This is a genomic window from Rhizobium sp. P1_E6 (assembly GCF_056405875.1).
Genome location: NZ_JBFUBG010000048.1, coordinates 1 through 45,176, shown reverse-complemented (window position 1 = coordinate 45,176; position 45,176 = coordinate 1). Strand labels below are relative to the sequence as shown.

At 60.7% G+C, this 45,176-nt stretch carries 39 protein-coding genes; 25 read left to right on the top strand and 14 right to left on the bottom strand.

Features of this window, described 5'->3' with window-relative positions; translation table 11 throughout:
• The 3 genes from AC1D35_RS21355 to AC1D35_RS21345 all read right to left on the bottom strand — a co-directional run.
• The coding region (locus AC1D35_RS21355) for an efflux RND transporter permease subunit (RefSeq protein ID WP_477939985.1) at positions 1–2,788 on the bottom strand (2,788 nt) is incomplete at its 3' end.
• 9 nt (positions 2,789–2,797) lie between these two features.
• Entirely contained in the window at positions 2,798–4,042 is a 1,245-nt protein-coding gene (locus AC1D35_RS21350; RefSeq protein WP_477851944.1) for an efflux RND transporter periplasmic adaptor subunit, read from the bottom strand.
• A 109-nt stretch (positions 4,043–4,151) separates the two neighbouring features.
• Complete coding sequence (locus AC1D35_RS21345; RefSeq protein ID WP_477851942.1) at positions 4,152–5,009, bottom strand: MipA/OmpV family protein; 858 nt, start codon at positions 5,007–5,009, stop codon at positions 4,152–4,154.
• A 224-nt stretch (positions 5,010–5,233) separates the two neighbouring features.
• Between AC1D35_RS21345 and AC1D35_RS21340 the strand changes: the two genes are divergently transcribed.
• The 7 genes from AC1D35_RS21340 to AC1D35_RS21310 all read left to right on the top strand — a co-directional run bounded on the left by AC1D35_RS21340 (position 5,234) and on the right by AC1D35_RS21310 (position 12,506).
• Positions 5,234–5,983: a response regulator transcription factor gene (locus AC1D35_RS21340; protein WP_477851941.1), complete on the top strand. Its 750-nt coding sequence runs from the start codon at positions 5,234–5,236 to the stop codon at positions 5,981–5,983.
• The gene (locus AC1D35_RS21335; RefSeq protein WP_477851939.1) at positions 5,976–7,286 is read left to right on the top strand and encodes an ATP-binding protein; all 1,311 of its coding nucleotides are present in this window, start codon (positions 5,976–5,978) and stop codon (positions 7,284–7,286) included. Before AC1D35_RS21340 ends, AC1D35_RS21335 begins: the two co-directional genes overlap by 8 nt.
• A gap of 366 nt (positions 7,287–7,652) precedes the next feature.
• Positions 7,653–8,855, top strand: coding sequence for an MFS transporter (locus AC1D35_RS21330; protein ID WP_113310579.1), 1,203 nt, complete (start codon positions 7,653–7,655; stop codon positions 8,853–8,855).
• Positions 8,856–9,066: 211 nt separating this feature from the next.
• Complete coding sequence (gene msuE / locus AC1D35_RS21325) at positions 9,067–9,627, top strand: FMN reductase (protein WP_113300400.1); 561 nt, start codon at positions 9,067–9,069, stop codon at positions 9,625–9,627.
• A 240-nt stretch (positions 9,628–9,867) separates the two neighbouring features.
• On the top strand, positions 9,868–10,704 hold the full coding sequence (locus AC1D35_RS21320) for a MetQ/NlpA family lipoprotein (RefSeq protein WP_477851938.1): 837 nt from the start codon (positions 9,868–9,870) through the stop codon (positions 10,702–10,704).
• Between the two features lie 85 nt (positions 10,705–10,789).
• Complete coding sequence (locus tag AC1D35_RS21315; RefSeq protein WP_477851937.1) at positions 10,790–11,872, top strand: methionine ABC transporter ATP-binding protein; 1,083 nt, start codon at positions 10,790–10,792, stop codon at positions 11,870–11,872.
• Positions 11,853–12,506: a methionine ABC transporter permease gene (locus AC1D35_RS21310; protein WP_113300398.1), complete on the top strand. Its 654-nt coding sequence runs from the start codon at positions 11,853–11,855 to the stop codon at positions 12,504–12,506. The genes AC1D35_RS21315 and AC1D35_RS21310 overlap by 20 nt, the downstream gene beginning before the upstream one ends.
• Positions 12,507–12,509: 3 nt before the next feature.
• Here AC1D35_RS21310 and AC1D35_RS21305 read toward each other — a convergent pair whose 3' ends face one another.
• On the bottom strand, positions 12,510–13,865 hold the full coding sequence (locus AC1D35_RS21305) for an LLM class flavin-dependent oxidoreductase (RefSeq protein ID WP_477851936.1): 1,356 nt from the start codon (positions 13,863–13,865) through the stop codon (positions 12,510–12,512).
• Between the two features lie 205 nt (positions 13,866–14,070).
• Between AC1D35_RS21305 and tauA the strand changes: the two genes are divergently transcribed.
• The 4 genes from tauA to scpA all read left to right on the top strand — a co-directional run bounded on the left by tauA (position 14,071) and on the right by scpA (position 18,994).
• Positions 14,071–15,075 (top strand): taurine ABC transporter substrate-binding protein, encoded by a 1,005-nt coding sequence (gene tauA / locus AC1D35_RS21300; protein WP_477851935.1) that lies wholly within the window; start codon positions 14,071–14,073, stop codon positions 15,073–15,075.
• 62 nt (positions 15,076–15,137) lie between these two features.
• On the top strand, positions 15,138–15,932 hold the full coding sequence (locus AC1D35_RS21295) for a taurine ABC transporter ATP-binding protein (protein ID WP_477851933.1): 795 nt from the start codon (positions 15,138–15,140) through the stop codon (positions 15,930–15,932).
• Positions 15,929–16,759: an ABC transporter permease subunit gene (locus AC1D35_RS21290; RefSeq protein ID WP_477851932.1), complete on the top strand. Its 831-nt coding sequence runs from the start codon at positions 15,929–15,931 to the stop codon at positions 16,757–16,759. Before AC1D35_RS21295 ends, AC1D35_RS21290 begins: the two co-directional genes overlap by 4 nt.
• Before the next feature lie 99 nt (positions 16,760–16,858).
• Entirely contained in the window at positions 16,859–18,994 is a 2,136-nt protein-coding gene (gene scpA, locus AC1D35_RS21285; RefSeq protein WP_477851931.1) for a methylmalonyl-CoA mutase, read from the top strand.
• 1 nt (position 18,995) lies between these two features.
• On the opposite strand, the gene AC1D35_RS21280 is transcribed toward scpA, so the two are convergent.
• Complete coding sequence (locus tag AC1D35_RS21280) at positions 18,996–20,156, bottom strand: fumarylacetoacetate hydrolase family protein (protein ID WP_477851930.1); 1,161 nt, start codon at positions 20,154–20,156, stop codon at positions 18,996–18,998.
• A gap of 367 nt (positions 20,157–20,523) precedes the next feature.
• On the opposite strand from AC1D35_RS21280, the gene AC1D35_RS21275 reads away from it, so the two are divergent.
• From AC1D35_RS21275 to AC1D35_RS21265, 3 genes are read left to right on the top strand one after another with little or no spacing between them, the layout of a single operon-like run.
• A complete protein-coding gene (locus AC1D35_RS21275; protein WP_477851929.1) occupies positions 20,524–21,534 on the top strand; it encodes a Gfo/Idh/MocA family protein in 1,011 nt (336 codons plus the stop codon).
• A 10-nt stretch (positions 21,535–21,544) separates the two neighbouring features.
• A complete protein-coding gene (locus tag AC1D35_RS21270) occupies positions 21,545–22,642 on the top strand; it encodes a Gfo/Idh/MocA family protein (RefSeq protein WP_113507178.1) in 1,098 nt (365 codons plus the stop codon).
• Between the two features lie 10 nt (positions 22,643–22,652).
• On the top strand, positions 22,653–23,063 hold the full coding sequence (locus AC1D35_RS21265) for a VOC family protein (protein ID WP_477851928.1): 411 nt from the start codon (positions 22,653–22,655) through the stop codon (positions 23,061–23,063).
• Between the two features lie 65 nt (positions 23,064–23,128).
• Here the strand turns inward: AC1D35_RS21265 and cydX are convergent, their stop codons facing one another.
• From cydX to AC1D35_RS21230, 7 genes are all read right to left on the bottom strand, one after another.
• Positions 23,129–23,251 (bottom strand): cytochrome bd-I oxidase subunit CydX, encoded by a 123-nt coding sequence (gene cydX, locus AC1D35_RS21260; RefSeq protein ID WP_113300388.1) that lies wholly within the window; start codon positions 23,249–23,251, stop codon positions 23,129–23,131.
• 12 nt (positions 23,252–23,263) lie between these two features.
• On the bottom strand, positions 23,264–24,418 hold the full coding sequence (gene cydB / locus AC1D35_RS21255) for a cytochrome d ubiquinol oxidase subunit II (RefSeq protein ID WP_113310592.1): 1,155 nt from the start codon (positions 24,416–24,418) through the stop codon (positions 23,264–23,266).
• Between the two features lie 6 nt (positions 24,419–24,424).
• Positions 24,425–26,002: a cytochrome ubiquinol oxidase subunit I gene (locus AC1D35_RS21250; protein WP_113507176.1), complete on the bottom strand. Its 1,578-nt coding sequence runs from the start codon at positions 26,000–26,002 to the stop codon at positions 24,425–24,427.
• Positions 26,003–26,080: 78 nt separating this feature from the next.
• Complete coding sequence (locus tag AC1D35_RS21245; RefSeq protein WP_477851927.1) at positions 26,081–27,772, bottom strand: amino acid ABC transporter ATP-binding/permease protein; 1,692 nt, start codon at positions 27,770–27,772, stop codon at positions 26,081–26,083.
• Complete coding sequence (cydD, locus tag AC1D35_RS21240) at positions 27,769–29,475, bottom strand: thiol reductant ABC exporter subunit CydD (RefSeq protein ID WP_477851926.1); 1,707 nt, start codon at positions 29,473–29,475, stop codon at positions 27,769–27,771. Before cydD ends, AC1D35_RS21245 begins: the two co-directional genes overlap by 4 nt.
• A 4-nt stretch (positions 29,476–29,479) precedes the next feature.
• Complete coding sequence (locus tag AC1D35_RS21235; RefSeq protein WP_113300383.1) at positions 29,480–30,055, bottom strand: GbsR/MarR family transcriptional regulator; 576 nt, start codon at positions 30,053–30,055, stop codon at positions 29,480–29,482.
• A gap of 250 nt (positions 30,056–30,305) precedes the next feature.
• Positions 30,306–30,905, bottom strand: a complete 600-nt coding sequence (locus AC1D35_RS21230) for a HupE/UreJ family protein (RefSeq protein WP_477851925.1) — start codon at positions 30,903–30,905, stop codon at positions 30,306–30,308.
• Between the two features lie 342 nt (positions 30,906–31,247).
• Here AC1D35_RS21230 and AC1D35_RS21225 point away from each other — a divergent pair, with 342 nt between their 5' ends.
• Complete coding sequence (locus AC1D35_RS21225) at positions 31,248–32,279, top strand: hydroxyacid dehydrogenase (RefSeq protein ID WP_477851923.1); 1,032 nt, start codon at positions 31,248–31,250, stop codon at positions 32,277–32,279.
• Here AC1D35_RS21225 and AC1D35_RS21220 read toward each other — a convergent pair.
• Entirely contained in the window at positions 32,276–33,289 is a 1,014-nt protein-coding gene (locus tag AC1D35_RS21220; RefSeq protein WP_477851922.1) for a Tim44 domain-containing protein, read from the bottom strand. The two genes, AC1D35_RS21225 and AC1D35_RS21220, sit on opposite strands and share 4 nt — an antisense overlap.
• Positions 33,290–33,371: 82 nt before the next feature.
• Positions 33,372–33,830 (bottom strand): YbaK/EbsC family protein, encoded by a 459-nt coding sequence (locus AC1D35_RS21215; RefSeq protein ID WP_477851921.1) that lies wholly within the window; start codon positions 33,828–33,830, stop codon positions 33,372–33,374.
• Between the two features lie 239 nt (positions 33,831–34,069).
• Here AC1D35_RS21215 and AC1D35_RS21210 point away from each other — a divergent pair, with 239 nt between their 5' ends.
• The 10 genes from AC1D35_RS21210 to AC1D35_RS21165 all read left to right on the top strand — a co-directional run bounded on the left by AC1D35_RS21210 (position 34,070) and on the right by AC1D35_RS21165 (position 45,105).
• Complete coding sequence (locus AC1D35_RS21210; RefSeq protein WP_477851919.1) at positions 34,070–35,071, top strand: LacI family DNA-binding transcriptional regulator; 1,002 nt, start codon at positions 34,070–34,072, stop codon at positions 35,069–35,071.
• A 172-nt stretch (positions 35,072–35,243) separates the two neighbouring features.
• Positions 35,244–36,278 carry a sterol desaturase family protein gene (locus AC1D35_RS21205; protein WP_477851918.1) on the top strand — a complete coding sequence of 345 codons (1,035 nt, stop codon included), beginning with the start codon at positions 35,244–35,246 and terminating at the stop codon, positions 36,276–36,278.
• Entirely contained in the window at positions 36,275–36,586 is a 312-nt protein-coding gene (locus tag AC1D35_RS21200) for a MocE family 2Fe-2S type ferredoxin (RefSeq protein ID WP_113300378.1), read from the top strand. The genes AC1D35_RS21205 and AC1D35_RS21200 overlap by 4 nt, the downstream gene beginning before the upstream one ends.
• Before the next feature lie 72 nt (positions 36,587–36,658).
• Positions 36,659–37,603 (top strand): substrate-binding domain-containing protein, encoded by a 945-nt coding sequence (locus AC1D35_RS21195; RefSeq protein WP_115037573.1) that lies wholly within the window; start codon positions 36,659–36,661, stop codon positions 37,601–37,603.
• A 60-nt stretch (positions 37,604–37,663) separates the two neighbouring features.
• Positions 37,664–38,869, top strand: a complete 1,206-nt coding sequence (locus tag AC1D35_RS21190; protein ID WP_477939971.1) for an NAD(P)/FAD-dependent oxidoreductase — start codon at positions 37,664–37,666, stop codon at positions 38,867–38,869.
• Entirely contained in the window at positions 38,866–39,696 is an 831-nt protein-coding gene (locus AC1D35_RS21185) for a sugar phosphate isomerase/epimerase (RefSeq protein ID WP_477851916.1), read from the top strand. Before AC1D35_RS21190 ends, AC1D35_RS21185 begins: the two co-directional genes overlap by 4 nt.
• A gap of 797 nt (positions 39,697–40,493) precedes the next feature.
• Positions 40,494–41,840 (top strand): extracellular solute-binding protein, encoded by a 1,347-nt coding sequence (locus AC1D35_RS21180; protein WP_477851915.1) that lies wholly within the window; start codon positions 40,494–40,496, stop codon positions 41,838–41,840.
• A 69-nt stretch (positions 41,841–41,909) separates the two neighbouring features.
• Entirely contained in the window at positions 41,910–43,211 is a 1,302-nt protein-coding gene (locus tag AC1D35_RS21175; protein WP_477851914.1) for a carbohydrate ABC transporter permease, read from the top strand.
• Between the two features lie 2 nt (positions 43,212–43,213).
• A complete protein-coding gene (locus AC1D35_RS21170; protein WP_113300372.1) occupies positions 43,214–44,056 on the top strand; it encodes a carbohydrate ABC transporter permease in 843 nt (280 codons plus the stop codon).
• Positions 44,056–45,105 carry an ABC transporter ATP-binding protein gene (locus tag AC1D35_RS21165; RefSeq protein WP_113300371.1) on the top strand — a complete coding sequence of 350 codons (1,050 nt, stop codon included), beginning with the start codon at positions 44,056–44,058 and terminating at the stop codon, positions 45,103–45,105. The genes AC1D35_RS21170 and AC1D35_RS21165 overlap by 1 nt, the downstream gene beginning before the upstream one ends.
• Positions 45,106–45,176 lie beyond the last annotated feature (71 nt).

Sequence of the window (45,176 nt, the reverse complement as noted above, 5' to 3'; positions counted from 1 at the left end):
CCTCGATGCGTGACAGGCCCGAACGCTCGAGCTCGATTGCGAAATCGACAAGCATGATCGAATTCTTCACGACGATGCCCATCAGCATGAGGATCCCGATGACGACCGGCAGCGACACGGGATAGCCGGTGACGATGAGGGAGGCAACGACGCCTGAAAGCGCAAGCGGAAGAGGGGTGACGATCGTCAGCGGTGTGAGCGGGCTGCCGAAGAGCAAGATGAGCACGACCACCACAAGGCTCAAGCCCGCGATCATGGCGAAAGCAAAACTCGTAAAAACGCTGTCCTTGGAATCGGAATCGCCGGTTGCCCGCATTTCGACCTCCGCCGGCAGCGCCCTGACGGAGGGCAGGTCCCTGAGCGCTGCGATGCCCTCGCCCTGCGTGATACCTGGCGCAAGGTCGGCGCCGATTTCAACCCGACGCTGGCGTTCCATGCGATGGATGACGGAAGCGCTTTCACTTTCCTCCAGGCGTGCGACTGCCTCAAGCGGCACGAGGGTTCCCGATGACGTCATGACCCGTAACTGTCGCAGCTTCTCCGAACGGTCTATCCCGGCATCCTCGACGAGCGTGCGGATCGGGATCAATCTGCCGTTGTCCTTGAATGATGGCAGCCTCGAATCAGAATCTCCCAAGGTCGCGACCCTGATTGCTGTCGCGATCTCTCTCGCACTGACGCCAAGATCGGCGGCGCGCTCCGGCGACACGACCACCCCAAGTTCTGGCTGGCGCGTCGCTTCCGAAGAAGCCGGATTGACGAACATCGTGTTGGAGCGCATTTCGCCCAGCATTGCGCGGGCGGCCCTCGACGCCTGCTCGCCATTGACGCTCAGGATTGCGAACGACACATCCCGGCCGCCGCGGTCGTTGATGAATTCGAAGCGAAGGTCGGGAATGGCTTTCAACAGAACCTCGGCCTTTTCCTGGATTTGCTCGAGCGGAAGCTTACGCTGGCTACGATCTGCAAGGGACATCACGATGGTCGACTTGCGGATATCGCGTACGCCGTCGGACCCTGATCCGGCGCGCACGAACACGGTCTTGATATCCTCGATCCCCCTGAGACGACGGGTAACCAGATCGCTTACCTCCTCATTGTCGGCAAGCGTCGAGCCTGGCGGCAGCTCGATCGACACCGTGATCCGGCCGRTATCTTGCGCCGGCAGAAACGCGGTCGGCAGGAAACCGGCAAGCAGGATCGTCAGGGCAAAGAGCCCGGCCGCCAGTCCGGCTGTGATCCATCGCCATCTGATCGCCACGCCGACGAGCGCGCGATAGCGCACAACCAGCCGCCCTTCCGCGTGCGGTTTGCTCGGTGAGGTCAGAAAATAAGCAGCGATCAGCGGGGTTACCAGGCGCGCGACGAGGAGCGAGAAGAAGACGGCAATCGCGACCGTCAGGCCAAACTGGCGGAAATATTGGCCTACTTCGCCGGGCATCATGCCGACAGGGGCGAAGACGGCAATGATGGCGGCCGAGATCGCAATGACGGCGAGGCCGATCTCGTCTGACGCGTCGATCGCAGCCTTATAGGCGCTTTTGCCGAGGCTCTTGTGACGGACGATGTTTTCGATCTCGACGATGGAGTCGTCGACGAGAATTCCCGTCACCAGCGTGATTGCAAGCAGGCTCAGCATGTTGAGCGAGAAGCCGGCCAGTTCCATCACCCAGAAGGTCGGGATTGCCGAAAGTGGCAGGCTGATGGCGGCAATGAGCGTGGCGCGCCAGTCGCGCAGGAAGAGGAAGACGACGAGCACGGCAAGGATCGCCCCCTCGATCAGCGTGCTGCGGGCAGACAGGAAGTTTGCGAGTGTCAGCGTGACGCTGTCGTCGACGATTTTGAACTGCGTTCCGGGCCTCGAACCGGCTATTTCCTCAAGAGCCGTGGCAACTTTTTCGGCAACGTCGACGTCTCCAGCACCCGTCGCCTTGTAGACCGTAAAGCCGATCGCCGGCTCGCCGTCGAGGCGCGCGAAATCCTGTCGTTTCTCCCTCGTGTCTGCAACCGTGGCGACATCGGAGACCGAGACGCTCTTTCCCTGCGGCAAGGCAAGACGAATGGCCCTGAGTTCGTCGAGGGTTGTAACGGCTGCCTTTGTTGCCACCGTCATGTCCTGCGCGTCGACATTGCCCCGCCCAGACGGCAGATTGAACTGGCTTGCGGCGATCTGATCGCTGACCGAGGCCGCCGTCAGGGCGAGAGGGGCGAGCCTATCCGCCTTCAGGAGAACATGGATTTCGCGGTTGACGGTGCCGACGAGCTCGACGCGGCCAAATCCGGCCAACCCCTGGAGCTTTCTCACGACGACGTCGTTGATGAAAAAGGACAGATCTTCCGCCGACATCGAGCCGTTATGGGCCGAATAGGTGACGACAGGCTGGTTTTCGGATTCGATCCTATTGATGACCGGTTCATCGATGGCGGCAGGCAGGCGATCGCGGATCTTCGTGACCGCGTCCCTGACGTCGGAGACGGCCCGGTCGACCGGCACGCCGATTTCAAACTCGACCGTGGTCTCCGATCGACCTTCGGAAATCGTCGAACTGATGTGCTTGATATCGGAAAGGGTCGCGACGCTGTCCTCGACGAGCCTGGTGATCTGGATTTCGATCTGATCGGGTGYAGCCGCGGGTTCTTCGACGGTCACGCCGACCGTCGGCACATTGATGGCCGGAAAATAGGTGATCGGCAGCGTTCCATAGCTCTTCAGCCCGAGGCCGGTGAGGATGACGAACAGGAGGATGACGGGCAGCGGGGTGCGGATCGCCCATGCGGAGATGTTCATCGGATGACCTCAGTTGCCTTCAGAGACCGGGCTTGCATCGGCTTGCACCATGACCGGGACCGCCTGGTCGCCGGCCTCCATGAAGCCACCCGACTTCGTCACCACCAGGTCGCCTTCGTCGACGCCGGAGCGGATCTCAACGAAACCGGCCTGGCGAAAACCGAGCGAAACCAGCTTTCGTTCGATGCGATTGTCCTTAAGGATCTTGATCGATGGTTCCTCACCGGAGCTGGCAATCGCCGAGGCGGGCAGGAATATGCCTTTGCTGCTTCCGATCTCGATGCGCGCCGAGGCAAAGGCGCCAATTGGGGCCGTCAATCCACGGGGCAGAGTGATCCGTGCGCGTCCGAGCCGTGTCCGGTCGGCGAGCGCCGGTGCGACGAAGCGGACGGCGCTTGTCAAACCGTCATGATCCTCACCGAGCAAAACATGAACGACGGCGCCGACGAGCACGACATCGAACTGAGCCTGTGGGATTTCTGCTTCCAGTTCGAACTGGTCGTCATTGGCGATGATGAAGAGCTGCTCGCTGGATGAGGAGGCGGTCGCGCCGACCTTGGCGGACCGGTTGATGATCCGGCCTGCCACCGGCGCCACAATCGTCGCATAGCTCAGTCGCAATTCAATATCCTTGCGCGCCGCAGCGACGGTCTTGACGGCAGCTTCTCCCGATTGGACGGCCTGCCTGCTGGCCCGCACGCTCACCTCTGCGCGCGCGAGCGCCTTTTGTCGCTGTTCGAGTGCTTCTTGCGACATCAACCCCTTGGGAACGAGYTTTTGCGCGCGCGTAAGATCGGCCTCGGCCTCCTCCTGCGAAATCAAGGCATTGTCGAGTGCGCTTGAGGCCTGCCCGAGTTGAGCTGCTGCGCTCGCCGCCTGCGCGTCGTTTTGCATAAGCTCGACATCGATCCTCGACGTATCCAATGTCGCAAGCACCTGTCCGCGGCTGACGAGATCGCCTTCTTCGGCGGCGATCGAGACTATCCGGGCTCCGGAGAGATCGGTGTTGACCAGCGTCGTTTCCCGCGCGACGACCGTGCCGACGACGGAAACGCTCTGTTCGAGAACCTGGGCTCTCGCAGCGATAACCGACACTTTCGGCCCCTCCATGTCAGCGGCGAGACCGTGGATCGGGAGCCCGGCGGTCGCAGACAGCAGGACGATCGATAGCAGGACACCCGTTCTGGGGTTTTGGGACGGCCGGTCGCCCTGCGACAGGCAGGGCGTGCGAGAGAGCGGCGTGAAGGAGGTCATCAATTCATTCCCTGGGCGATTTTCGTTTAATTGCCGGACGTTTAGGGCCGCCGCGTCGGCGACCCCATGGGTTTTGGACAGCTCGCAATGATGCTTTGACCGACCGGGGTCAGAACCGGTAACCTAGCATCAGCATGGTTTGCGACTGGACCTTTTCCTTGACGATCGGGCTGTCTGCAGCGTCTCCGACCAGGAAGCTCACGCCTTGCTCGCCCCTGACCACCCAGTTCTCGTTAATCAGGTAGGTGGCGGAAGCGGAGAGATCGACGCTCTTGATCCCAGCCCCGGCCTTGTACTGAGCATGACCGGAGCGGGCCGACTGGCCAGCGTCGACACCGAAATAGGCTTCCATATAGTTATCGTCCGCAAAGGTGGCGGAGGCTTCGGCGCCGAGGATGAGATGCTCCGACAGGGGCTGCGAGATTGCCGCGCCGGCGGTTGCGAGCAGGCCCTTGCTTCCGCCGATCGTCTTGTCGACCGAGACGAAGATATTCGCAGGCCCGAACGTGTAAGTGGCCTTGCCGCCGACCGTCGCGCCGAAATCGATGTCGCCCATTCCGCGCAGCGTGTCCGCATCGTCTTCATCACGGCCCGAGTCGTAGCCGACATTGACGTCGAAGCGGAAAGCGTCCTTTTCGAAGGCTTTAATCCCGATGCCAGTTGGATCGATGGTGATCCGGTCGAAGAGTTCGGCCGATACGAAGGGGAAGGGCGAGACTTCAAACTCGTCGCTTCCCTCATATTTCGGTTTGAAGACAGCGCCGGCGCCGACGACGACGTGCCAATCGTGCAACGCCTGGCGAACCGGGCCAAAACGCTCCGGGTCCGGCGGTGGCGGTTCCTGCGCGGCCTGCCCCTCATTTGTGAAGTCGGCGGCTTGTACGGCAAAGGGCGATAAAAATAGCGACGCCACGGCGATGGAAAGCAGCCGGGACCGATCCGCGGTCAGTTTTAGAGAGGCAGACATGAATGCTCCGAGGTTGACTTTGCGCGCATCCCCCCGAGACCGACCTGGAAGCGCGCCACGCCTTAGCAGTGCCATGTGCGGGCGGCACCGCGTGTTGGATGTTGTTAAGAGTTGTTTCTGCTTGAGTGGCCGTTCTGCGCCGTAGAAACATTTCTTCATAATCGCGGGCGGGGACGCTCTCGCCTGCCATGATAAGGATGAGAGGAAGAACGGAGGTGGCGTGATTGGTTGATGAGCGCACACGAGCGGCTGTCGAACGGCCGAGGATACTGATTGTCGAAGACGATCGTCAGATCGCCGAAATGCTGAGGGACAGTCTTGTCGAGCAGGGTATGGATGTGGAGCTCGCGGGCGACGGCGCAACGATGGACGCGAAGATGCGGGCTATGCCCTTCGATCTCGTTGTCCTCGATGTCATGCTGCCGGGCGAAGATGGTCTCAGTCTCTGCCGGCGCCTGCGCGCAGGCGGAGGCATCCCGATCCTGATGCTGACATCCTTGAGCACCGACATCGACAGGATCGTCGGGCTGGAGATCGGCGCGGACGACTACGTCACCAAACCCTTCGTTCTGCGTGAGCTGCTGGCCCGGATCAAAGGCCTCCTGCGCCGGTCGGGCTTGTCAGCACAGCGGGAGGCAAGGCCCGCGCACAGACTTTTGCGCTTCGAGGGCTGGCGGATCGATCCGGCCCGGCGTCAAGTCCACGATCCGGCCCAGGCCAGGATTGCCATGACGACCCACGAGTTCGACCTGCTTCTGGCCTTTTGCCGCAACGCCGGCCGGGTTCTGACCCGCGAGCAGCTGCTTGCGGTCACGCATGCCGGGCTTGCCGGTCCGATCGAGCGCAGCATCGACGTGCATATCAGCCGGCTCAGGCAGAAGATCGAGATGGACCCCCGCGATCCGCTCCTCATCAAGACGGTCCGGCTCGGCGGTTACGTCTTTACCGCCCAAGTGGAAGAGGCCGATGTTTAGACGCCTGCGTCGCGTGACGATGACGATCCGCGGCCAGATCACCATCATCATTCTGGTGGCGCTGGTGACGATCATCACTATGGGCGATGCGGTGGAGCGCTGGGCGAGGGAAGATCTTGCCGCCCCGGATCTCGAAAACATCGCCGAAAAGCTGAACGCCATCGCCGAGCTTCTCGGGTCCGCTTCGCCCGAAGACCGGCAGATCATCCTCGCCAACGCACGTCGCGCCGGCTGGCACATCGAACTCACGCCGACGGCGACCGCGAGCCGCTTTGCACAGTCTTCGAGCCATCAGAGCTTGCTGGACGTCGTCGCCGCCCGGCTGTTTCCGCCAGACAACGAACCGCCAATCGGCGGCTGGCAGACCTTCCTCGATGACCGGCGGGTGATTGCCGCCCGTGTCGACGACGGCACGATCGTCATTACCTCGGGTTTCCCGGATTCCATGCTGAGCAGCGCGTTCCTGGGACGCGGCCCCTATTACTTCGTCGCCTTTTTCGTATTGATCGGCTTTTTCTTCATATTCGCGATCAGGGCGATCACCGAACCCATACAGCGCATTGCCCATGCGGCAGCGGTTTCCGATATCACCACCGGTTCTCCTGTTTTCGAGGAGAAGGGAACGGTGGAGATTGTTGCATTAGCCCGGGCATTGAACGGCATGCGCCGGCGCATCCGTCTGATGATCGAAGCCCGCACCCGCATGCTGCGCGGCATCGGCCATGATCTGCGTACGCCGCTGACGCGGCTGAAGCTGCGTGTGGAGCGGATGGGGGAGAGCGGTCAGAAGGACGCCCTACTCTCCGACGTCGATCGGATCCAGAGCTTGCTCGTCGAGAGCCTGAATTATCTTCGAAACGACTATGCAACCGAAACCATCGAACTCGTCGACGTCGCAAGCATCCTGCAGACGGTCTGCAGTGAGTTTGCAGATATCGGCCACGCCGTCCAATACGCCGGGCCGAATCGGCTTCTTGCCAGATGCCGGCCGCTTTCCATCACGCGCGCGGTCACCAATCTTTGCGACAACGCCGTTAAATTTGCCGGCAAGGTCGAGGTGACGATGGCTGAGCGGCCGGATACCGTGCTGATCATTGTCGAGGATGACGGTCCAGGCATTCCGCAGGAGCTTCGAGAGCGGGTCCTTGAGCCTTTCTTCAAGTCGGACCAGTCTCGCGCTGGAGGCGGTTTCGGTCTCGGTCTGTCGATCGTTGCAGACATCGTTCACTCCCATCAAGGCACATTGGAGCTGCGGCAGCGTAATCCGGTCGGTCTCAGCGTTGTCGTGGCGATACCGAAATGAAACGGCGAGCGGCAACCTGCTATCGCAGGTTCTTCAAGACCAGCATCACCTGGTCTGCTCTTGGCGCCGAATGCGACTGACGGTAAAAACGCCCTCCTGATTATCTGCCGGCTCCAACCCCCGGACCGATCACCTGTGCCGGATCGGCACGCGAGGTGGCCGAATTGCAGGATCAGCAGTGAAAATCTTAGAACTCCGTACCGATCCGCACAAAACTGGGCTGTAATCGTCTCTCTTCATACGATAAATGCTTTTTCAGCGACCGCCGCTGACAACTCACTTCCGACGCCCCGATCGCCCCAACAACAGTCCGCACGAACCCCGACGACCGCCCGGCATCGTTCCGGCCGCGCAAGAGGAAGACCCATGGCATCCGTTGCCGAGAGCGCCCCCCGCTTTGAAAAGACCGCAATGTCCATTCTGGTGGCAGTCAGCTTCTGCCACATGCTCAACGACATCATGCAGTCGCTGCTTGCCTCGCTCTATCCGCTCTTCAAGGCCAATTATAACCTCGATTTCGTGCAGATTGGTCTTTTGACCATGACCTTTCAGGTCACGGCTTCGCTTCTCCAGCCGCTCGTCGGCATCGTCACCGATCGCTGGCCGATGCCCTATTCGCTGCCGGTCGGCATGGCGAGCACGTTCTGCGGCCTGATCCTGCTTGGCAATGCCGGCAGTTTCGAGCTGCTGCTGGTTGCCGCAAGCCTGATTGGCTTCGGCTCGGCGGTCTTCCATCCGGAATCCTCGCGCGTGGCGCGCCTTGCCTCCGGCGGTCGCCATGGCTTTGCACAATCGTTTTTCCAGGTTGGCGGCAATGCCGGTCAGGCGATCGGCCCCCTGCTGGCCGCCTTCATCGTGCTGCCGAACGGCCAGCACAGCGTGTCCTGGCTTTCCGGTATCGCCATGGTCGGCATGGTTGTCCTGAGCTGGGTCGGCAACTGGTATATGAGCCACCGCCGCCAAAACGCCAGCAAGGCGGCACCGAGCCGTACGCTGCCGCTGCCGCAGAACAAGGTCGTCTGGGCGCTGCTCATTCTCGTGCTGCTGACGGCGACGAAGAACGTCTACATGGCGAGTGTCTCGAGCTATTTCACCTTCTACGTCATCGACCGCTTTCAGCTTGGTGTGCAGCAGGCGCAGCTCATGCTCTTCCTCTTCCTGGGTTCGGTTGCCGCAGGCACCTTCCTCGGAGGGCCGATCGGCGATCGTTTCGGCGCACGCTTCGTCATCTGGTTCTCGATCCTCGGCGTCATCCCCTTCGCGCTGCTGCTGCCCTATGCGAACCTGTTCTGGACGTGCGTGCTCAGCGTCGTCATCGGCCTGATCTTCGCGTCGGCCTTCTCGGCCATCGTCGTCTTTGCGCAGGAGCTGGTACCGGGTCGCGTCGGCCTGATCGCCGGCGTCTTCTTCGGTTTCGCATTCGGTGCGGGCGGTCTCGGTGCGGCCTTCCTCGGCGGTTTTGCCGACTCGCACGGCATCGCGTTTGTCTACCGCATCTGCTCTTACCTGCCGCTACTCGGTCTGCTCACCATCTTCCTGCCGCGTATCCCCAAGCATCGCCCGGCATAGGCTCTCTCGTCTGCAAAGAGAAAAGGCAGCGGAAAGCGTTCCGCTGCCTTTTATTTCGAGGTAAGCGCAATCAGCGGCGTCCAGTTTGAGCGAACATATTTTCCCCGGCTTTTGACCAAGACGGATCGACATTCCTTTAATCTACTATTTTGATGGATAATATCCGTCTCATGATGCAGCCATCGACGGCGCGATAGTGGAAGGAAATGATATGTCTGCACCCAAACTGGTCGGTCTTGCCGGCAGCTTCAATCGTCCCTCGAAGACCTTTGCGCTGGTCGAGAATATCGCCGGCCTCGCCGCCGAAAAATATGGCTTCGACAACACGATCTACGACCTGACGGATGTCGGTCCCTCGCTCGGCCAGGCGTTGCGCCGCGACGATCTCGACAATCGCGCCCGGGAAATCATCGCCGACATCGCCAATGCGGACGTCCTCGTCATTGGCGCGCCGACCTTCAAGGGCAGCTATCCGGGCCTCTTCAAGCATCTGATCGATCTTATCGACCCGCATGAGTTGCGCGCCAAGCCGATCGTCATCACCGCGACCGGCGGCGGCGACCGTCATGCGCTGATGGTCGAGCATCAACTGCGCCCGCTCTTTGGTTTCTTCATGGCTCACACGCTGCCGACCGCCGTGTATGCCTCGGACCGCGATTTCACCGACTATCAGGTGTCTTCCGAGCCGTTGTCCAAGCGCATCGGGGAGGTGATAGGCGAACTTGCAGCCTTCTTTCCGGGGCGAACCTCAAGGCTGATCGCGGCCGAATAAACGGGCTTCAGGATTGATTTTCGGCGGCGCCTTCCGAGGCGCCGTTTTCATTCAAGCATATTTTAGCCTGACATTAATCCATCAATTTGGTAGAAATTTATCCTGCCACTATCCAAGACGCGGCAAGAGTTTTCCCGGCGATGACAGGACATCGGACGTTCGTGCTTCGCTCACAGCAAGCGCATTTGCAATTATCCGCCTGCTCGGGGCTCGGCCTCATTTAGTCAGACGGGATAAAAAATGACCAAGAACAAAAACATCAGCGCCATTTCGCTTTCGCGCCGCGCGGCCCTCGCTATTGCAGCCTCCGCGGCGGCACTTATTGCCTTTGCTGGGCCGGTTCCTTCCTTTGCTGCAGACAAGTCGATCAAGGTCGGCATCATGAGCGGCGAGGATGAGGATGTCTGGCGCGTCGTCACCGCTGAGGCTGCCAAGAAGGGCCTCAAGATCGAGACGATCACCTTCAACGACTACACCCAGCCGAACGAGGCGCTGGAGCGGGGCGAAATCGACGCCAATGCCTTCCAGCACCAGCCCTATCTGGACAACCAGGTGAAGCAGCACGGCTATCACATCGTTTCCGTCGGCTATACCGGTGTCTGGCCGATCGGCCTCTACAGCAAGAAGCACAAGTCGGTTGCCGAACTGCCCGAGGGCGCCGTGATCGGCGTGCCGAATGATCCGTCTAACGAAGGCCGTGCTCTGCGTGTTCTGCAGAACGAAGGCTTGATCAAGCTGAAGGATGGAACGGGCATTCTCGCCACGATCGTCGACGTCTCTGAAAACCCGAAGAATATCGAGATCCGCGAACTCGATGCCGGCATCGTCGGCCGTTCGATCGACGACCTCGACGCCGGCGTCGTCAACACCGATTGGGCGCTGAAGAGCGGTCTGTCCCCGGCAGAGCGTGTCGCCCAGGAGCCGATCGCCGACAATCCTTACCGCAACTTCATCGCCGTGAAGGAAGACAACAAGGATGCCGATTGGGTGAAGACTCTCGTCTCCTCCTATCAGAACGAGACGGTCAAGGCCGAATTCGATAAGGTGTATAAGGGTACTGGGCTCAGCGCCTATTGATTTCGCCGCCCTCTCTAGGGCGTCAATAACTGAGGCGGCCCGGGTCTTTGCCGGGGCCGCCTTCAGCGTTTGTGAAGGAATGATCATGAATTCAATTGTCTCAGCCTCAGGGATAGAGACGCCTCGCATCGACGCCGAAGAGGTCGTGCGTCTGAGAGATGTCAAGCGCAAGTTCGGCGCGACAGCCGCACTCGACGGTGTTTCGCTGACCGTGAAGAAGGGTGAAATTCTCGGCATCATCGGCCGCAGCGGCGCCGGCAAGTCGACGCTGATCCGTTGTCTCAACGGTCTCGAGCGCGCCGACAGTGGCGAGATCGTCATCGAGGGCCGCAACATTGCAGGTCTCGCCGAGCAGGAGCTGCAGCCATTGCGCCGTCGCATCGGCATGATCTTCCAGCATTTCAATCTTCTGTCGGCCAAGACCGTCGAGGATAATGTCGCCTTGCCGCTGAAGATCGAAGGCGTCGGCAAGGCCGAACGGCTGAAGCGGGCGCAGGAGCTTCTGGAACTGGTCGGCTTATCCGACAAGGCTACGGCTTATCCATCTTCGCTCTCAGGCGGCCAGAAGCAGCGCGTCGGCATCGCCCGCGCACTTGCCGCTCGCCCCGCTCTGTTGCTGTCCGACGAGGCGACCTCCGCGCTCGACCCGGAGACGACGCGATCCATCCTGGCTCTGCTGAAGGACATCAATCGTAAGCTTGGACTTACGATTCTGCTGATCACCCATGAAATGGAAGTCGTTCGCGGCATTGCCGATCGCGTTGCCGTCATCGATGCGGGCCGCATCGTGGAGGAGGGACAGGTCTGGTCGATCTTCGCAGATCCGCAGGCAGCGATCACCAAAAGCCTGCTCGGCGGTATCCGCCCGCAGCTTCCCGAACATATCGCCGCGCGGCTGTCGCATTCCGGCGGCACGGAAGTGATCCTGAGCGTCGATCTCGCCGGGCCGGAAGCGCAAGGTGCTCTCTTTGCCGATCTTTCGTCAGCGCTGCCGCACTCCTTCCGCCTCGTTCACGGTGGCATCGATCATATCCAGAACCAGCCGGTGGCGCGGTTCTTCATTGCCGTTCCTGCGCGCGATCCCGCGCTTGCAGAAAAGGTCGAACAATTTCTGAAGGCCCGGTCCGCCCGGGTGGAGGTGCTTGGTTATGACACCGATCATGATTAATCTGTTGCTGCGCTCCCTCTGGGAGACGGTGCTGATGACGGCGACATCCGGATTGATTTCGCTGGTTGCAGGCCTGCCGCTCGGACTGGCGCTGGTGCTGACCAACCGCGGCGGCATTGCCGAAAACCTCGCGATCAACCGCATTCTCGGCGGGGTTATCAACGGCTTCCGTTCGGTACCCTTCATTATCCTTCTGGTGGCGCTGATCCCGCTGACGCGCCTGATCGTCGGCACGGCGATCGGCACCTGGGCGGCTATCGTTCCGCTCGCTATTGCCGCGACACCCTATTATGCCCGTATCGCCGAGGTCTCGTTACGGGAGGTGGATCGTGGGCTGATCGACGCCGTGCGCGCCATGGGCGGCAATCGCTGGACGATCATCCGCGAGGTTCTCGTTCCCGAAGCCCTGCCGGGCATCGTCGCCGGCTTTACCGTCACGCTGGTGACGCTGATCGGTGCATCGGCCATGGCCGGCGCTATCGGTGCCGGCGGTCTCGGCGACCTCGCCATTCGCTATGGCTACCAGCGTTTCGAGACCAATGTGATGATCGCAGTCGTCGCCGTGCTCATCGTACTCGTCTGCGGCATCCAGTGGCTGGGCGACCGGCTGGTCGCCCGTCTGGATCACCGCTGAGATCTAGCGCCTGAAGCGAGCGGCGGGATGGCTGGCAGACAGTCGGCCATTTCCGCCGAACAGCTTCCGCCGCAGCGGTCCTTCCGCATAATCAGCCTTGAAGAGGCCGCGCTCCTGCAGGACCGGCACGACGAGATCGACGAAATCATTGAGGCTTTCCGGCGCCACCGTGCGCGCCAGATTGAAACCATCGATGTCGCCCTCCTCGATCCAGCGTTGCAGGACGTTGGCAATCTGCTCTGGCGAGCCGACGATCGGCTTCATGCGGCTGCCGAGCACCATCTGGTCGATGATCTGTCGCTTCGTCACCGGCTTTGCCGCCTGCTTGGTGATCGCCGCTAGGGCCGACTGATTGGCATTGGTCGAGCTCTGGTCGATCACTTCATCAAGGCCGTATTTCGAAAAATCGACTCCGACCGAGGCGGAGTAATGCGCCAGCGAGGCCTCGACGCTTGCATGCCGGCGATAGTCCTCAAGCTTTTCCTGCGCTTGGGCTTCGGTCTTTCCGACGACGACGGTTATGAGGCTCAGGATCTTGATTGCATCCGCGCCGCGACCATTCGCTTGTGTCTTGGAGCGCAGGGCATCGACCGTCGGGCGCGCCGATTGCGGCGTCGGTCCGGCGATGAAGACGCATTCGGCATGACGGGCGGCGAAATCCTGTCCGCGCGCCGAAGCGCCGGCCTGGAAGAGAAGCGGCGTGCGCTGCGGGGAGGGCTCCGCCAAGTGGATTCCCTCCATCTTATAATATTGGCCCTGATGGCTGACGGCGCGGACCTTCGACGCATCGGTGAAGATGCCGCGTTCCCTGTCGCGCAGCACCGCGCCGTCGTCCCAGCTTCCCTCCCAGAGCTTGTAGAGGATTTCGAGATATTCCTCGGCGGCGTCATAGCGCGCATCATGCTCCGGCAGCTTGTCGAATCCCATGCTGCGGGCAGCGCTGTCGAGATAGCCGGTGACGATATTCCAGCCGATGCGGCCCTTCGTCAGATGGTCTAGCGTCGACATGCGCCGCGCGAGAAGGAAGGGAGGCTCATAGGTCGTATTGACGGTCACGCCGAAGCCAAGATGCTTCGTGACATAGGCCATCGCCGAAATCGGCATCAGCGGGTCGTTGACCGGGATCTGCGCACCCGTTTCGATGACCGGGGCGGGACTGTTCTTGTAGACATCGTAGACGCCGACAATATCGGCCAGAAAAATGCCGTCGAGCTTGCCGCGTTCGGCCGTGCGCGCAAAATCCGCCCAGTAATCGAGATCGGTATAGTTGACCGAACGATCCCGGGGATGCGCCCACATGCCGTGATTTATGTGTCCGACGCAGTTCATGTCGAAGGCGTAGATCTGCATTTTCTTCATCAATACTGTCCTGAGATGTCAGTCGGTTATTTGGTGGAATTACCGGGCGGATCGGGAAACCACCGTTTCTCTCTCATTATTTAGAAGCAAATTATCTCTCATGCCCGATTACAGGAATTTTCTATCTCTATAAAATCTATGAATTTTACAATGATCTATTCACATTCCCGGGGCGGAATGATTTTGAACATTGCGGGAGAGGGATATGAAAATCAACCGACGCAACCTTCTGGGCACGGCCGCTGCCGCTGTCATGGCCTTGACCACCTATGCAGCCGATGCCGCCGACGTCACGCTCAATATCGGCTATCAGCCAATCGTCGAGCCTTCGCGCGTCCCGCAGGCCGATGGCACCTATGAGAAGGTGACCGGGGCGAAGATCAACTGGCAGAAATTCGATGGCGGCGCTGATGTCATCGCTGCCATCGCCTCCGGCTCCATCGACATCGGCTATGTCGGCTCGTCGCCGCTTGCGGCCGCAGCCAGCCGCGAATTGCCGATCGAGACGATCTACGTGGTCGGTCTCATCAGCGACGCCGAAGCGCTCGCTGTCAAGAACATCACCAAGCCCGAGGACCTCAAGGGCAAGAAGATCGCCACCCCCTTCGTCTCGACAGCGCACTACAGTCTGCTGACGGCGCTGAAGCACTGGAAAGTCGATCCGAAGTCGGTGCAGATCCTCAACCTGCGTCCGCCGGAAATCGCCGCCGCCTGGGAACGCGGTGACATCGACGGCGCCTATGTCTGGGATCCGGTCCTGGCGCAGCTCAAGAAGAGCGGCAGCGTGCTTGCCACTTCGGCCGATGTCGCCAAGTGGGGCGGCCCGACTTTCGATGCCTGGATCGTCAGCAAGAAATTTGCCGAGGCCCATCCTGACGTTGTCACCGGCTTCGTGAAGGTCACGGGTGCGGCTTACGCTTCTTATCTCGCCAATCCGGATAGCTGGAATGCGAAATCACCAGAAGCTGAGAAGATTGCCAAGCTCACCGGCGCCAAGACCGATGAAGTGCCGACTCTTCTCAAGGGCTACACTTTCCCGAGCCTGAAGGAACAGGCGAGCGCAGATCTCCTCGGTGGCGGTACGACGAAGGCTGTTGCCGAAACCTCGGCCTTCCTTCTGGAGCAGGGCAAGATTCCTGGCGTTCTGAAGGACTACAGCCCCTATGTTTCCGACCACTGGGTCAAGGAAGCAGCCAAAGCAGGTCTTTGATCCTCCCAAGGGTCCCGGCGCGGCTTCGGCTGCGCCGGTTTTTCTTAAAACAGGTGATGCCCATGAGCATACTTTCACTGCAGTCCCTATCGCTCGATTATGCCGAGGCAGGCAGTCGTCGGAAGAGACGTGTGCTCGATGGCATCAACCTGCATATTGCCTCCGATGAGTTCGTGGTGGTCATCGGCCGTTCGGGTTCCGGCAAGACCAGCCTTCTCAATATTGCTGCAGGCTTCACTGAGCCGAGCGAGGGGCGCGTGTTGGTCGACGGCAAAGAGATCGACGGGCCGGGCGTAGACCGGGCCGTGGTGTTTCAGGACGACGCGCTCTATCCCTGGCTGACCGCCGCCGGCAATGTGGCCTTTCCATTGAAGCTTCAGGGCATCCCGAAGGGCGATAGGCAGCGCCGCGCGGAAGAACTGCTGGTGAAGGTCGGCCTTGATGGCGCCGGTCACAAGAATATCTGGGAACTCTCAGGCGGCATGCGCCAGCGCGTCGGCATCGCCCGCGCGCTCGCCTCCGGCCCTCGCTTCCTGTTGCTTGATGAACCGCTCGGTGCGCTCGACGCGCTGACACGCAGCCGCATGCAGAAATTCCTGCTGGATGTCTGGGCGGAAAGCAAAACCGGTGCCCTGCTGATCACCCACAGCATTGACGAGGCCCTGTTGCTTGCGACACGCGTCATCGTGCTGGCGCCCAATCCCGGCCGCATCGTCGCCGACATCAGGACCGAGTTTGGCAAGGCGTTGCTCGACGGCAGAAGCGTCAAGGAGATCAAGTCGCTCACCGCGTTTAAAAATCTGCATGACGAACTGACCGCACTCATCCACGCGGATGAAGAGGAGATTGCTGCATGAGCGTCGAGGCGGAAACACTCACAGCCGCAGTGTCGGATCAGCCGGTAGAGGCGCGGCCGAAACGCCGTGGTACGCTGCCGATCTCGCTTGCAACCATCGTCGTCATTATCGCCGGCTGGAGCCTTGCTTCGGCCTATGGCGCAGTCTCGCCGGTCTTCCTGCCGTCGCCGCTTGTCGTGGCGAAATCGCTCGCCAATGTCGCGATCAACGGTTTCGTCGATTCCACGCTTGCCGAACATACGCTCGCAAGCCTGCTGCGCATCTTTGCAGCGCTCGCCGTTTCGCTCATCATCGGTGTGCCGGCAGGTCTTGCGATCGCCACCAGCCGCATCTGCAAGGGCATCCTTGATCCGATCGTCGAATTCCTGCGACCCCTGCCGCCGCTTGCCTATCTGCCGCTGATCATCATCTGGGTCGGCATCGGCGAGGCCTCGAAGGTTACCGTCATCTCGCTTGCCATGCTGCCGCCGATCATCCTGTCGACGGCAGCAGGCGTCAAATCCGCTCCCGGCGATTTCGTCAACGCTGCCCGCTCCTTCGGGGCGAGCCGGCTGCAGGTGCTGCTGCATGTCATTCTTCCGGGCGCCATTCCGTCCATCCTGACGGGTACGCGCATTGCGCTGGGCGCTGGCTGGTCGACGGTGGTCGCGGCCGAGCTCGTTGCGGCAAGCCAGGGCCTCGGCTTCATGATCCAGTCTGCCGCGCAGTTTCTTGTGACCGATATTGTCATCGGTGGGATCATTGTTATTGCCGCGATTGCCTTCCTGCTGGAGATCCTGGCGCGGCTGATCGAGCGGCGCTTCGTGCCCTGGGCCGCGCATCGCTGAACGTCTATCATCGCCTTGCCGATCAAATTATCCTAAGGCTGTATCGCGCCGCGTCACCGCATGATGGTAGCGTGGCGCGCAGACGATGCGGAGGATGATATGACGAAGAAGACGCTGTCGGATTGGGAGGCGCTGGCGGAAAAGGAGCTGCGTGCAGCACCTGATACACTGACCTGGCACACGCCTGAGGGCATCGACGTCAAACCGCTCTACACCGCCGCCGATCTCGATGGCGCCGACGCAGACAGCATGCCGGGCTTTGCGCCTTTCACGCGCGGTCCGCGCGCCACCATGTATGCCGGCCGGCCCTGGACGATCCGGCAATATGCCGGCTTTTCGACCGCCGAGGAGTCCAACGCCTTCTACCGCCGCAATCTCGCCGCCGGCCAGAAGGGCCTCTCCGTGGCCTTCGACCTTGCCACCCATCGCGGCTATGATAGCGATCATCCGCGCGTCGTCGGCGATGTCGGCAAGGCGGGCGTGGCGATCGACAGTGTTGAGGACATGAAGATCCTCTTCGACGGCATTCCGCTGCAGGACATGTCCGTTTCCATGACCATGAATGGCGCGGTCATACCGATTCTGGCGAATTTCATCGTCGCCGGTGAGGAGCAGGGCGTTGCGAAGGCGGAACTCTCTGGAACCATCCAGAACGATATCCTCAAGGAGTTCATGGTCCGCAACACCTATATCTATCCGCCGGAACCCTCGATGCGCATCGTCGCCGATATCATCGAATATACGGCGAAGGAGATGCCGAAATTCAATTCGATCTCGATCTCTGGCTATCACATGCAGGAGGCGGGCGCGACGCTGGTGCAGGAGCTTGCCTTTACGCTCGCCGACGGACGCGAATATGTGCGTGCGGCGATTGCCAAGGGTCTTGATGTCGATGACTTCGCCGGTCGGCTCTCCTTCTTTTTTGCGATCGGCATGAATTTCTTCATGGAGGCGGCCAAGCTTCGCGCGGCTCGGCAGCTCTGGACCCGCATCATGGAGGAGTTCGAGCCGAAGAAGGCAGCCTCCCTGATGCTGCGCACCCATTGCCAGACCTCGGGCGTCTCGCTGCAGGAGCAGGATCCCTATAACAACATCATCCGCACCGCCTTTGAAGCCATGTCGGCCGTGCTCGGCGGCACGCAGTCGCTGCACACCAATTCCTTCGACGAGGCGATTGCGCTGCCGACGGAATTTTCCGCCCGCATCGCCCGCAACACCCAGCTTATCCTGCAGCATGAGACCGGTGTCACCAAGGTCGTCGATCCGCTTGCCGGCTCCTATTATGTGGAGAGCCTGACGAAGGAACTGGCCGATAGAGCCTGGGCGCTGATTGAGGAGGTCGAGGCGCTTGGCGGTATGACAAAAGCCGTCAATGAGGGCCTGCCGAAGCGGCTGATTGAGGAAGCCGCCGCCCGCCGTCAGGCCGCCGTCGACAAGGGCGAAGAGGTCATTGTCGGGGTCAACAAGTACCGGCTCGAGGCCGAACAGCCGATCGATATCCTGGAGATCGACAACAGCGCGGTACGCGCCGCGCAGATCCGCCGTATCGAGGAGACCAAGCGCCGCCGCGACGGCGTGAAGGTCAAGGAAACGCTGGCGGCACTTCTGGAGATTGCCCGCAGCGGCAACGGCAACCTGCTGGCCGCTGCCGTCGAAGCGGCAAGGGCGCGGGCAACCGTCGGCGAAATCTCCGATGCGATGCGGGAGGTCTTCGGCGATCATTTTGCGACGCCCAAGGTGATCCGCGGCATCTATGGTGCGGCCTACCGGGACGAGCCGGAGCTTGACGTGCTCAAGGTGCGTATGGCGGAAGTAACAGAGACAATGGGCCGCAAGCCGAAGATCATGGTCGCCAAGCTCGGCCAGGACGGACATGACCGTGGCGCCAAGGTCATCGCCTCTGCCTTCGGCGATGTCGGCTTCGACGTCCTCGCCGGCCCGCTGTTCCAGACGCCCGAAGAGGCGGCCGGCATGGCGCTCGGCGAGAAGGTCAATGTCGTCGGCGTCTCGTCGCTGGCGGCCGGGCACAGGACGCTATTGCCGCAGCTGATCGATAAGCTGAAGGAACAAGGGGGAGGCGATATCATCGTCGTCTGCGGCGGCGTGATTCCGCGGCAGGATTACGAGTTCCTTCACGAACACGGCGTTGCCGCGGTGTTCGGTCCGGGGACGAACGTGCTCGAAGCCGCGAATTCCGTTCTCGACCTCCTGCAGGGTGTCAGGCGAAACCAGTAGCTCAGAGCAGCCCGCGCTTTGCGAGGTTGCCCATTAGCGAGGAAATGCCGAAGGTCCAGGGCGGGCATTCAGTCGAAAGCCTTACCGTGTTGACCAGCGCGCCAAGGCCCGCCGACGAGATTTCCACGACGTCGCCGATCTTGTGGGTAAACCCCTGATTCTTTGCGTCGCGATCCTGTGTCGGCGCAAACAGCGTGCCGAGGAACAGCATGAAACCATCCGGATACTGGTGGTGAGCGCCAACCGTTTGCTTGACGAGATCGGTCGGATCGCGGCTGATCTGCGACATGGAGCTCTTGCCGTGCAGCACAAAGCCGTCCGTGCCGGTGACCTTGAGGTCCAGCTCGGCTTTGCGTACGTTATCGAGGCTGTAGCTCGCATCGAAGAGGCGGATGAAAGGGCCGATGGAGCAGGAAGCGTTATTGTCCTTCGCCTTGCCGAGCAGCAGCGCCGAGCGGCCTTCGACATCCCGCAGGTTCACGTCGTTGCCAAGTGTCGCGCCCTTGATCTCGCCGCGGCTGTTGACCGCCAGAACGATTTCCGGCTCGGGATTGTTCCAGGTCGAGATCGGATGAAGGCCGACGTCCGACCCCCAGCCGACCGATGAGAGAACCGGCGACTTGGTGAAGACCTCGGCGTCCGGGCCGATGCCAACCTCAAGATATTGCGACCAGATGCCTTCTTCGATCAGCGCCTGCTTGACCGTGGCCGCCTCCGGCGAACCGGCCTTGATATTGGTCAGGCTTCCACCAATCAGCGTGCTGACGCGCTCGCGGATGGAGGCGGCGCGATCCGGGTTGCCGACGGCCTTTTCCTCGATGACGCGTTCAATCATCGATTGGGCGAAGGTTACGCCGCAGGCCTTGATCGCCTGCAGGTCCGCCGGCGCCAACAGATAGGCTTTACTCGCATCGGGCTTGCCTGTGCAGTTTGCCGCAACTTCCTCCAACCTACCGAGCGTTTTGCCGGCGGCAGTGCGGACGAATTCTGCCGCATCTGATCGCTCCAACAGCGCGCTCAGCGTTGGCGCTTCGGAAGAGGTAATGTCGACGAGGGCGCCGTCACGCAGCGTCACGATGCTCGGCCCGGCAACCTCCGGATTCCAGGCGCGGCCGACAAAGAGACCGCCTGAGACGGCAGCATCGAGGGGGAAATGGGACATGGCGATCTTCCGTCACGGGCGGAGCGGGGAGCGCTCCTGCGAAAAAATTGATGGGTGCCGTCCTCCAACCCGACGGCGATGAAAATCGAGCATATTCGTTGCAACAGAGCAAGTCTCGCTGCGAGAAAAGCGGTTCGCGTTGTATCGGGGGTATGGTCACGCGAGAACGCCAAATCAGTATTTCATCATAACTTATAACTATTTAGATACAAAATAACCTTTCTATTTCATATATTTAACGAGATGGCAAAACTCTTTTGCCGCTGATCTTGCCTTGACAGATCAGGTCTTTCGTTATCTGTTTTGCCCCATGGAGGAGGATCGGCGACCGCCGGACTCAGAAATCCCCCCGGGAGGAAATATTGCGATGTTGAGATTTGCCGTCGTCGGGATCGACCATGGGCATACGTTCGATCATGTGAAGGGATTGTTAGCCGCCGGTGCTGAATTCGTCGGTTATTGCCCGCAGACATCAGTGCCCGCACTCCGCGAGATGTTTGAAAAGACCTATCCGGATGCACCGCAGATCGACCGTGAAAAGATCTTTGCCGATCCCTCGATCAACGTGATCTGCATAGCCGCGATTCCTCGCGATCGGGCAGGCTTAGCGATCCGCGCCATGCAGGCCGGCAAGGATGTCATGACAGACAAGCCGGGCGTGACGACCTTCGCACAGCTCGAAGAGGTCAAGCGCACCGTTGCCGAGACCGGCAAGATTTTCTCCATCTGCTTTTCCGAACGCCATTGCGTGCGCTCCGCCGTGAAGGCCGGCAAGCTCGTCAAGGAAGGCGCGATCGGCAAGGTCATCCAGACGCTCGGCATGGGCCCCCACAGGCTGCAATTGCCGACGCGGCCGGACTGGTTCTTCGATCCGGAAGCCTTTGGCGGTATCATTGTCGATATCGCCTCGCATCAGGTCGACCAGTTCCTGTTCTATACCGGCTCGACGACGGGCGAGGTGGTGGCAAGCTCGGTTGGTAATTTCGGCATGCCTGAAAAGCCGGCCTTCGAGGATTTCGGCGAAGTGCTGCTGCGCTCCGACAAGGCGAGCGGTTATGTCCGCGTCGACTGGTTCACGCCCGACGCGCTACCGACCTGGGGCGACGGACGCCTGACCATCCTCGGGACCGAGGGTTATATCGAACTGCGCAAATATATCGATATTGCCGGCCGCCCCGGCAAGGATCACCTCTTCCTCGTCAACGGCAAGGAGATGACGCATATCGACTGCAGTGGTGAGAAGCTCGATTATTTCGATGCTTTCGCCGCCGATGTACGCGACCGCACCGAAACTGCGATGACGCAAGGCCACGTCTACGAAGTCTGCCGCCTTTCAATCGAAGCACAGACCAAAGCCACTCGTATCGGTAGCCGCTGAGGAAAATATCATGACACGGAAATTGCGCGTCGGCGTCATCGGTGCGGGCATTGCTGAACGGCATCTGACAGGTTTCGGTTGGAACAGCGATCTCTTCGAGGTTCCCGTTCTCTGTTCTCTCGACGCAGATCGCGGCAAGCCGCTCTGCGAGGAGCATAATATCCCCGAATACACGCAGGATGCGGATTCGCTCTTTGCGCGCGACGATCTCGATATCATCGATATCGCCACGCCGCCGGATTCGCATTTCGAGCTTTGCCGGAAAGCGATCGAGAGTGGCAAGCATGTAATCTGCGAAAAACCGCTCTTCGGTTCTATCGCCGAGGTGGACGAGATGGCGCGCATTCTGGCGCGTTCGAACGGCCGCAAGCTGATGCCGATCTTCCAGTACCGCTACGGTAGCGGCCTGCAGAAGCTGAAGCTTCTGATCGAGCGCGGTCTTGCCGGCAAGCCGTTCCTCACCACCATCGAAACGCATTGGTGGCGCGGGCCGGATTATTACGCCGTGCCGTGGCGCGGCAAATGGGCAACGGAACTCGGTGGTGGCTTGCTCGGTCATGCGATCCACGCCCATGACATGCTGAACTATGTGCATGGTCCCTGCGCCGAGGTGTTTTCCTATGGTGCGACGCTGGTCAATCCGATCGAGGTGGAAGATACCGCCGCGCTGTCGGTGAAGATGAAGAACGGCTCGCTCGCCACGCTTTCCATGACGCTTGGTTCCCGCAAGGAAATCTCCAGGCTGCGTTTCTGCTTCAGTGATCTCGTCGCCGAAAGCATTCTGGAACCCTACACGATGGGCCGCGATCCCTGGACCTTCATTGCCGGGACGGAGGAACATCAGGCCCGCATCGACGCGGCGCTTGCGGATTATGAAGAGACGGAAGACGGTTATACGCGCCAGTTCGAGCTCTTCCACAAGGCGATCATCGAGGACCGCGATCCGCCGGTGACGCTTCAGGACGCACGTAACTCGCTGGAACTGGTGACCGCCGCCTATTCTTCGCAGCGTACCGGCCAGCCGACGCCGATGCCGATCACGGCCGAGCATCCGCTTTACCGTTCCTGGCTTCCGGAAGAGGGGCGGCGCCTTGCCGCTGGCGTCTGAGGGGAAGACGATGCTGAAATCTTTCGAACATATCGGCATGACAGTCAGCAATATGGACCGGGCGATCGAGTTCTACTGCGGCCTGCTCGGGCTGAAGCTGCACCTGCGCAAGCAGATGCCTGACGGCATGCAGGTCGCATTCCTTGACGCTGGCGACGGAATGCTGGAAGTTTTTGCGCCGCCGGGCGGTGCGACGCGCGCTGTCGACGTTCCGGATGGAACAGCCGGGGTCCGGCACATAACTTTCCATTTCGAGAACGTTGAAGAAACTTTCGCCCGACTGGAAGGGGCCGGTGTCGAGATCAAGGAGCGGCCACGTTTTGCAGTCCATTCCGAGATGCTGAACAGGATCGCCTTCGTCCGCGATCCAGACGGCATCATTGTCGAGCTCGCGGAGCGCTCGCAGATCCGGCTTGGGTGAAAGCCCCGTGTGAATAGTGACGAGTTCAAAGAAAGGGCGCGGTATGAACCGCGCCCTTTTTACTTTTATCGGCGTTCGCCGGAAGCCTTTTTCTTGGCCTGATCATCCACCAGCTCGTACCATATGGCGTTGAGGACGGCGAAGGCGGCTGCCAGCGGGAAGCCGAGTATCCATGCGAAATACCACATCGTTTCATCTCCTCAGTAAGCGTGGCTGTTCTTGTCGGTGACGCTCTTCTCGTCGACCTTGCCCCACAGCACCTTGTAGACCCAGGTGGTGTAGGCAAAGATGATCGGCAGGAAGATGACCGTAACGACCAGCATGATGAAGAGTGTCTGGTGGCTCGACGATGCATCCCAGACCGTGAGGCTCGACCTCGGATCGAGCGACGAGGGCAGGATGAATGGGAACATCGACAGGCCGACCGTCGAGATGATGCCTGTTATCGAGAGGTCGCTGAAGAGCAGGGTCGCGACTTCCAGCCGTGCGCGCATGGCAAGGAAGGCGGCCGCCGCACCCAGGAAGCCGAATACCGGAGCGGCGATCATCCAGGGATAGGTGCCGTAATTGGCAAGCCATGCACCGCTTTCCAGCGCCACCGTCTTTAGAAGCGGGTTCGACGGGCCGACCGGGCTGATATCGCTGGTGATGCGATAACCGCTGATGCCGGCCCAGAGCCACAGGCCGCCGAGCGCAAAGAGCACGATGACCACAAGCGTTGCGATGCTGCCGAAGCGCCGGGCGCGATCAGCAACCGGCCCCGTTGCCTTCAGCACGAGCCATGCGCTGCCATGCATGACGAGCATGGCGACGGAGAGCAGCCCGCAGAGAAGGGCATAGGGATTCAGAAGCGCGAAGAACGATCCCTCGTAGAAGATGCGCATGTCGTCCGCGAAACGAAAGGGAACGCCCTGCAGCACATTGCCGACGGCAACGCCGAAGATCAGCGACGGCACGAAGCCGCCGATGAAGAGCGCCCAGTCCCAGCCGTTGCGCCAGGCTGCACTGTCCCGCTTGGAGCGGTACTTGAAACCGACCGGGCGCAGGATGAGGGCGAAGAGGATCGCAAACATCGCCAGATAGAAACCCGAGAAGGAGACCGCGTAGAGCGGCGGCCAGGCGGCGAAGATCGCGCCGCCTGCGAGGATGAGCCAGACCTGATTGCCTTCCCAGGTGGCGCCGATCGTGTTGATGGCGACACGGCGTTCCGTATCGGTCCTGGCGACGAAGGGCAGGAGCGTTCCGACGCCGAGGTCGAAACCGTCGGTGACGGCAAACGCGATCAGGAGCACGCCGAGCAGCACCCACCAGATGATGCGCAGGGTATCATAGTTAATCAGTTCGTGAAGGATCATGACAGGTCACTCCGCGGGAACGAGGGTTTCGGAAATGAGCTTGGCTTCCGGCTCGTGGTCCGGTTCYGGCCCCTGGCGGATCGCCTTGAGCATCAGGCTCATCTCGATGATGATCAGTGTCGTATAGAGCGCGGCAAAGCCGATGATGGTCAACAGGACTGCCCAGGCGCCGTGATTGGAGACGGCGACTGCCGTCGGCAGCACGCCTTCGATGACCCAGGGCTGACGGCCGATTTCGGCAACCACCCAGCCGGCCTCGATGGCGATCCAGGGCAGCGGGATGGCAAAGACAGCGATGCGCAGGAGCAGCGGATATTTATCCAGATGCCGGCGGGCCGACAGCCAGAAGAAGGTTGCCGTCAGCACGATGAAGAACATGCCGAGACCGACCATGATGCGGAACGACCAGAAGAGTGTGGGCACATGCGGGATGGTGTCACGTGCAGCCTGGGCGATTTGTTCGTCGGTTGCCTGTCGCGGATCGTCGACATAGCGCTTCAGGAGCAAGGCATAGCCGAGGTCGTGGCCGAGATCCTCGAAGGAACTGCGGACTTCCTGGGCCACCTGATCCTGGGCGGGTGCTGCGCGGATCTGCGTCAGCGCGTCATAAGCCTTGATGCCGTCGCGGATGCGGACCTCGGCCTGCTGTTCCAGCTTGTCGATACCGGGGATTTCCGTCGTCAGCGAGCGTGTGCCGATCAGACCCATGACCCAGGGGATATGGACGGCGAAATGTGTCTCGCGTGCTTCCTGATCAGGGAAGCCGAAGGCGGTGAAGGCAGCCGGTGCCGGCTCGGTCTTCCACATAGCTTCGATCGCGGCGAGCTTCATCTTCTGGTTTTCGGTGGCGAGATAGCCGCTTTCGTCACCGAGCACGACCACCGACAGGGCGGAGGCGAGGCCGAAAGAGGCGGCAACCGTCATCGAGCGCTTTGCAAGCTCGATATGCCGGCCCTTGAGCAGGTACCAGGCAGAAACGCCGAGCACGAAGATCGAGGCACAGACATAACCAGCCGAAACCGTGTGGACGAACTTTGCCTGGGCGACAGGGTTGAAGACCACGTCGTAGAAGCTTGTTATCTCCATGCGCATCGTCTGAGGATTGAGAGCGGACCCGACCGGGTTCTGCATCCAGCCGTTGGCGATCAGGATCCAGAGCGCAGAGAAATTCGAGCCGAGCGCGACCGCCCAGGTGGCGACCAGATGGCCCACCTTCGACAGCTTGTCCCAGCCGAAGAAGAAAAGGCCGACAAAGGTCGCTTCGAGGAAGAAGGCCATCAGGCCCTCGATCGCCAGCGGTGCACCGAAGATATCGCCGACATAATAGCTGTAATAGCTCCAATTCATGCCGAACTGGAATTCCATGACGATACCGGTTGCGACGCCCAGCACGAAATTGATGCCGAAGAGCGTGCCCCAGAATTTCGTCATCTGCCGCCAGATCTGGCGACCGGTCATGACATAGGTCGTTTCCATGATGGCAAGCAGCACGGAAAGGCCGAGCGTCAAGGGCACGAACAGGAAGTGGTAAAGCGCAGTCAGCGCAAATTGAAAGCGCGATAGCGCTACGATGTCTAATTCCATTGTCTTACTCCCACGGTCCCACGGGGTATCAAGTAGTTTCCGCATTGCCGGCTGGCCGTGCGGGGCATGCCTGTTCGCTCAATCCGGTCGAAGCCGATCGAGCGCCTTTTCGAACGCCGCCTCTCCACGGCGCGAAACTTCCGAGATGCGGCCGTCCTCGATGACGGCGACCACGTTTGCGAGCGCCGCTTCGCGGCGAATATGCGTAGCGATGACAAGTGCTCGGCCGTCGGCCCTGAGCGCGAGGCGATGCAGCACATCGCGTGCGGTGCTGCCGTCAAGCCCCTCGGTCGGCTCGTCGAGCAGCCAGAGCGGCGTGTCGCGCAGGAAGAGGCGGGCGAGTGCCAGCCGGCGAGATTGTCCGCCTGACAGTCCCATACCGCCTTCGCCGAGCAGTGTGTCGAGGCCTGATGGCAGTGCATCAACATCGGCAAGCAGGCCAGCGCCAGCAAGCGCGCTGCGCAATTGCTCATCATCGGCACAGGGTGCCGCGAGCAACAGGTTGCCGCGCAGCGTGTCCTGGAAAAGCTCGGTCCGCTGGGTGAGTAGCGTTCCGTCGAGCGCGGCGGCCATACCATCTACCGGCGGCAACTCGCCGGCTAGAAGTGAAAGCAGGGTCGACTTACCGGCGCCGCTCGAGCCGACCACGGCAATATGCTCGCCGCGACGCAATTCCAGCGTTACGTCAAGCAGGGCGGGCAGGGCCGCTCCGTCATGGGTAACGGTTGCATTCTGCAGCGCGAAGGCGAGCTCATGGGCAGGTGTCTTCGGCGTGAAGTCCACATCGGCTGCCGAAAGGCGTGGTGCGATGCGTCTGGCTGCAAGCATCGTCCTGCCGAATTCCATGGCGCCGCGGCGTAGCGCTGCGAAGGGTTCGGTTGCGGCAAAGGCAACGAGTATGCCGAGTGCGGCGACCGGGGCGGTGATTGCGCCTGTTTGCATCAGCATCGCTGATGTCAGCAATGCTGCAACCAGCAGGGCGGTGGAGAAAAGCCCGAAGCCGAAGGTCACTCCGGTCTCGATCCTGTTCAGCCAGTCGTCTGCCTGTGCGGTATAGGCATCGGCGTCGGTTATCGCCTGCTGCTGTGCGGCGATCCGGCCGGCCATCAACAGATCGGTCTGCCCAGCGATGAGATCGATCGTCCGCGACCGCAGGGTTTCGATGCCGTAGGCACGTCGGCGCGCATGTTTGCGGGCGGCCTGACCTGCCGCCAACGGCAGGCCGAGCCCGACCAAAATAAGGCTGAAGCCGAAGAGAAGCCCGAACAGCGGATGCATCAGGCCGAGCGTAACGCTGGTGACGAGTGCTGCACCGACTGCCACGGCTGCAGGCACCAGGATACGCAGATAGAGCGAATCCAGCGCGTCGATATCGGCCGTCAGACGAAAGAGCAGCCGCGCTGGGCGGTTGAGGAGCGCGCGCGCCGCACCTGCGGAGGCCCAGCCGCGAAACAGACGTTCGCGAAGGGCAGCCAGCACGGCAAGCGTGGCATTATGGGTGGTCAGCCGCTCGCCGTAACGAGCCGCCGTGCGCAGAATGGCGAGGAAGCGGATGCCCGCAGACGGCGCAAACACGTCGAAGGTCGCAGCGATGGTTGCCGAAAGCCCGGCAAGCGCGGTCGCGGTGATGAACCAGCCCGAGAGACCGAGCAGGGCGATGCCCGCCGTTACCGTTGCTGCCGAGAGCGCGGCACCGAGCAGCAGCTCCTTTCGGCGTGTCTCGACGAAGAGACGCAGAACCGGCTTGATATCTCTTATGAAGGTGGTCATTCGGCAGCCTCCCGGAGAGTTGTGGCATCGAGGCGGATGGTGCGCTGCATGCGCGCGGCAAGCAGCGGATCGTGGGTGGCGACGATCAGCGTGCGTCCTTCTGCGAAAGCGAGCAGGCTCTCCGTTATGTCGGCTGCGGATTCGGCGTCGAGATGGGCGGTTGGTTCGTCGGCAAGGATGATGCGGATATTGGGGTCGCAGGCAGCACGCGCGATCGCCAGCCGCAGCGCTTCGCCGCCGGAAAGGCCGATGCCGGCTTCGCCGAGCGGGCGATGGCCGTAGGCCTTCGCAACACCTGCAAGCTTTGCCAGATCGAGCGCCTCGGAAACTCTGTCTTTTGTGATTCCAGGCCGACCGAGCGCGACATTGCCCGATATCGTGCCGGCGAAGATATGCGGATTCTGGCCGATCCAGGCCATTTTGGCGCGATCTATGGCTGTTCCACCGATCAGAACCTGGCCTTCCCCGCAGGGGGCCAGGCCGGCGGTCAGAGACAGCAAGGTTGACTTGCCCGTGCCGCTGGCGCCGAGCAGCGCCACGTGTTCGCCGGCGGCGATGTCGAGATTGAAACCGTTGAGGACCGGTTCCTGATCGGACCGATAACGAAAGCCGATATTTTCCAGGCGGATATTGAAGGCTTGCACTACAGTCGTAGCCTCGGCACTCTCCTCGTAGGGAAGCCTCATGCCTTCGTCAGCCAAGCCATCGAGCGCCTTCAGCGCCGCCTCGCCCGAGGCGCGGTCATGCCAGACGGCGGAGAGTTCGCGCAGGGGTTCGAAAAAGGCGGGTGCGAGCAGAAGAATGAACAGCCCCTGCGAAAGAGCGAGGCCGCCCGACCACGCGCCGAAACGGATTTCGCCGAGCAGGCTGAAGCCTATATAGACAGCGGTCATCGCAACGCCGAGCGCTGAGAAGAGCTCAAGCACGGCAGACGAAAGGAACGCGATTTTCAGCACCGCCATGGTGCGTGTGCGCAGCGATTCAGCCTCGGTGCGCAGCCGTAAAGCAGTGGCGTCGACCGCATCCAGCGAACGGATCGTTGCAAGCCCGCGCAGCCGGTCGAGCAGGAAGGCGTTGAGGCCGCCTGTCGCGGCAAGCTGCTTTTCGCTCGCAGCCTGCGCGCGCCAGCCGATGAGCGCCATGAAAATCGGAATGAGTGGTCCTGCAAACAGCAGCACGAGTGCAGCAATCCAGGAGATCGGAAAGACGCAAGCCAGGATGACGAGCGGCACGAGGCTCGCCTTCATCCGCGCCGGCTGGAACCGGGCGAGATAGGGCACGATCAGCTCGGCCTGCTCGCCAAGAATGCTCGCCGCCTCGCCGGAGGCCGGGCGGTCGACATCGACCGGCGACAGGCGGGCGAGCAGGCGGATAGCGGCGACGCGCTTTTCGCTGAGTTCCGCGCGGGCGGCGCGAAAGGCAAGACGGCCGCCAGTGGCGTCGAGACAGCTTTTGACAACTCCGAAAAGCAGAATGAAGAGGGCCGGCCAGAGGATATCGGCGAGGCCGCCACCATCGGCCAGCTGTCCGACGGAATAGGCAAGCAGGCCCGCCTGCGGAATCCAAAGCACGGCTGCGAAGGCCTGCAGCATGGCTGCGCTGCGCAGCCGGCTTTTGGTCTTTGCCGGCCTAAGCGTCACGGCATCGCCTTGGAGCGTCCTTGCCTCTTGCGGGTCTCTCGCGTCGAAGAAAGCACTGTTCACGACGCTAACTCTTGTTCGCAGGATTGGGACGACGACGGCCAAGCGAAACGACCCTATCTTTGGCCTCCAGCAGCTTCGTCACCTTCGCGCCTAACGAGAGTAACGTTGCAAGCCTTTCTGTTTCGAGTTGTTTTACGTCATCATACCAATGCGTCAGCTGCTCGATGAGCGTGTGCATCTCGCCCATGCGCTCCTGCGCATGGCGTTCAACCTCGCTTGCCGGGCGCTGCATGAGGATTTCGCGCAGCATCGAAAGCGTGGGATCGACCTCGCGTTTCTTACGCTCTTCGGCGAGTGTTCTGAGGATCACCCAGACATCGTCAGGTGTCGTGAAGAAGTCGCGCCGGTCATCCGGCTTGTGGCGCAGCAGCACCAGGTTCCAGGCCTGCAGTTCACGAAGGCTCATGGAGACGTTCGAGCGCGAGATACCGAGCGCATCGACGATTTCCTCGGCGCAGAGCGGCGAGGGCGAGACGAAGAGCAGCGCGTAAATCTGGCCGACCGTGCGGTTGATTCCCCAGCGGGAACCCATTTCACCGAAGTGCAGGACAAAGGACTGAACGAGAGGCGGAAGGTTCATCGTCATTTCCGTTACGTCTGTGATTTCAGAAATTTCTGAAATTACTATACCGACTTTCGCTCTTCTGCCGCAATTGCCCAGGCTGACCTGCGTCAATTTGGATGCACGCCTCGATGATCTGCCTCTTGATAGACCGGTATTGCGCGCCTGGAATTGACTTGAGTCAAATCTCGCAAACATAAAACGCCCGGCGGACCTTTGTCCGCCGGGCGCTAAAAGCCGGATAAATTAACCGGGAGAGGCGCGGGCCTCAGATCAGGCCGGTCAGGATGCCGACGCCGGCAACGGCAACGAGGCCGCCTGCGGTGCGCACGACGAAGGCGCCCTGGCGCTCGCCGACACGGGCAATCAGGAAACCGGTAGCGAGACCAGCTGCATGCAGCAGGGCGGTTGCGATCATGAAACCAGCGGCATAGGCAGCACCCCCGGCATTTTCAGGGATTTCGGCGCCGTGCGCATGCCCATGGAAGATTGCAAACAGACCGACGATACCCATTGCGACAGCTGTCGAGGCGCGCACATTCAGGGCAACGGCCGCGCCAAGTACGACGACGGAAAGCGCGATGCCTGTTTCAACGAAAGGCAGATTGACACCGGCAATGCCCAGCGCCCCGCCGAAGGCCATGACGAGCACGAAGGTTGCCGGTACGGCCCAGACGGCACGGCCGCCGAGCTGGAAGGCGAAGACGCCGACCATGACCATCGCAAGGATGTGATCGAGGCCGGAAATCGGATGGCTGAAACCGTGGACAAGGCCGCCTGTTTCGCCAACGCCGGTATGGGCATAGGCGACTGCCGGAAGTGCTGCAGTGGCAAGCGCGAGAAGGCCGCCCTTGAAGATTGATTTCATTTTGGAATTCCCTCTGATCTTGAGAGCATCTCCGCTTTCGTCAAGGCGCGGAAATGATCTGTCTTTTTGATTTACGCAATTCCGGACGCAAAACCGCTGCGCACTTTGCTGGAATGCTCTGGCGCCTGCGGCCGCCGACTCCTCAGGCACGGTTTCAAGTCGCGTCATCAACGCTAGTCCAGCTATATTCAGCCGTCAACGGAAAGCATGGAATAGATAGAAATTTCAAGTGCTTGTATCGTAGGCAATTGCCTTTTTGAAAGGCGGCTTCCCAAGAGGCTCTCAACCGGATTATCAATCGTGTTGCGGAGGTGAGAGTTGCCGCATCTCGAGGAGGATCCCATGACGAATACCGAAAGGCCGATAGCAATCAGCGCGCCCGAGCCACGCACGCTCGATCTGATCTTCAGTGACGAGGCACACGCCGAACTCAACGCCAAATACGAGATCGTCGAGGCCGATCCCGAAAACATTGCCGGTCTTGGCGATGATATTCTTGGCAAGGCGCGCTACATCATCGGCCAGCCGCCGCTCTCCGCGGATACGCTCGCGCGGATGCCGAAGCTCCGCTCGATCCTTAATGTCGAGAGCAACCTGCTCAACAACATGCCTTATGAAATCCTGTTCCAGCGCGGTATCCATGTCGTGACGACCGGGCAGGTGTTTGCCGAACCGGTGGCGGAGATCGGCCTTGGCTTCGCGCTCAGCCTCGCGCGCGGCATCGTCGATGCCGATGTAGCTTTCCGGGAGGGGCATGAACTCTGGGGCGGCGAGGGGAATGCAAGCTCGCGGCTGCTATCGGGCTCCGAAATCGGCATCATCGGCTTTGGCGATCTCGGTAAAGCGCTGCGACGGGTCTTGTCGGGCTTTCGTGCGAAAATCAGGGTTTTCGATCCATGGATGCCCCGCTCGATCCTGGAGGAAAACGGCGTGGAGCCCGCGAGCCTGAGCGAAGTGCTGACGCAGAGCGACTTTGTTTTCGTCGTCGCCTCCGTCACCAGCGAGAACAGGGGCTTCCTCGGCGCGGATGCATTCGCCAGCATGCGCAAGGGCGCAGCCTTCATCCTGCTCAGCCGCGCCGACGTCGTGGATTTCGAGGCGCTGATGGCGGCCGTCGCCGCCGGCCATATCGTTGCGGCAAGCGATGTCTATCCGCAGGAGCCGCTACCGTCAGACCATCCGGTGCGCAGCCTCAAGGGTTTCATCCGTTCGGCCCACCGCGCCGGTGCGCTCGACAGCGCCTTCAAGAAGATGGGCGATATGGTGCTCGAGGATATGGATCTAATGGATCGCGGCCTGCCGCCGATGCGCTGTAAACGGGCGGAGCGCGAAACGGTTTCCCGCATGCGCTCCAAACCCGTCTCGGTCAATTAGGCAGCGCGCTGGCCGGTGCCCTGGATGGCGGCAAGCTTCCAGTCGGCGCCGGACTTGCGCACGAAGGTCCAAACCTCGGTGCTTTCGCTCGGGCGATGATCGTCGCCCGAGACGACGCGGCCGCTCTTGCGCTCGACCATGGCGTCGATCGAGGAATAGCGCATCGCAAGCGTCGCATATTCCAGACCGTCTTCACGCCAGGCTTCGGCGATATCGCCCTGCAGCAGCTTGACGTCGGTAACCTGGTTGCGGACGCCATTGGTGGCGTTCTCGCCGAGTTCTTCCGCAAGGTAGGACATGGCCTCCGGCGTCGTCAGTCGGCGCAACGAACCATAGTCTTCCGCGCCGTAGGCCGTCTGAACCTTCGTCAGCAGTTCCTCGAACTGGTCGAGATCGGCCTGGGCAAGGCCGATTTCGTCACTGGGACGCGCATTGCGCTGCTGCTGGGAGCTGGTGCCAGAACCGATCGCCGGAATGCGGAAGGATGAACCACCATTTGCCGGCGACATGTTGGAAGACTGCAAGCCGCCAAAACTCTGACCGCCAGTGCCATAGGAAGGCTGGCGGCGATTGGCGAAGAAGCGTATGGCAAGCGTGATTGCACCGAAGATCAGCGCGATCTGCAGGAGCAAGCCGAGGAAACCGAAGCCGCCGCCGAAGCCGTGGCCGAGCAGCATGCCGAGAAGGCCACCGGCAATCAGGCCGCCGATCATCGAACGGCCGAAGCCGCCGAAGAAGCCGGGGCGCTGCTGGGCATAACCCGGCTGCGGCGTATTATAAGGCGCGTTCGTCTGCGGGCGGGGCGTCATCGAACGTTCGATGGGGGCAGCCGGGGCTGGGGCGGTACTGGTGGCAGGAGGCGCGCTGAAGGTGCGCGTGCCGCGACTTCCGAATCCGCCGAATCCACCGGCGCGGCGCGCATCGGCATCACCGATCGAAGCAAAGACGGTAGCGCTCGCAAGAATAGCAATCGCTGCGATCCTGGCAAAACGCGAAACGGCACTGGGCATTTCTCAAACCTCCTGTCATGCGCTCAACGGCATGTCAGGAGTTAATATAGGTATTCTTTCTGCTCTGTGAAGCTGTGCAGTGCTACTGGCAGACGTCGACCCATTCGGCTCCGGTGATTTCCGCCAGTCGGCCCGTCGAAATACGCACCGCAGAATTGGTCGAACCGGCGGCTGGCACGACTTCGTCGAACTGCTTCAGCGACACGTCGCAATAGACAGGCAGTTGCACGGGCAGGCCGAAGGGGCAGACGCCGCCGACCGGATGGCTCGTCACTGCCAGCACCTCTTCGGCGTCGAGCATGCGCCCCTTGCCGCCGAAGGCATCCTTGAATTTCCTGTTGTCGAGACGCGAAGTGCCGCTCGCCACAATCAGCATGGTGCGGTCGCCGACGCGCAGGCAGATCGTCTTGGCGATCTGCGCGGGCTCGACGCCATGCGCCTCGGCTGCGAGGATGACGGTCGAAGAGCTTCCTGCCGTTTCGATGATGGCAACGTCTGGGGCATTGGCGGCGAAGAAGGCGCGGACGGATTCAAGGCTCATGGGATGGGATACTTTTGGATGAACAGCCAATCTGGAGCCGCATGAGAATGCGACGTGGGATTCATGTATTTGCGGTCCAACTTAATATTTAGATCTCAGAAAATTCAATCGCGTAGTTTCTGAGAAAGCATTTCTGTGCGTCTCGAAACGCGATCTGGATTGCTCCTGATTCCTAAGTCATGGATATTGCTGGAAAAGCGTCTTTGACGGCGCAGCCTTCGGCGATTGGGGACAGAGCAGTGAGCAAGCCGAACTATCGGGATATCGCCCGCCAGGCAGGTGTGGGAACCGCCACCGTCGAACGGGTGCTGAACGGCCGGGGCGGGGTTCGTCCCGAACTGGTCGAAAAGGTGATCGTCGCTGCGCGCAGCTTGGATTACCCGCGCACGCTTCCCGATACCCATCGCGGCCTGTTGCGCATCGAAGTGCTGATGGTCCGTCCGGAGACGACCTTTTATCAGCGGCTTTCCAAGGCATTCGAGCGAATTGGCGCAACCCTCGACCCACTGGTCGTCGTGCATCGCAGCTTCACCGAGGAGATGAAGCCGGAGGAGATTGCTCGTCGCATCCTGTCGACCGACCTGCCGCGCGCGGGCCTCATTCTTGCAGTGCCCCGCAGCCCCGTGATCCAGGCTGCTGTCGAAAACGTCATCGCCCGTGGATTGCCGGTCGTCCACGTCGTCACCCGCGCGTCCGAACGCTCAGGCGAATTCGTCGGCATCGACAACTATGCCGCCGGACGGACAGCTGCGCTTTTCATCAGCCGTATGGCCCGCCGGCAAGGACCTGTCGTCGCAATCTGCCACCCGATCTACCAGGTGCATCGTGATCGCATCCGCGGATTTTCCGACTATTTTCTGGAGCATCCCGGCGCTACCAGCTTTCAATGGCTGGGCTTCGGCCTTGATGAAGAGCACTTCAGTGCCGAGCTTCTGCTTTCTGCCCTGAAAATCTATCCGGACCTTGCCGGCCTCTATAATGCCGGAGGCGCCAACTCTGCGCTGATCGACGTGCTGCGCCGTCATGCGCGTGGGCGCAATATCTTCTTCGTCGGCCATGAACTGACTGACTACACCCGCAAAGCCTTGCAGGATGATGTCATGGATGTGGTGCTGGACCAGGCGCCGGAAGCGCAGGCCCGGCGATCGCTCGATCTCGTCCTGCGCCGCATCGGCCTGACCGATATCGAGCCCGATCGGGCGCCTATCCGTTTCATCACCATGACCAAGGAAGGGCTTTGATCTGATTTGATCAAGAATGGCTTCGGCGGCGCGACGGTCTCCTGCTAATTTCAAGGCAGGAAGGAGAGCCGGAGCGTCGAGAGGAGCGACACCGGATCAGGCGCACCAGGCGCTCTCTTTCAAAAGGACTTGTGCGGAGGGGTGATTTCCGCTTCGCCCGGAGGAGAGTGAAATGAACGATCTGAAATTCGGCACGCGTAACAAGCGCGGCGACTGGGCGCCCTACAAGCCCGTCGAGACCGCGCCGCTATTTGACTTTCCGCTACGGTTCATGGCCGTTTTGAAATGGCTGCCGCATTATTTCTTTCCCTGGAATGCGATTTTTGCAGCGTCCGCTGTCGCTTACTGGGCCGTGGTCATTCCGTCGACAGAGACGATGCGAACGATCGGTTTCGGCTGGATTGCTTGGCTTTATGTCGTGAATGCAATCTGCGTCCTGTTTTTCTACGGCGCCTTCGAGGTGCATCTCTATGTGCTGAAACGTCAGCAAAACCGCTTCAAATACAATGGAAAATTTCCAGCCGATCAGAAGAGCAAGGCCTTCTGGTTCGAACGCCAGAACGTCGACAACATGCTGCGCACCTTCCTGTCGGGCGTGACGATCTGGACGGCGATCGAGGCTGCCATGTTATGGGCCTATGCCAATGGTTACGCGCCTTGGCTGAGCTTTGCGGAGAACCCCTGGACGCTTGCCATCGTCGCGCTGGCCGTGCCGATCATTCATGAGTTCCACTTCTTTTGCATTCATCGGCTCATCCATACACCCATCCTCTACAAGTGGGTCCACTCGGTCCACCATAACTCGGTCAACCCGTCGCCCTGGTCGTCGCTGTCGATGCATCCGGTCGAGCATCTGCTCTACCTCGGAACGGCCTTCTATCACCTGATCCTGCCGTCCAATCCGATCCTCATGCTCTATCAGCTTCACTATGCGGGCTTCGGCGCCATTCCGGGTCACGTGGGCTTCGACAAGGTGGAGGTCGGCGAGGACAAGCTGGTCGATAGCCATGCCTATGCGCATTACCTGCACCACAAATATTTCGAGGTGAATTACGGCGATGCCCTGATACCGCTCGATAAGTGGTTCGGCACCTGGCACGACGGCTCGCCCGAAGGCGAAGCCCGCATGCAGGAGCGCTATCGCCGGCGCAAAGAAAAACTCGCAGCCCGCAAGGCCGGCATGGAAGTCAAGGGAGCGGCCGAATGAGCTGGATCACTGCCTGCAAACTTGAGGACATCGAACAGGAGGGCGCCATCCGTTTCGATCACGGCAGCCGCACCTATGCCATTTATCGCGGACCTGACGATAGCGTCTATTGCACCACCGGGCTCTGCACCCACGAGGCAATCCACCTCGCGGACGGACTGGTCATGGATTTCGAAGTGGAATGTCCCAAGCATTCCGGCGCCTTTGACTACCGCACTGGCGAAGCGCTCAGGCTTCCCGCCTGCGAAAATCTGAAAACTTATCCCGCCGAGGTGATCGATGGGGAAGTTCGCGTGGCTCTCGCCTGAGCCTGCGACATCAGCAGGCCTGAACGGCCTCCGGAATGCTTCGGGTGGCCCGGCATCCAATGGGAGGAAATCATGAAGTCATTTTGTGTGGCGGCCGTCCTAGCCGCCCTGACGGCCAGTGCTGCCTCGGCCGAGACCATCGGCGTCTCGATGCAGAGCTTCGACAACAATTTCCAGACTCTGCTGCGTGAAGGCCTGAGCACCAGAGCCTCTCAGGTGGGCGGGATAACTCTGCAGATCGAGGATGCTCAGACCGATGTCTCCAAGCAGCTCAATCAGGTGAACAATTTCATCGCCGCGGGAGTGGATGCGATCATCGTGACGCTGGCTGATACATCAGCCGCGCCCGGTATCAGCGCGGCAGCCGAGAAGGCCGGCATTCCGCTCGTCTATGTCAATCTCCAGCCTGATAATGTCGACAAGCTTCCCAAGAACCAGGCCTATGTCGGCTCGAAGGAAACCGACTCCGGACGGCTGGGGGCGGAAGCTGCCTGCGAAATCCTCAAGAAGAATGGAAAGGCCGGCGATGCGCAGGCCTATATCCTGATGGGAGACCTTGCGCATCAGGCCTCGCGCGATCGAACCTCATCGGTCAAGGAAACGCTCGCGGCCGGCGATTGCAAGGGCGTGACCATCGCCGACGAGCAATCGGCCGCCTGGACGCGTACCAATGCCATGGACCTGACGACAAACTGGATCACCGCTGGTCGTCCGATCGACGCGGTCTTCGCCAATAATGACGAAATGGCGATCGGTGCGATCCAGGCGCTGAAAGCTGCCGGCGTGTCGATGGACAGCGTCGTCGTTGTCGGCATCGACGCGACGCAGGATGCCTTGGCTGCGATGACGAACGGGGATCTTGATGTGACGGTGTTCCAGAATGCCAAGGGGCAGTCTGCCGGTGCGATGGATGCGGCTGTTGCCCTCGCTCGCGGCCACAGCGTCGACAAGCAGGTCATGGTGCCGTTCGAACTGGTCACGCCGACGAACATGGCAGAGTACGCCCACCAGAACTGATCCTCCCTGGCCGGTGTCTCCCCTCACGAGCGCCGGCCTCTTTTTTTTATGGAGAGCTTTATGAGCGGCATTGTCATCATCGGTGCAGGGGAATGCGGAACGCGTGCTGCATTTGCTTTGCGGGAGGCGGGATATTCCGGGTCCATCACGCTGGTCGGAGCGGAGCCACATCTGCCCTACGAACGGCCGCCGCTGTCGAAGCCGATGAGTGGCGCCGTGCAGATGAAACTGATCTGCGCACAGGATGCTCTGGCTGCCGCCGGCATCAACTATCTCAAGGGCGTGTCGGCCTCGAAGCTGGATACCGACGCCCGCACAGTCGCTTTAAGCGACGGATGCGTGCTCGCCTATGAAAAGCTGTTGCTTGCCACGGGCGCGCGTCCAAGACGGCTTGCTTCTCCCGGTGCCGAACGCGCGCTCGACTTCCGCACCCATGCCGATGCCGAAGCGATATTCTCCAATATGAGAACAGGTCGGAACGTTGCTGTCATCGGCGGCGGTTTGATCGGGATGGAGCTTGCGTCCGTGCTTCGCGGCAAGAGCATTGCGGTCAGCGTCATTGAAGCAGCACCCAAGATTCTGGGGCGCGYCGTCCCCTCGCGCTTTGCCGAAAAGCTGCATGCCAGGCACGTGGCGGAAGGCGTCGATTTCCATCTCGACCGAGGCGTTGCGGCAATCACCGATACCGGCGTCACTCTGACGGATGGCAGTACGGTGCAAGCCGAACTTGTCGTCAGCGCCATCGGTGTAATGCCGGAGATCACGCTGGCGCAGCAGGCTGGATTGGCGACAGGCAACGGCATCCTGACGGATACCCATCTTCGCACCAGCGCGCCTGATATCTTTGCGGCGGGCGACTGCGCAGCAATGAGCCAGCCCGGCGGTGGTCATATTCGTTTCGAAAGCTGGCGAAATGCCAGAGCCCAGGCCGAGCTTGCCGCTCGCAATATGGTCGCATCAGTCGAAGCTTTCGTCGCCATCCCCTGGTTCTGGTCCGATCAATACGATCTCGGCCTCCAGGTAGTCGGGCTGCCGCAACCGGCCCATCAAAGTGTGGTCCGCTCGCTTGGCGAAGATGAGCTTGAATTCTATCTGGACGGCGGGCGTCTCGTCGCCGCAGCAGGGCTTGGCGTCGGCAATAGTCTCGCCAAGGATATCAAACTTGCCGAAATGCTGATCGCAGCCGGAGTGCATCCTGATCCCGCCGCTCTCGCCGATCCGAATCTGAACCTCAAGGTGCTCCTGAAAAGCGCAAGGGCGGCATGATGCAGAGGCTGCTGATCTTCCAGTCGCTCTGGGCCATGGAACGCCGACATACGGATGGCCATGAGCGCAACCTCGATGAGAACATCGCGATGATCTCGGAGGCCGGCTTCGACGGCATCAGCGCCCACTATACGAACCGCGCCGACGTTCTCAGGTTGAATGACGCTATTCGGGGCGCCCGATTGAAGATCGAAGGCGTCTGTTTTCCCCGCAACGTCGAAGATTTGCGCCTGCCGCTCGAGCTTGCCGTGGAATTCCCGGTCAGCCATATCAACGTGCAGCCTGATGTCCGACTGCGCCGCGTCGAGGAGTGCCTGCCGATCCTGGACGGCTGGATGCAGCTTGCCGAGGATGCCGGAGTTCCCGTCTTCATCGAAACCCACCGCAACCGGATGACGACGGATCTGTTGTTTACACTCGACCTGTTGGAGAAGAGGCCGGATCTGCCGCTGGTCGCAGACCTCTCGCACTTTACGGTCGCACGCGAATTCGCGTTTCCGGTCGATGACGAAACCCATGCGATGATCCATCGCATCCTGCGCAATGCCCAGGCCTTCCATGGCAGGGTCGCATCGTGTGAACAGGTGCAGATCGAAATTTCGTTTCCTCACCATCGGCCCTGGGTCGACCTCTTCCTTCAATGGTGGGACCACGGCATGCGCGATTGGCGCAGTCGCGCGGCTTCGAATGCCGAGCTGGTCTTCACCTGCGAGCTGGGGCCGAAGCCCTATGCGATCACCGGGCGAGACGGTAACGACACCACCGATCGGTGGGCGGAGGCGCTACTGCTTCGGCAGATGCTTCGCGATCTCTGGGTCGGCATTTGATTGTTATGATCGCATTGGCCGCAAGCCGGCAGGGATGATCTCGTCTCGAAACCACTCCTGCCGGGTATTCCCTCGGCAACATCAGCGAGGGGGCCGATCTATTCATCGGACAAAGCGAGGTCACGGCACAGCCAGGATGGGAAGGTATCGAAGCTGTTTACAATGCGACGACGTCTCCATCGGGCAACGATGGCTGCGATGAGAATTTCCTTGAAACTAAATCGCGAGCAAAGCTCGCTCATGGATGCCGTCAGGCTTTCGCCGGCATGTTGATTGGTCATGATCACCAGCGGTCAGAATTCTGAGCCGCCCTTCTTTCAAGCTGAATGTGCGCAGAGACATAGCGCGGACATTACCGCCCAGACGCTGCGTGCGAAACGAATGCCATCTCTGGATGGTGAAGCTTGAAAGATCCCGGATATGTTCGAGGGTTGGAGCTTCGAGGGCCTATGCCAAAGAGGCGTTGGATGAAGAAATATCTGTCATTGCACGCCTCCATTGTTGAACGGCTCCGCCGCAATTATTAGCCGATTGCGAAAATACAGGCAAGAGCGCGATTCCGACTCTTCGATGCCGATTTTCATCGGCATCTGGCCCCGCCTTTCGATGGGGAATTGACCGCGCCGAGAACATCGTCATAATAATTTTGCACACGTGCTCAATTTTGTCATTTGGCCGTTACGTTCGCCCCCTAGAGCGGGATACGCCACGTTTTCGTGGGGTTATCGGAACGGCCATCAACACCGGTGATGACCCGTCAAGAGGCCTCACACTGCTCTTCTGGGGAGATGAAGAAGATGACTCTTTTGCCGACACTGAAATCCCTTGCCGTCGCCGCTGCAATCCTGGCTTCGACTTCTGCATCTGCACTTGCCAAGGACGTTCACATCAGCGTCTGGGCCGGCGGTACCGGCCCGAACGACGTCTATCGCCTCGACGCCATCGAGATCGCAGCCCAGCAGCTGCAGCGCGAAGCCGCCCTCAAGGGCGAAGACCTGAAAATCACCGTCGAGAAGAAGCCCTATTCCGCCTGGGAAGATTTCAAGCAGGCGCTGACCCTTGCCGCAGAAGCCAAGACCGCTCCGAACATCGTCGTCAGCGGCCATGAAGACATCGCGCCCTGGTCGCAGGCCGGTCTCATCGTTCCGATCGAGGACTATGTCGATCTCGACTCCTGGCCGCTCAGCGACATCTATGAAAATCTGTTGCAGATCGCCTCCTATAACGGCACCGTCTACGGCATTCCGCAGGATGCTGAATCCCGGCCGATGTTCTTCTGGAAGCCCTACATGAAGGCGATCGGTTACAGCGATGCCGATCTCGACGCCTTGCCGCAGAGTGTCCAGGACGGCAAGTACACGATGAAGAACCTGCTCGAAGACGCCAAGAAGATGCAAGACAAGGGCCTCGTCCAGCCCGGCTACGGCTTCTATCCGCGTACCAGCAACGGTCCTGACTACTGGCAGTTCTACACCAGCTTCGGCGGCGCAATGGAAGAGGGTGGCAAGCTCGTCTTCGACAAGGCGGCGATGACCCGCACCTATCAGTTCTTCGCCGACGCCGTTAAAACCGGCGTCACCAAGAAGAACCATATCGGCATGCCGGGCGATCAGTGGTGGAAGGAAGTGGCCACCGGCAAGGCCGGCATTTGGGATGGCGGCACCTGGCACTATGCCCGCCTCGTCAATCAGGAAGGCCTCAAGGACTTCTTCGGCAACGTGGTCTTCACGCTGATTCCCGCCGGCGAAGGCGGCAAGGCCAACACGCTGACCCACCCGCTCGTCTATCTGCTGACCGCAGGTCACGACCAGGAAGACACTGAGATCGCCGCCCAGCTGGTCAAGATCGCCTCCGAGCCGCGCACCAACGCCCTGCATGCGGTCAAGTCGGCTCACCTCGGCATCTCCAAGTCGGAATCCACCGTCGACTTCTACGCGGCCGACCGCTGGACCCGCGAAGCCACCGAGCGCCTGCTGCCGCATGCCAATGCGATGCCGAACAATTCCGATTTCGGCAAATATTGGAACATCATGTGGAAGAACCTTGAAGCATCCTGGACCGGTGCCAAGACTGTTGACGCCGCCGTCAACGATGCCGAGAGCGAGCTGAAGAGCACGCTCGGCGATAAGATCGTCATCCGCTAAGATCGACGCACTCAGCTGAAAGGCGGCACAAAAGCCGCCTTTCAGAGCGTCGTCCGTGAGGGACTTCCCATGAAATCGTCCAGAACGCTTGGGCTGGTGATGATCGCGCCTGCGGCGATCATGATCATCCTGTTCTTCCTTCTGCCGGTCGTTCTGACGGCCGTCTTTTCGATGACCAACATGACGACCGCGACCGGCATATCAGGCGGTGTCTACCAGATCGCGCCGAACTCCCTGATCGCGCTGAAATCGGCGATGCCCGACATCGCCGCCGAGATGGCCGAACCGCGCTACACGATCGACGAGGCAGGCCTCACGGCCGTCGAACGCCTCGGGATGGCGCCGGGGATTGCTGCGGAGTTGCGCGCCAAACATACAGGCGAGGTCTTCCCGGCACGCCGCGACGTCGAGCGCATGATCAAGGATCTCGCCGAGCGACCTTCGACACGCGAGGTCAAGCAGATCTCCGAACAGTTCAACCGCTCCGTCCTCAACACCCGCTTCGACAGCAAGGACCAGCTCTTCTCCGCTCTCGATACGCTGGGTTTCAAGCTGACGCCGGAGCAGAAGGAAACCGTCGCCAAGACCACCTATACCGGCTGGACCTGGACGACCGACAATTTCTCACGCATGGCCACCTCGCCCGACATGGCGCGTGTGCTTTTCAATACCGTGCTTTATGTTGCGCTGGTGCTGGTGCTTTTCAACGTCGGTTATGCGCTGCTGCTCGCCATCTGGACGCATTACATGCCGCCGACGCCGGCTTCGATCTTTCGCGGCATCTGGCTCCTGCCGCGTATCACACCTGTCGTCATCTACGTCATGCTGTGGAAGTGGCTCGCCTGGGACAGCGGCTTCATTTCGATCCTGATGGGCAAGTTCGGCTACCCCCCGAAGAACTACCTGCTCGATACCGCTTATAATGCTTGGTTCTTCGTCGTGCTGATCAACGGCTTTATCGGTGCCTCGATGGGCATGCTGGTGTTCTCGTCGGCGATGAAGGCCATTCCGAAGAGTCAGTTCCATGCGAGCGAGGTCGACGGCGCCTCGCGCTGGCAGCAGATCCGTTACATCATCCTGCCGCAGATGCGCTGGCCGATTCTCTTCGTCACCTGCTATCAGACCCTGTCGCTGCTTGCTTCCTTCAATGAAATCCTGCTCGCCACCAATGGCGGGCCGGGCAACGCGACCGAGGTCTGGGCGCTCTCCGCCTATCACACCGCGCTCAGGAACTATGCCGGCAATCTCGAATACGGGCTGGGTGCCGCCATGGCGCTGGTGCTCGTCGTCATCGGCGTGACGCTGTCGCTTCTTTATCTGCGCGTCTTCAACTACGGCACGCTTGTCGCCAAGCCCCTGATCGAGGATTGACCATGGCCGAACGCTCGCAGCCCTCGGCAAATTACCGCAACTGGCCTGTCATAACGGCACTGACCATCGTCAGCCTGCCGCTGCTCCTGATGTATGTCTATCTCTTCCTCGACACTGTGACGGTAAAGCAGCCGGATGCCTTGCTGCCCTCCGGCTTGACGCTCAATCACTGGCGCTTCCTGTGGGAGACGACGGCAGGCAAGGCGAACATCTGGCACGTGACCCTGAATACGCTGCTGTTCTCGGCCTGCACCACCAGCCTGGTGCTGATCGTCTCGTCGATGGCGGGCTATGTGCTGTCACGGCTGAACGTGCCGGCACGCGGCTTCTTCCTTGCCGGCGTCATGGTGCTGCATGCCTTTCCGTCGGTGACACTGATCATCGCCATCTTCATCGTGCTGCAGATGATCGGCCTCTACAATTCGCTGATCGGCGTGATCCTGGTGAAGGCGGCGATCGACCTGCCGCTCGGCATCTGGCTGATGAAGGGCTTCTACGACACGGTGCCCTGGGAAATCGAAATGGCGGGCGTCGTCGACGGCGCCTCGCGTTTCCGCGTCTGGCGCAGCCTGGTGCTACCACAGGTCAAGCCCGGCATCATGGCGCTCGGCCTGTTCTCCTTCCTCTCCGGCTGGGGCGAGTTCATCCTGCCGCAGGTGCTGGCACCGGGCAATCAGGTGCAGGTGCTGTCGGTCTATCTCGCCGGCTTCCTTGCCGACGACAACAATTACGATTTCAACATGTTCAAGGCGGTCGGCCTCTTCTACCTCATTCCGGTGCTGATCGCCTACGCACTCTTCAACAAATACCTCATGAACATCTACGGCGGCGGGAGCAAAGGCTGATGCGCATCCTCCTCGACAATTTCTCGAAGAGCTTCGGCTCCACCAAGGTCATCGAGAACATGAAACTTGAAGTCGGCAGCGGCGAGATGCTGGCGCTGCTCGGCCCCTCGGGCTGCGGCAAATCGACGACGCTGTTTGCCGTCTGCGGCATCCACCGGCCCACCGGCGGACGCATCCTCTTTGGCGATCGTGATGTGACCGACCTGCCGAGCCAGATGCGCAATGTCGGCGTCGTCTTCCAGTCCTATGCGCTTTACCCGCATATGACGGTTGCCGAGAACATTGGCTTTCCGCTGAAGGTAAAGGGCGTCAATGCGGCCGATACCCGCAAGGAGGTCGAGCGCATTTCCCGCCTCGTGCAGATCGGCAATCTCATGGAGCGCCGGCCAGCCCAGCTTTCCGGCGGCCAGCAGCAACGCGTGGCGCTTGCCCGCGCGCTGATCCGCAAGCCGGATGTGCTGCTGCTCGACGAGCCGCTCGCCAACCTGGATGCCAAGCTCCGCCTTGAAATGCGTTCGGAAATCCGCCGCATCCAGCGCGAGACGGGCATCACTGCGATCCTCGTCACCCATGATCAAGTGGAAGCGATGAGCATGTGTGACCGCATCGCCATTATGAAGGAAGGCGAGATTGTGCAGATCGCCACGCCGGCCGAAATGTATAGTGATCCACGCACCGCCTTCGTCGCCGGTTTCCTCGGCAACCCGCCGATCACCTTCCTGCGCGGCGTGATGAAGGATGGCACCTTTGCGATGCCTGAAAGCGAGATCCGCGTGCCGGTTTCGGTCCAGGCTGCCGAGGGCAGCAAGCTGACGCTCGGCGTGCGCCCTGAACATTTCAATCCGGCCGGCGATATCGCCGTTTCCGGTAAAGTCACTTTCGCCGAAACGCAGGGCCGCGAGAACCTCTACGACGTACGGCTTGCCGGCGGCTCGCTGCTGCGCTCGATCCAGCCGGTCCGCAATGACATCACCGTTGGCGACGAGGTGAGGTGGGCGATCGATAGCAAGGGTGTGTTCGTATTCGACGAAGAAGGCCGGAGGCTCTGAGCGATGCGTGACTTCTCGACTTTCTTCGAACGGTACGGCTGGCCCTTGAACAAGGGATATCTGCCTTTCTG

Excerpts from the sequence above, each read along its gene's own strand:
- cydX (WP_113300388.1), bottom strand. The coding sequence starts at position 23,251 with ATGTGGTATTTCGCATGGATACTCGGCTTCCCGCTGGCAGCCGCCTTC.
- cydB (WP_113310592.1), bottom strand. The coding sequence starts at position 24,418 with ATGATCCTTCACGAACTGATTAACTATGATACCCTGCGCATCATCTGG.
- AC1D35_RS21175 (WP_477851914.1), top strand. The coding sequence starts at position 41,910 with ATGAAATCGTCCAGAACGCTTGGGCTGGTGATGATCGCGCCTGCGGCG.
- AC1D35_RS21270 (WP_113507178.1), top strand. The coding sequence starts at position 21,545 with ATGACACGGAAATTGCGCGTCGGCGTCATCGGTGCGGGCATTGCTGAA.
- AC1D35_RS21220 (WP_477851922.1), bottom strand. The coding sequence starts at position 33,289 with ATGCCCAGTGCCGTTTCGCGTTTTGCCAGGATCGCAGCGATTGCTATT.
- AC1D35_RS21335 (WP_477851939.1), top strand. The coding sequence starts at position 5,976 with ATGTTTAGACGCCTGCGTCGCGTGACGATGACGATCCGCGGCCAGATC.
- AC1D35_RS21290 (WP_477851932.1), top strand. The coding sequence starts at position 15,929 with ATGAGCGTCGAGGCGGAAACACTCACAGCCGCAGTGTCGGATCAGCCG.
- AC1D35_RS21280 (WP_477851930.1), bottom strand. The coding sequence starts at position 20,156 with ATGTCCCATTTCCCCCTCGATGCTGCCGTCTCAGGCGGTCTCTTTGTC.
- AC1D35_RS21170 (WP_113300372.1), top strand. The coding sequence starts at position 43,214 with ATGGCCGAACGCTCGCAGCCCTCGGCAAATTACCGCAACTGGCCTGTC.
- AC1D35_RS21230 (WP_477851925.1), bottom strand. The coding sequence starts at position 30,905 with ATGAAATCAATCTTCAAGGGCGGCCTTCTCGCGCTTGCCACTGCAGCA.
- AC1D35_RS21185 (WP_477851916.1), top strand. The coding sequence starts at position 38,866 with ATGATGCAGAGGCTGCTGATCTTCCAGTCGCTCTGGGCCATGGAACGC.
- AC1D35_RS21310 (WP_113300398.1), top strand. The coding sequence starts at position 11,853 with ATGACACCGATCATGATTAATCTGTTGCTGCGCTCCCTCTGGGAGACG.
- AC1D35_RS21275 (WP_477851929.1), top strand. The coding sequence starts at position 20,524 with ATGTTGAGATTTGCCGTCGTCGGGATCGACCATGGGCATACGTTCGAT.
- AC1D35_RS21200 (WP_113300378.1), top strand. The coding sequence starts at position 36,275 with ATGAGCTGGATCACTGCCTGCAAACTTGAGGACATCGAACAGGAGGGC.
- scpA (WP_477851931.1), top strand. The coding sequence starts at position 16,859 with ATGACGAAGAAGACGCTGTCGGATTGGGAGGCGCTGGCGGAAAAGGAG.
- AC1D35_RS21205 (WP_477851918.1), top strand. The coding sequence starts at position 35,244 with ATGAACGATCTGAAATTCGGCACGCGTAACAAGCGCGGCGACTGGGCG.
- AC1D35_RS21165 (WP_113300371.1), top strand. The coding sequence starts at position 44,056 with ATGCGCATCCTCCTCGACAATTTCTCGAAGAGCTTCGGCTCCACCAAG.
- AC1D35_RS21195 (WP_115037573.1), top strand. The coding sequence starts at position 36,659 with ATGAAGTCATTTTGTGTGGCGGCCGTCCTAGCCGCCCTGACGGCCAGT.
- tauA (WP_477851935.1), top strand. The coding sequence starts at position 14,071 with ATGAAAATCAACCGACGCAACCTTCTGGGCACGGCCGCTGCCGCTGTC.
- AC1D35_RS21215 (WP_477851921.1), bottom strand. The coding sequence starts at position 33,830 with ATGAGCCTTGAATCCGTCCGCGCCTTCTTCGCCGCCAATGCCCCAGAC.
- AC1D35_RS21345 (WP_477851942.1), bottom strand. The coding sequence starts at position 5,009 with ATGTCTGCCTCTCTAAAACTGACCGCGGATCGGTCCCGGCTGCTTTCC.
- msuE (WP_113300400.1), top strand. The coding sequence starts at position 9,067 with ATGTCTGCACCCAAACTGGTCGGTCTTGCCGGCAGCTTCAATCGTCCC.
- AC1D35_RS21315 (WP_477851937.1), top strand. The coding sequence starts at position 10,790 with ATGAATTCAATTGTCTCAGCCTCAGGGATAGAGACGCCTCGCATCGAC.
- AC1D35_RS21265 (WP_477851928.1), top strand. The coding sequence starts at position 22,653 with ATGCTGAAATCTTTCGAACATATCGGCATGACAGTCAGCAATATGGAC.
- AC1D35_RS21245 (WP_477851927.1), bottom strand. The coding sequence starts at position 27,772 with ATGACCACCTTCATAAGAGATATCAAGCCGGTTCTGCGTCTCTTCGTC.
- AC1D35_RS21320 (WP_477851938.1), top strand. The coding sequence starts at position 9,868 with ATGACCAAGAACAAAAACATCAGCGCCATTTCGCTTTCGCGCCGCGCG.
- AC1D35_RS21180 (WP_477851915.1), top strand. The coding sequence starts at position 40,494 with ATGACTCTTTTGCCGACACTGAAATCCCTTGCCGTCGCCGCTGCAATC.
- AC1D35_RS21305 (WP_477851936.1), bottom strand. The coding sequence starts at position 13,865 with ATGAAGAAAATGCAGATCTACGCCTTCGACATGAACTGCGTCGGACAC.
- AC1D35_RS21295 (WP_477851933.1), top strand. The coding sequence starts at position 15,138 with ATGAGCATACTTTCACTGCAGTCCCTATCGCTCGATTATGCCGAGGCA.
- AC1D35_RS21235 (WP_113300383.1), bottom strand. The coding sequence starts at position 30,055 with ATGAACCTTCCGCCTCTCGTTCAGTCCTTTGTCCTGCACTTCGGTGAA.
- AC1D35_RS21225 (WP_477851923.1), top strand. The coding sequence starts at position 31,248 with ATGACGAATACCGAAAGGCCGATAGCAATCAGCGCGCCCGAGCCACGC.
- AC1D35_RS21330 (WP_113310579.1), top strand. The coding sequence starts at position 7,653 with ATGGCATCCGTTGCCGAGAGCGCCCCCCGCTTTGAAAAGACCGCAATG.